This is a genomic window from Streptodolium elevatio, assembly GCF_040649515.1.
Classification (GTDB): Bacteria; Actinomycetota; Actinomycetes; order Streptomycetales; family Streptomycetaceae; genus Yinghuangia; species Yinghuangia elevatio.
The window spans coordinates 1-49,625 of record NZ_JBEZFP010000059.1 but is presented as its reverse complement, the minus strand read 5'-3'; the positions used below and the strand labels follow the sequence as shown (position 1 = coordinate 49,625).

General features: G+C 72.7%; 35 protein-coding genes, 1 pseudogene and 1 riboswitch. Of the genes and pseudogenes, 13 read left to right on the top strand and 23 right to left on the bottom strand.

Going from position 1 to position 49,625, the window contains the following annotated elements; genetic code table 11:
- Positions 1-94 precede the first annotated feature (94 nt).
- Positions 95-415 carry an LPXTG cell wall anchor domain-containing protein gene (locus AB0C36_RS22530; protein ID WP_358356665.1) on the bottom strand — a complete coding sequence of 107 codons (321 nt, stop codon included), beginning with the start codon at positions 413-415 and terminating at the stop codon, positions 95-97.
- A 377-nt stretch (positions 416-792) separates the two neighbouring features.
- On the opposite strand from AB0C36_RS22530, the gene AB0C36_RS22525 reads away from it, so the two are divergent.
- Positions 793-1,239 (top strand): Lrp/AsnC family transcriptional regulator, encoded by a 447-nt coding sequence (locus AB0C36_RS22525; protein ID WP_358356664.1) that lies wholly within the window; start codon positions 793-795, stop codon positions 1,237-1,239.
- Between the two features lie 72 nt (positions 1,240-1,311).
- On the opposite strand, the gene AB0C36_RS22520 is transcribed toward AB0C36_RS22525, so the two are convergent.
- From AB0C36_RS22520 to AB0C36_RS22505, 4 genes are all read right to left on the bottom strand, one after another.
- Positions 1,312-2,301 (bottom strand): malate dehydrogenase, encoded by a 990-nt coding sequence (locus AB0C36_RS22520; protein WP_358356662.1) that lies wholly within the window; start codon positions 2,299-2,301, stop codon positions 1,312-1,314.
- A gap of 178 nt (positions 2,302-2,479) precedes the next feature.
- Entirely contained in the window at positions 2,480-2,944 is a 465-nt protein-coding gene (locus AB0C36_RS22515) for a DUF3017 domain-containing protein (RefSeq protein ID WP_358356660.1), read from the bottom strand.
- 191 nt (positions 2,945-3,135) lie between these two features.
- The gene (locus tag AB0C36_RS22510) at positions 3,136-3,993 is read right to left on the bottom strand and encodes a bifunctional methylenetetrahydrofolate dehydrogenase/methenyltetrahydrofolate cyclohydrolase (RefSeq protein ID WP_358356658.1); all 858 of its coding nucleotides are present in this window, start codon (positions 3,991-3,993) and stop codon (positions 3,136-3,138) included.
- A gap of 56 nt (positions 3,994-4,049) precedes the next feature.
- Positions 4,050-6,194 carry an FUSC family protein gene (locus AB0C36_RS22505; RefSeq protein ID WP_358356657.1) on the bottom strand — a complete coding sequence of 715 codons (2,145 nt, stop codon included), beginning with the start codon at positions 6,192-6,194 and terminating at the stop codon, positions 4,050-4,052.
- Between the two features lie 224 nt (positions 6,195-6,418).
- Between AB0C36_RS22505 and AB0C36_RS22500 the strand changes: the two genes are divergently transcribed.
- Both AB0C36_RS22500 and AB0C36_RS22495 read left to right on the top strand, forming a co-directional pair.
- Positions 6,419-8,191 carry a Cys-Gln thioester bond-forming surface protein gene (locus AB0C36_RS22500; RefSeq protein ID WP_358356656.1) on the top strand — a complete coding sequence of 591 codons (1,773 nt, stop codon included), beginning with the start codon at positions 6,419-6,421 and terminating at the stop codon, positions 8,189-8,191.
- 351 nt (positions 8,192-8,542) lie between these two features.
- Complete coding sequence (locus AB0C36_RS22495) at positions 8,543-9,982, top strand: thioester domain-containing protein (RefSeq protein ID WP_358356655.1); 1,440 nt, start codon at positions 8,543-8,545, stop codon at positions 9,980-9,982.
- Between the two features lie 164 nt (positions 9,983-10,146).
- Here the strand turns inward: AB0C36_RS22495 and purH are convergent, their stop codons facing one another.
- On the bottom strand, positions 10,147-11,715 hold the full coding sequence (gene purH, locus AB0C36_RS22490; protein ID WP_358356653.1) for a bifunctional phosphoribosylaminoimidazolecarboxamide formyltransferase/IMP cyclohydrolase: 1,569 nt from the start codon (positions 11,713-11,715) through the stop codon (positions 10,147-10,149).
- On the bottom strand, positions 11,712-12,356 hold the full coding sequence (gene purN, locus AB0C36_RS22485) for a phosphoribosylglycinamide formyltransferase (RefSeq protein ID WP_358356652.1): 645 nt from the start codon (positions 12,354-12,356) through the stop codon (positions 11,712-11,714). The genes purH and purN overlap by 4 nt, the downstream gene beginning before the upstream one ends.
- Positions 12,357-12,833: 477 nt before the next feature.
- Here purN and AB0C36_RS22480 point away from each other — a divergent pair, with 477 nt between their 5' ends.
- Complete coding sequence (locus AB0C36_RS22480) at positions 12,834-13,577, top strand: hypothetical protein (RefSeq protein ID WP_358356650.1); 744 nt, start codon at positions 12,834-12,836, stop codon at positions 13,575-13,577.
- Positions 13,578-13,750: 173 nt separating this feature from the next.
- Here AB0C36_RS22480 and AB0C36_RS22475 read toward each other — a convergent pair whose 3' ends face one another.
- Both AB0C36_RS22475 and AB0C36_RS22470 read right to left on the bottom strand, forming a co-directional pair.
- A complete protein-coding gene (locus AB0C36_RS22475) occupies positions 13,751-13,936 on the bottom strand; it encodes a hypothetical protein (RefSeq protein WP_358356648.1) in 186 nt (61 codons plus the stop codon).
- Between the two features lie 82 nt (positions 13,937-14,018).
- Positions 14,019-15,461, bottom strand: a complete 1,443-nt coding sequence (locus AB0C36_RS22470) for a cell division protein PerM (RefSeq protein WP_358356647.1) — start codon at positions 15,459-15,461, stop codon at positions 14,019-14,021.
- Positions 15,462-15,728: 267 nt separating this feature from the next.
- Here AB0C36_RS22470 and AB0C36_RS22465 point away from each other — a divergent pair, with 267 nt between their 5' ends.
- Positions 15,729-17,342, top strand: a complete 1,614-nt coding sequence (locus AB0C36_RS22465; protein ID WP_358356645.1) for an RNA polymerase sigma factor — start codon at positions 15,729-15,731, stop codon at positions 17,340-17,342.
- A gap of 57 nt (positions 17,343-17,399) precedes the next feature.
- Here AB0C36_RS22465 and AB0C36_RS22460 read toward each other — a convergent pair.
- The 7 genes and pseudogenes from AB0C36_RS22460 to AB0C36_RS22430 all read right to left on the bottom strand — a co-directional run.
- A pseudogene (locus tag AB0C36_RS22460) lies at positions 17,400-17,636 on the bottom strand (hypothetical protein); the annotation flags it as partial.
- Positions 17,637-17,907: 271 nt separating this feature from the next.
- Positions 17,908-18,792, bottom strand: a complete 885-nt coding sequence (sucD, locus tag AB0C36_RS22455; RefSeq protein ID WP_358356643.1) for a succinate--CoA ligase subunit alpha — start codon at positions 18,790-18,792, stop codon at positions 17,908-17,910.
- Between the two features lie 17 nt (positions 18,793-18,809).
- On the bottom strand, positions 18,810-19,985 hold the full coding sequence (gene sucC, locus AB0C36_RS22450) for an ADP-forming succinate--CoA ligase subunit beta (protein WP_358356642.1): 1,176 nt from the start codon (positions 19,983-19,985) through the stop codon (positions 18,810-18,812).
- Positions 19,986-20,355: 370 nt separating this feature from the next.
- Positions 20,356-21,507, bottom strand: a complete 1,152-nt coding sequence (locus tag AB0C36_RS22445) for a VWA domain-containing protein (protein WP_358356670.1) — start codon at positions 21,505-21,507, stop codon at positions 20,356-20,358.
- Positions 21,508-21,611: 104 nt separating this feature from the next.
- Complete coding sequence (locus tag AB0C36_RS22440) at positions 21,612-24,230, bottom strand: DUF5682 family protein (RefSeq protein WP_358356640.1); 2,619 nt, start codon at positions 24,228-24,230, stop codon at positions 21,612-21,614.
- Positions 24,230-25,381 carry an ATP-binding protein gene (locus tag AB0C36_RS22435; protein WP_435839098.1) on the bottom strand — a complete coding sequence of 384 codons (1,152 nt, stop codon included), beginning with the start codon at positions 25,379-25,381 and terminating at the stop codon, positions 24,230-24,232. The genes AB0C36_RS22440 and AB0C36_RS22435 overlap by 1 nt, the downstream gene beginning before the upstream one ends.
- Positions 25,382-25,688: 307 nt before the next feature.
- Positions 25,689-26,393, bottom strand: coding sequence for a hypothetical protein (locus AB0C36_RS22430; protein WP_358356639.1), 705 nt, complete (start codon positions 26,391-26,393; stop codon positions 25,689-25,691).
- A gap of 198 nt (positions 26,394-26,591) precedes the next feature.
- On the opposite strand from AB0C36_RS22430, the gene AB0C36_RS22425 reads away from it, so the two are divergent.
- On the top strand, positions 26,592-28,790 hold the full coding sequence (locus AB0C36_RS22425) for a sensor histidine kinase (protein ID WP_358356637.1): 2,199 nt from the start codon (positions 26,592-26,594) through the stop codon (positions 28,788-28,790).
- A 132-nt stretch (positions 28,791-28,922) separates the two neighbouring features.
- Positions 28,923-29,606, top strand: a complete 684-nt coding sequence (locus AB0C36_RS22420; RefSeq protein ID WP_358356635.1) for a response regulator — start codon at positions 28,923-28,925, stop codon at positions 29,604-29,606.
- 226 nt (positions 29,607-29,832) lie between these two features.
- Here the strand turns inward: AB0C36_RS22420 and AB0C36_RS22415 are convergent, their stop codons facing one another.
- Together AB0C36_RS22415 and AB0C36_RS22410 are read right to left on the bottom strand one after the other, a co-directional pair.
- Positions 29,833-31,365: a DUF5691 domain-containing protein gene (locus AB0C36_RS22415; RefSeq protein WP_358356634.1), complete on the bottom strand. Its 1,533-nt coding sequence runs from the start codon at positions 31,363-31,365 to the stop codon at positions 29,833-29,835.
- 161 nt (positions 31,366-31,526) lie between these two features.
- Positions 31,527-32,975: an SWIM zinc finger family protein gene (locus tag AB0C36_RS22410; protein WP_358356632.1), complete on the bottom strand. Its 1,449-nt coding sequence runs from the start codon at positions 32,973-32,975 to the stop codon at positions 31,527-31,529.
- Between the two features lie 507 nt (positions 32,976-33,482).
- On the opposite strand from AB0C36_RS22410, the gene AB0C36_RS22405 reads away from it, so the two are divergent.
- Both AB0C36_RS22405 and AB0C36_RS22400 read left to right on the top strand, forming a co-directional pair.
- Positions 33,483-34,466, top strand: a complete 984-nt coding sequence (locus tag AB0C36_RS22405) for an esterase/lipase family protein (RefSeq protein WP_358356630.1) — start codon at positions 33,483-33,485, stop codon at positions 34,464-34,466.
- 234 nt (positions 34,467-34,700) lie between these two features.
- Positions 34,701-36,596, top strand: a complete 1,896-nt coding sequence (locus AB0C36_RS22400) for a M23 family metallopeptidase (protein ID WP_358356628.1) — start codon at positions 34,701-34,703, stop codon at positions 36,594-36,596.
- A 198-nt stretch (positions 36,597-36,794) separates the two neighbouring features.
- On the opposite strand, the gene pcrA is transcribed toward AB0C36_RS22400, so the two are convergent.
- Together pcrA and AB0C36_RS22390 are read right to left on the bottom strand one after the other, a co-directional pair.
- Positions 36,795-39,272, bottom strand: coding sequence for a DNA helicase PcrA (gene pcrA / locus AB0C36_RS22395; RefSeq protein WP_358356626.1), 2,478 nt, complete (start codon positions 39,270-39,272; stop codon positions 36,795-36,797).
- 65 nt (positions 39,273-39,337) lie between these two features.
- Positions 39,338-39,691: a hypothetical protein gene (locus tag AB0C36_RS22390; RefSeq protein ID WP_358356624.1), complete on the bottom strand. Its 354-nt coding sequence runs from the start codon at positions 39,689-39,691 to the stop codon at positions 39,338-39,340.
- Positions 39,692-39,918: 227 nt separating this feature from the next.
- Positions 39,919-40,055, top strand: a riboswitch (cyclic di-AMP (ydaO/yuaA leader).
- A gap of 8 nt (positions 40,056-40,063) precedes the next feature.
- Here AB0C36_RS22390 and AB0C36_RS22385 point away from each other — a divergent pair.
- On the top strand, positions 40,064-41,146 hold the full coding sequence (locus tag AB0C36_RS22385) for a C40 family peptidase (protein WP_358356622.1): 1,083 nt from the start codon (positions 40,064-40,066) through the stop codon (positions 41,144-41,146).
- A 142-nt stretch (positions 41,147-41,288) separates the two neighbouring features.
- Here AB0C36_RS22385 and AB0C36_RS22380 read toward each other — a convergent pair whose 3' ends face one another.
- Positions 41,289-41,918, bottom strand: a complete 630-nt coding sequence (locus tag AB0C36_RS22380) for a LuxR C-terminal-related transcriptional regulator (RefSeq protein WP_358356667.1) — start codon at positions 41,916-41,918, stop codon at positions 41,289-41,291.
- A gap of 140 nt (positions 41,919-42,058) precedes the next feature.
- The gene (locus tag AB0C36_RS22375) at positions 42,059-43,336 is read right to left on the bottom strand and encodes an ATP-binding protein (protein WP_358356620.1); all 1,278 of its coding nucleotides are present in this window, start codon (positions 43,334-43,336) and stop codon (positions 42,059-42,061) included.
- A 210-nt stretch (positions 43,337-43,546) separates the two neighbouring features.
- On the opposite strand from AB0C36_RS22375, the gene AB0C36_RS22370 reads away from it, so the two are divergent.
- Both AB0C36_RS22370 and AB0C36_RS22365 read left to right on the top strand, forming a co-directional pair.
- The gene (locus AB0C36_RS22370) at positions 43,547-44,803 is read left to right on the top strand and encodes a PspC domain-containing protein (RefSeq protein ID WP_358356618.1); all 1,257 of its coding nucleotides are present in this window, start codon (positions 43,547-43,549) and stop codon (positions 44,801-44,803) included.
- Positions 44,790-45,548, top strand: coding sequence for a hypothetical protein (locus tag AB0C36_RS22365; RefSeq protein WP_358356616.1), 759 nt, complete (start codon positions 44,790-44,792; stop codon positions 45,546-45,548). Before AB0C36_RS22370 ends, AB0C36_RS22365 begins: the two co-directional genes overlap by 14 nt.
- A 129-nt stretch (positions 45,549-45,677) precedes the next feature.
- Here AB0C36_RS22365 and AB0C36_RS22360 read toward each other — a convergent pair whose 3' ends face one another.
- Positions 45,678-46,916, bottom strand: coding sequence for a hypothetical protein (locus tag AB0C36_RS22360; RefSeq protein ID WP_358356615.1), 1,239 nt, complete (start codon positions 46,914-46,916; stop codon positions 45,678-45,680).
- A gap of 237 nt (positions 46,917-47,153) precedes the next feature.
- On the opposite strand from AB0C36_RS22360, the gene AB0C36_RS22355 reads away from it, so the two are divergent.
- A partial coding sequence (locus AB0C36_RS22355; RefSeq protein ID WP_358356613.1) for a methylmalonyl-CoA mutase family protein occupies positions 47,154-49,625 on the top strand: 2,472 nt, incomplete at its 3' end.

The following is a 49,625-nucleotide window of genomic DNA, read 5'->3' as shown; positions in this document are numbered from 1 at the left end:
TGTGGGGCCGCCCCAATTCGGGTCGGCCCCACAGCTGTCGGTGGCGGTGCTGCGTCGGGTCGGCGCTGCGTCGTGTCGATGGTGTGCGGTCGGCTCAGCCCTCGGGGGACCTGCGGCGCTTGCCCGCGGTCACGCCGACGGCGATCGCGCCGAGTCCCAGGAAGGTGAGCCCGGTGACCAGCATGGCGATGCCGTCCGTCTCGCCGGTGTCCGGCAGCGAGTTCCCCGAGGCGTCCGACGCCGAAGGTTCCGCCGCGGCGGACGGCGACGCGGCCGACGGATCCGGGGGCGGCGCGACCGGCTGCCCGGCCGGCGCGGCGGACGCCGGCGAGGCGTTCCACGTGGCCACGGCGAAGCCGATTCCGCCCAGAAGGAGACCCACGGCCAGCACGACCGCCACGGGGGTGCGGAGCACGCGCCACGTTCGCGGCGCCGTAGCCCGCGACGTAGGCGGGTTCGTGTTCGAGGGCATGTGCGGGTTCGTGTGCGGGGGCATCAAGAGCTTCCGTCTTCGGCGCCGGGAGCGCCCCCAAGCCGCTCCGGCGCTTCGGCATCGAACGCTCCACGGTAGCTCTGCCTCAGACCAAAAAATGGTACCTATACGATGAATTTCGTCACATGACGGAGCCTCTGGAGCGCATTAGGGCAACCGAGCCCTCCTGAGTCGGCCGTTCGCGTCCTCGACGAGGCGTGCCCGGGGCCGCCGATGCGCCGGAGCCACCGGTCGCACGTGTGGGTGGGAAATGGCCGAAACCACCACCGCCGAAGGGTTCAGCCGCCACCATGGGTCCCGTGCCCCTGGACGCCCTGGACGAGAAGATTGTCGCTCACCTGATCCAAGACGCCCGCGCCAGCTACGCCGAGATCGGCACCGACGTGGGCCTGTCGGCACCTGCCGTGAAGCGGCGCGTGGACCGGCTCCGGGGCAGCGGCGTGATCAAGGGGTTCACCGCACAGGTCGATCCGAGCGCACTGGGCTGGACCACGGAGGCGCTGGTGGAGATCTTCTGCGAACCGCGCACCTCCCCGGCGGCGCTGCTCACCTGCCTGGAGCGCCACCCCGAGGTGGTGCGGGCGGACACCGTGACCGGCAAGCCCGACGCCGTGGTCCGCCTGCTGACCGCGGACGTACGCCACCTCGAAGCGGTCCTGGAGCGCATCCGCCAGGAGCCCGTCGTCATGACGACGCGCAGCACGGTCGTCCTCAACCGCCTCCTAGAGCGCCCCGGGAACGGCTGAGGGGTGCCCGTCCGCCGCGGGTGCGGCGGGCGAACACCCCTCGTACGCCTGTGCGTCGGCGCGCCGGGCGGCTCAGATCAGGCCGAGCTCACGCACCGCGTCGCGCTCCTCGGCGAGCTCGCGCACCGAGGCGTCGATGCGGCCGCGCGAGAACTCGTTGACCGCCAGGCCCTGGACGATCTCCCACTTGCCGTCCTTGCAGGTGACCGGGAAGGAGGAGATGAGGCCGGCGGGCACGTCGTACGAGCCGTCGGAGACGACGCCCATCGAGGTCCAGTCGCCGGCCGCGGTGCCGTTGACCCAGGTGTGCACGTGGTCGATGGCCGCGTTGGCCGCCGACGCCGCCGACGAGGCACCGCGCGCCTCGATGATCGCGGCGCCGCGCTTGGCGACGGTCGGGATGAACGTGTCGGCGAGCCACGCCTCGTCGTTCACCGTCTCCGCGGCGTTCTTGCCGGCGATCTCCGCGTGGAAGATGTCCGGGTACTGCGTCGCGGAGTGGTTGCCCCAGATCGTCAGCTTGGCGATGTCGCCGACCGCGGCACCGGTCTTCTGCGCGAGCTGCGAGATGGCCCGGTTGTGGTCGAGGCGGGTCATCGCGGTGAAGCGCTCGGCCGGTACGTCCGGCGCGTGCTGCTGCGCGATGAGCGCGTTGGTGTTGGCCGGGTTGCCGACCACGAGCACCTTGATGTCGTCCGCGGCACCGGCGTTGATCGCCTCGCCCTGCGGCTTGAAGATGCCGCCGTTGGCGGACAGCAGGTCGCCGCGCTCCATGCCGGCGGTACGCGGACGCGCGCCCACCAGCAGCGCGATGTTGGCGCCCGCGAAGCCGTCGGCCGGGTTGTCGAAGATGTCGATGCCCTTGAGCAGCGGGAACGCGCAGTCGTCCAGCTCCATCGCGGTGCCCTCGGCGGCCTTGACCGCCTGCGGGATCTCCAGGAGACGCAGCTTGACCGGCACATCCGGGCCGAGCAGGTGGCCCGAGGCGATACGGAACAGCAGCGCGTAGCCGATCTGGCCGGCCGCGCCGGTGACGGTGACGTTGACGGGCGTGCGGGTCATCGTTGCGATCTCCTGCTACCTGGCGGGTGAGGGTTCCCGGAACGGGGATATCTCGTGATCGAGATACTTCCGACGGCCACCCTACTCCGCCCGCGATGCCCCGATGGCCGGTCTGGTACGGCATGTGGGAAACACCACCGAAACCGGCCTTCCGCCGCCGCCCCGGGCCGCGCCCGGGTCAGCCGGTACGCCGGGGCACCCACGGCAGGTCGACCAGCGGCGGAGGCACCGAGAGCCCGAGCATCACGACCGCGCCGCCGAGCACCAGCATGACCATGACGTCGGTGAACCGGCTGCGCACCGCCAGGATGCCGACCTCGCGGACGAACAACCGCAGTATCGCAGCCACCGTGAGGGTGCCGCCGACCATCAGCGTCGCGGACCGGAACCCGAACAGCGCGGCGGTCACGAGGGATCCGGCCAGCAGCGCCAGCACCAGGACCGCCGGCCACTCGCGCAGGCCGCCGGGGCCGGTGGGCGTCGAACCGCCTTCGGGGAGGAACGTACCGTCGTCCCGCGAACCGCGGCCGGAGCGCGGGGCGCGGCGTGAACCGCGCGACGCGGCCCGCCCGGGCCCGTTCGGCGCACCGGGCCCACCGCCGTGACCCGGCCCCCGGGATGCGGCCGGTGTGTTCGACGCCATCGCCGTCACCGCACTCGGCCGGGGTGCGCCGGGAACGCCGTCGCGGTGGCGTCCCGACCGCGAGCCGGCTTGTGGGCCATGCCTGTTGCCCTCCTGCTGTCCGAGCGTTCCACTCTAGTGGGATCCCCGTGCGGGCGGTCCAGGGGTCGGCGGCGCTCCGCGGGCGGCGGGCACCGCCCGCGGACGACGGCTCAGCGGCTCGCCAACTGCCGCTCCGCCGCCTCCACGACGTTCGTCAGCAGCATCGCGCGGGTCATCGGGCCGACGCCGCCCGGCATCGGCGCGACCCACGCGGCCTTCTCCAGGACCTCCGGGTGCACGTCGCCGACCAGGCCCTGCTCGGTACGCGTGATGCCGACGTCGAGCACGACCGCGCCGGGCTTGACGATGTCGGCGCTGACCAGCCCCGCGACGCCCGCCGCGGCGACGATGATGTCGGCCTCCAGGGCGTGCCGGGTCAGGTCCTTCGTGCCGGTGTGGCACAGCGTCACGGTGGCGTTCTCGGTGCGGCGGGTCAGCAGCAGCCCGATCGGGCGGCCGACGGTGACACCGCGGCCGATCACGCATACGTCGGCGCCGTTGAGCGGGATGTCGTACCGGTGCAGCAGCTCGACGATGCCGCGCGGCGTGCACGGCAGCGGCGCGTCCTGGCCCAGCACGAGGCGGCCCAGGTTGGTCGGGTGCAGGCCGTCGGCGTCCTTGTCCGGGTCCATCAGCTCCAGGACGCGGTTGGCGTCGAGGCCGCGCGGCAGCGGCAGCTGCACGATGTAGCCGGTGCAGGTCGGGTCCTCGTTGAGCTCGCGGACGACCGCCTCGACCTCCTCCTGCGTCGCGGTGTCGGGCAGCTCGCGCTGGATGCTCGCGATGCCGACCTCGGCGCAGTCGCGGTGCTTGCCGCGCACGTAGGAGTGGCTGCCCGGGTCGTCCCCGACGAGGACGGTGCCGAGGCCGGGGTTGATTCCCTGGGCCTTCAGGGCCTCGACACGGACCGCGAGTTCGGACTTGATGGTGGCGGCGGTCGCCTTGCCGTCGAGCTTCTGCGCCTTCAAGGGGTTCTCCTGATCCACGGGTGCAGGCCGTCTCCCGGGCGGGGAAGGGCCGCGGGTCACCTCGATTGTCCCGTACGCGGCGTGTCCGCCTCACGCACCCTGCGCGGAGGGGCGCCGAGCTGGGCCAGCACCTGCGACGCGACGCCGGAGCCGGGCTCGCGGGCACCGGCGAGGAGGGCGTACGTCAGGCGCTTGAGGTGCTGGCGGAGCACCGGGTGCCCCCACAGTTCGGGCAACTCGGGCGGCACCGGCGCGCGGCGCTGCTCCGCGGCGGAGGCCAGGGCCTCGATGTAGGCGTCCAGCTTCTCCGCGTCCTCGTCGGTGAACGGCGCCTCCGTGGGCTTGCCGTAGACCGCGAAGCCCTCCGGGTCGAGCGCCGCCTTGTAGTCCGCCAGTTGGTCGGCCGCGGGCTTGAGCGGCGCGGCCATCAGGCGGAAGCCGAGGCGCTGCACGATGACGACCGCGGGCCACAGGCGCTCGACGCCGCGGCGGCGTCCGACCAGCTCGCCGAGGGACGACTCGTAGACGGTCCACAGGTCGATCAGCTCGCGGCGCACCGCGGTACGCAGCTTCAGCCACGCCGGCGCGTTCTCCTCCGCCTGCCCCGCGACGACCGCGCGCAGCATCATGCCCTCGGCCCGGATCGCCCGGCCGAGCGCGACGGGCAGGCGCTCGGTGGACGCCCGGCGCCACAGCAGGAAGCTCGCGAAGACGCCGATCCCGAGGCCGATCAGCATGTCCAGCAACCGGGTAGAGGCGAGGTCGCCGACGTGCCGGTCGGGTGATCCGGCCCCGACGAGCAGCAGCGGCACGGGCGTGATGAAGGCGACGCCGGCGACGAGGTTGCGGCGCATGACGGTCTGCGCGGCGCCGTACAGCAGCGCGACCATGACCACGGTCTCCCACGCGCCGGGCGCCAGGTCGTGCAGGAAGACCGTGACGACCGCGACGCCGATGAAGGTGCCGATCGCGCGCTGCAGCGCGCTGCCGAGGTCGAGGACCGCGTTGCCGCCCTGGAGTGCCGCGGCGGCGCCGATGGCGACCCACGAGGGGTGCACGATCGGCAGGATCTCGGCGAGGCCCGTGGCGGCACCGACCGCGAGTCCGGTGCGGACCGCGGCGGGCGGCAGGCGCGACGCGCGGCCGGCGGCGGCCTTGAGGAGTTCGAGAGTCTTGGGACGGTCGCCCTTGAGTGCCTCGCCCTGCGGCATGGCCGGTTCGCCCGCGGCGCGTACGGCGTCCCGCAGCGCGGTGCGCAGCCGCCGCTGGCCGTTGGTCTCGGTGTCCGCGAGCAGGGTCGGCAGGGCGGGGCTGAGCCGGGGGCGGCCGACGGCGTCGGCGAGGCCGCGTACCGCGTCGCCGATCTCGGGCGGCAGCGGTCTGGCGCGTTCCTCGGCGAGGAGTTCGCCCGCGTGGAAGATGTCGTGCGCGCGGCGGACCAGCACCTGGAGCCGCCGGGCCTCGCCGGACAGGCGCGTACGGCGGCCGTCGGCGCGCAGCAGCGTGACCCACGCCTGGTAGACGGCCTGGGACGCCTGGTGGCGCGCGGCGTCCACGCGCGGCCCGCCGATGGCGTCGAGGAATCCGGCGACGGCGGTGAACGCGTCGGCGATTGCCACGTGTTCGGGGTGGGTCGGGCGGACGAGCCGGCCGGACATCGAGATGAGCCAGCCGCCCGCGCAACCGACCAGCAGCAGCGCGACGTTCCGCGGGATATCGGAGGTGCCGCCGGTGGCGAACGTGCCCATCGCGCACACCAGCGTGAACATGTAGCCGCCGGGGCGGCCGACGCGGAGTGCGCCGCACATGAAGGTCGCGGCCGCCGCGACGACGGCGATGACGAGTGCGGTGACCCAGCGGTGCCCGGCGGCTAGGGAGCCGGCCGTGTAGGACGCGGCGAGGCCGAGCCCGACGGCGGCGAGCACGCGGGCGCGGCGGGCGTACGGCTCGCGCGACGCGTAGAGGACGGAGTAGCCGCCGATCGCGGCGGTGGCGCCGTGCGTGACGCCGCCGACCGCGGTGACGAGGGCGAAGGGGAGGCCGACGCCGAGGGCCGCGCGAGCGCCGTTGGCCCAGGCGAAGCGGTCGTCGGTGAGGGTGACGATCGGGCGCAGTGTTCCGGCGGCGCTGTGTCCGAGGTCGGGCGGGTGCTCCTCCGGGAAGAGGGGCAGCGGACCCGGGTCGGCGACCTGCTTGCTCATCCCCTCGAACACTACACAAGTTGATCAAAGCGGACAAAGGCTGGATATTACGATTTCCGGTGATCAACTTCGCGATAGAGAATTTAATACCCGAGACCCGACCGGAGCGAATTGACTAAAGATCCCCGTGGGCCGATTCTTTCCCTCGGCGGCCCAGGGGGGCTACCTGGCGACCGTTCCGGGGGCAATGGGCCGTCTTCTTTTCGCGAGGAGAAGTCTTTCCCATGTTTCGGACACAGCGGGGCATATCCCGCATGGGTTCGGCGTGCGCGGCCACCGGTCTGGCGGCTGTCGCCGTCATCGGCATGTCGCCGGCCGCGTATGCGGACGCCGGCAAACTGCGCTTCAAGGGCCACGTCAAGGACACCGCCGGACGCATCGTCGTCGACCGTCCCGAGCAGTGGTTCGACGAGAGCGCCGGCACCAATTTGAAGGTGCTCGGGAGTGGTGGGCCCGAGGTCACCGTCTACTGCATCGACCTGGACACCGCGGTGAACGGCAGCGCCGACTACCGCGAGGGCACCTGGGCGGAGTCCTGGCTCAAGGACACCGCGAAGATCGCCAAGATCAACTGGGTGCTGAACAACTCGTACCCGAAGGTCACGAGCCTGGCCGAACTGGCCGAGAAGGCCGGTGTGCCGAAGGGCCGCAAGCACGACGGGCTGTCCCCGGCCGAGGCTGTCGCGGCCACCCAGGCGGCGATCTGGTACTACAGCAACGGCGCCAAGTTCGAGCGGGTCAGCGAGTCCGGCTGGGCCGACAAGGACGGCGACAACGAAGACGTCTCGGCCGTCTACAAGTTCCTCACCGGCAGCGCCAACACCGGCCTGGACACCGAGCCTTCCGCGTCGCTGGAGCTCGACCCGACCAAGGTGACCGGCACCGACGGCGACCCCAAGGGCGTCGGCCCGGTCACCGTCCGGACCACGTCCACCGAGCCGGTCGCGGTCGCGCTCGAGGGCACCGTGCCGACCGGCGTCTCACTGGTCGACGGCCAGGGCCAGCCGATCACGACGGCCGCCGACAAGACCGAGCTGTGGGTCAAGGTTCCCAAGAACCAGAACCCGGGCGCGGCGAACATCTCGGCGCAGACCAAGGCGTCGGTGAACGTCGGCCGGGTGTTCATCGCCGAGAGCCGCAAGAAGTCGCAGACGTTCATCACGGCCGGCTCGCAGCCGTTCGACGTCAAGGCGAACGCCAAGGCCGAGTGGAGCCACAAGGCCGTTCCGGCGCCCTCGGTGGCCTTCCGCGAGGAGTGCCAGGAGGGCGGCGTCTCGGTCGAGCTGAAGAACGCGGGCGACGCGCCCGCCGACTTCGTGCTCAACGGCCAGACGATCAAGGTGCCGGCCGACTCGGGCAAGACCGAGCTGGTCAAGGTGGCGGAGGACGCCGACTACAGCATCACGGTGACCGGCCCGGGCAACTTCTCGGAGACCTTCGCCGGCAAGCTGGACTGCGTGCAGCCGCCGGTCGACCCGGAGCCGACGACGACCCCGACGACCGAGCCGCCCACGTCGGAACCGCCGACGTCGCAGCCCCCGACCTCGGAGCCGCCGACTTCCGAGCCGCCCACCTCCGAGCCGCCGACTTCCGAGCCGCCCACCTCGGAGCCGCCTACTTCGGAGCCGCCCACCTCGTCGGCCCCGACCACCAGCAAGCCCGCGACGTCCGCCCCGGCGACGTCCACCAAGCCGGCGACCAGCGGCGCGCCCAGCTCGCCCGCGGCTTCGTCGCCCGCCGCCTCGTCGTCGGCGCCGCCCGCCGCGACGAGCCCGACCGGGGGCGAGCCGCCGCTCATCCCCGAGGTCGAGCCCGGCACCGAGAACCCGCCGCTGACGATCCCGTGGGTGCCGGTCGGTGACGGCCAGGACCTGGCCGAGACCGGCGGCGACGACAACTCCACGACGCTGATCGCCGGTGCCGCAGCCGCGCTGCTGCTGGCCGGCGGCGGTGCGGTGTTCCTCAGCCGCCGCCGCGGAGGACGCCACCAGGCGTGAGCCGACCGCACCCGCGGATAGCCGCGGGCAGCGTCCGGTGACCGTCGCATAGCACCGCAGAAGTACCCAGAAAGGGCCCCGCCTCGCCGGCGGGGCCCTTTTTGTGCGACCGATGCCTCCCGAATTATTGGGATTGACTCCGGAGGGTGCACTTTATTTGTCGACAGCACGACTAATTTCCGGCGTTCTACCCGTTCTCTGGGAAAGGTAAAGCCCTTGGAACAAGCCTGTGACAATTCTCGAACCGCATTGCCGGGCCCCCATAGGCTGCGGACAGTCATTTGGCGGCCCCGTCACCCCGCCTGACACCACGACCTCTCATTCCGAGCCCTACTCGATGGGGAGCAACTTATGTTCCGTACGCATGACCGGAAGATCGTCGGACGCGTGTCCGCGATCGCGGCGGCGTCCGCTTTGGCGCTGGGCGGCACCCTCGCTCTCGCGGGTCCGGCGCACGCGGAAGGTGTCAAGGGCGAGTTCAAGGGCTTCGCCGATGTGACCGGCGACAACAAGGAGGACTCGCTCGGCCTTTTCGTCAAGGGCTACAAGCACGGCGACAAGGTCGTCGCGGGCCTCATGGACCTCAAGCTGGAGACCGGCGAGACGCTCAAGGTCTACTGCGTCGACATCGAAACGGGCACCGAAGGCGGCAACAAGTACGCCGAGGGTGAGTGGGGCACCACCTGGCCGTCGGGTGCCGACGCCGCCGAGCGCCGCGCCAAGATCAAGTGGATCCTGCTCAACTCGTTCCCCACGGTCTCGGTCGACACGCTCAAGACCAAGGTCGGCATCGAGGGCCTGGACGCCCAGGAGGCGGCCGCCGCGACGCAGGCCGCGATCTGGCACTTCAGCGACAAGATCGACCTCAACGACGCCGGCAAGGGCGACGTCACCAAGCTCTACGACCACCTGGTCAAGTCGGCCACCGCGACCGACAACAACGAGCCGAAGATCTCCCTCGAACTGACCCCCGAGGAGCAGAGCGGCAGCCCGGCCGCCACCCCGGGCGTAGGCCCGTTCACCGTCAAGACCAACGCCGAGGGCAAGGTCATCGAGGCCGACCTCAAGGCGGGCGCCCCGGCCGGCACGACGCTGGTCGGCAAGGACGGCAAGGCCGTCACCAAGGTCGGCAACGGCGACGAACTGTACGTCAAGCCCGCCGCGGGCAGCGAGACCGGCGAGGCCACCGTCGAGGTGTCCGGCAAGTCCAAGCTGGACGCCGGCCGCATCTTCAACGGCACCAAGAAGGGCACCTCCCAGGCTTCGCAGAAGCTGATCCTCGCCGAGCACCAGACCGTCACCGCCAAGGCCGACGCGAAGGCCAAGTGGGCGGCCAAGGGCGCGCTCCCGGCGTTCACCGCCAAGCAGATCTGCGCCGAGGGCGGCGTCGAGGTGACCACGAAGAACAACGGCGACATGCCGTTCGAGTTCACCCTCGACAACAAGAAGTCGACCGTGAAGCCCGGTGACACGGCCAAGCAGGTCGTGAAGATCGAGGAAGACCAGGCGTACACGATCAAGATCCTCGGCCCGGACAACAAGACGCTGAAGGAGTTCAGCGGCGTCCTGGACTGCAAGACCGCCTCGACGACCGGTGGCGGCGGCAGCACCCCGACCCCGTCGGCGCCCGCACCCAGCGCCCCGGCGCCGGCCCCCGCGCCGAGTGGTCCCTCGCTCGCCGAGACCGGTGGCAGCGACAGCAGCAGCGGCCTGTACCTGGGCGGCGGCGCCGTGCTGCTGCTCGGCGGCGGCCTGGTGTTCTTCGTGATGCGTCGCCGGGCCGCGCAGTAAGCGGCACGGCGCGGGCCGCGACGGTCGTACGGCCGACCGCGCGCCGCACGTAGCACCACCCGCACGACACAAGGCGAGAAACGGCGAGGGCCCCGGACTTCGAGTCCGGGGCCCTCGTACGTCACCTCCCGCCCGGCATCGCGCAGCCGACGGTGGTCATCGCATCAGTGGAAGAAGTGCCGCGTCCCGGTCGTGTACAGCGTGATGCCGGCCGCCCGCGCCGCCTCCACGACCATCTCGTCGCGCACCGAACCGCCCGGCTGCACCACGGCCTTGACGCCCGCCGCGGTCAGCACCTCGAGACCGTCGGGGAACGGGAAGAACGCGTCGGACGCCGCGACCGAGCCGATCGCCCGCTCCCCCGCCCGCTGCACCGACAGACGCGCCGAGTCGACCCGGTTGACCTGTCCCATGCCGACGCCGACCGTGGCGCCGCCGGACGCCAGCAGGATCGCGTTGGACTTGACCGCGCGCACCGAGCGCCACGCGAAGACCAGGTCGCGCAGGGTCGCCTCGTCGGCGGGCTCGCCGGTCGCGAGGGTCCAGTGCTCGGGGTTGTCGCCGGGCGCCTGGAAGCGGTCGGTGTTCTGGAGCAGCAGACCGCCGTCGATCTGCCGGAACTCGGCCACCGCGGACGGCGGCTCGGGGGCGCGCAGCACCCGGATGTTCTTCTTGCGGGCCAGCGCCTCGACCGCGCCCTCCTCGTAGTCGGGCGCCACGATGACCTCGGTGAAGATCTCCGCGACCTGCTCGGCCATCGCCAGCGACACCGGGCGGTTGACCGCGATGACGCCGCCGTACGCCGAGACCGGGTCGCACTCGTGCGCGAGGCGGTGCGCCTCCGCGACGTCCGCGCCGATCGCGATGCCGCACGGGTTGGCGTGCTTGATGATCGCCACGCACGGCAGGTGGTGGTCGTACGCCGCGCGGCGGGCCGCGTCGGTGTCGACGTAGTTGTTGTACGACATCTCCTTGCCGTGCAACTGCTCCGCTCCCGCGAGCCCGCCCGTGCCGCCGCTGTAGAGCGCCGCGGCCTGGTGCGGGTTCTCGCCGTACCGCAGCACCGCCTGGCGCTCGCGCGTCGAGCCGAGGAACGCCGGGAACTGCTCGTCGTCGGCGGGCGCGTAGGCGTTCGAGAACCACGAGGCGACCGCGACGTCGTAGGCGGCCGTGTGCGCGAACGCCTCGCCGGCCAGGCGCTTGCGCGCGGCCAGGTCGAAGCCGCCGTCGGCGACCGCGGCAAGCACGTCGGCGTACCGGGACGGGCTCGTGACGACCGCCACCGACGGGTGGTTCTTGGCCGCGGCCCGGACCATCGAGGGCCCGCCGATGTCGATCTGCTCGACGCACTCGTCCGGCGTCGCGCCCGAGTCGACGGTCGCCTGGAACGGGTAGAGGTTCACCACGACGAGGTCGAACGGCTTGACGTCGAGGTCCTCCAGCTGCGCCCGGTGCGACTCCAGGCGCAGGTCGGCGAGGATGCCGGCGTGCACGCGCGGGTGCAGCGTCTTGACGCGGCCGTCGAGGCACTCCGGAAAGCCGGTCACTTCCTCGACCTTGGTCACCGGCACCCCGGCGGCGGCGATCTTTCCGGCGGTGGACCCGGTCGAGACGAGTTCGACCCCGGCGGCGTGCAGCCCCTGGGCGAGCTCCTCAAGCCCGGTCTTGTCGTACACGCTGACCAGCGCGCGGCGGATCGGACGCTTGCTCGAGGAGCTCTCGGGGGTGCTCATGATCCGAATCGGACCTTTCTTCCTTCGATGCGGTAGCCCTCGCGGGCGAGGCGGCCCACGATTTCGACGAGCAGGTTGCGCTCGACAGTCTTGATGCGCTCGTGCAGCGCGTCGCCGCCGTCGGCCTCGTCGTCGTCCTCGACCGCGACCACGCCCTGCGCGATGATCGGGCCGGTGTCGACGCCGGAGTCGACGAAGTGGACCGTGCAGCCGGTCACCTTCGCGCCGTATGCGAGCGCGTCGCGCACGCCGTAGGCACCCGGGAACGACGGCAGCAGCGCGGGATGCGTGTTGACCGTGCGGCCCTCGTAGCGGCCCAGGAACGCCGGACCGAGGATCTTCATGAAGCCGGCCGACACCACCAGGTCCGGCCGGTACGCGGCGACCGCCTCGGTCAGCGCCCGGTCCCACGCGGCACGGTCGGCATGGTCGCGGACCTTGACGACGAAGGTGGGCAGGCCGGCCTTCTCGGCGCGTTCGAGGCCCAGGATGCCGCCGCGGTCCGCGCCGACGGCCACGATCTCGGCGCCGTACCCGGGGTCGGCGCTCGCGTCGAGGAGTGCCTGGAGATTGCTGCCCGATCCGGAGACGAGGACGACGAGCCGCGCGGGCCCGGAGGTGCGCGGGGCGTGTACGGCCACTGCGGAGGCTCTTTCCGAACGGAGGGCGCGAGCGGGGGTGTGCGACCGGCGGCGCGGCGGCCTGGCTCCCTCAGGTACACCCCGGACATCCGGATGGGGATATCCGACGGGATATAAGGGGAACACGCGGGCAGCGCCCGATCGTCAGCAACGATAGCGTCAGGTGGTGCGCGGTACCGAACCCGGGGATGGGCGCGGGCCGGGTCATGCGTACGACGTGCCGGGCCGCGCGGGCGACCGCGGGGGGACGCGCGTGTATCGCACCACCGCCCGGACCGCGGAGGGGGCGCACACGTACGATCCCGGGGTAATGGTTCGCATCGGCCGGCTCGCGCAGCCGGGCCCAGGGCACGGAGGTAGGGCACTCTGCTGGACGACGCCGGGCGCGGCACGGTCGCGAGAGCCCGTGGTACGGACGCGCGTGAGGCATTGGGAGCGGGTGCCCCTTGGGGATCCGGCACGACGAGGGCAGGCGGCATGAGTACGGGCAACAGCACCGGCAACGAGACCGACGAGCGCGACCCGTACGCACCGCCGCCCGAGGGGGCCCCCGACCGGCCCCCGGCCGCGCCCTGGAACCTGCCCGGTTCCGGCGGCGACGGGTCCGGCGGTCCCGGTGGCTCGGGCGGATCCGGAGGGTCGGGCGGCTCCGGCGGCGGTCCGTGGGGCAGCCCGCGGCAGGGACGCGACCGGCAGGACCGCGACCGCGAGGACCGCGACGACGAGCGTCCGCCGGCCGACCCGCGCCGGCGCAACGCGCGCATCGCGCTGTGGATCGGCGTGTGGGGGCTGTTCCTCGCCTTCTTCTTCTGGGAGGAGGCCGGCATCGTCATGGGCATCGCGGCGGTCGTGCTCGGCGCCCGCGCCCTGCGCGGCACGTCGGCCCCGCAGGTGGGGCCGCGCATCGAGCAGGGGCCCGGCGGTACCGCCCGTACGCCCGGGCGCGCACGGCGGTTGGTCCGCCCGGCACGGGTCGCCACCACGCCCGGCGCCACCACCCAGGGCACGGTGCCGCGTCCGCCGGGTGCCATGGTCGGCCTCGTCACCGGCGCCCTCGCCGTGGTGTGGGTGCTCGGCGTGTGGAGCTTCCGGTGGTCGCAGCAGGACTACTACGACTGCATGGACGCCGCGCTGACCAAGCAGGCCCAAAAGCAGTGCGAGCGTGAACTGCCGAGCTTCATGCGGAACATGGTCGACAACATCGACAACAACCCGATCTGATCCGAGACCGGGTCGGGCTCCGCCCCCCACCCGCCGCGGCACAGGGCCATCGTCGAGGTCCGCACTACACCGGGTTCCGGGGTGCCCCGGACTCCGGGGGGTGCGGGCCTCGACCGGTTCCGGACCCGGTTTCCGGACCTCGACCGGTTCCACGGCCTTGCGGCGTCGCGGCCCTACCTCTCGAACATCGGCTGCGGCTTGGCGTCGGGGCCCGGCCACAGCGGCGCCTTCGGATCGTCGCCCAGGTGCCGGAGCACCTCCAAGACGCGGTGTTCGCTGCCCGGCGGCATCTGGGCGAGCACGCGCAGGGTCCGGACCAGCTGTGCGGTCGGAGTGCCCGCCGGCCATCGACGGCGCATGCCGTGTTCGGTCTGGTATACCGCGCTCTCCGACGCAGGCCGGGCGTTCGCCGGCACTCGGTGTCGGCGCGAACTCCCGGAGTCAGCGGGAGGATTGCTCCGGTACCGGGACCACGACCGTGGCCAGTTGCGCGGCCGCGCGGACGCGACGCCAACGCCACCAGCCCGCAAGCGCCGCGGTGAGGACGGCGGCGACCGCCACCGCGGCGGTGACGGATCCGGCCGCCGGCCAGATGTGGGGGCCGGTGCGGGTGAGCCGCTGCGCGCCGGCGGCACCGGTGGAGAGCCAGGCTGCCCCCGCGACGAGTACGCCGGTGACCGGCCCGGCCGCGGCCGCGGCGGCGAGCGCGGTCCGCAGCCTGCCCGCCTGTCCGCCGCGCGCGGCGATCAGGCCGGCCGCCACCCCGGCGGCCACCGGCACTGCGAGCGTGCACCACCCGGCGATCGAGGTCGTCCCGGGGAGCGCGCCCAGCAACGGCAGGGCCGGGACCGCACCGAGGTCGACACCTGTGGGCGCGACCGTGGTCCCCACCCCGACCGCGAATCCGGCACCCGAGGCGTACGCGACGGCGCACATGATCGCGTTGGGCATGAGCGCCGCACACAGCAGCGCGAGCGCGACGGTGTCGGGCGCCCCCACCGCGACCCGGTCGACGTACGCACCGACCGCGTGCGCGTGCACGATCAGCGACGCCGAGACGATCACCGCGCCGCCCGCGGCCAGCACGCACGCCGCGGCCGCCCCTGCCCGCAGCGCCACCGCGGCCGGCCCCGCGTACGGCCGTACGCGGTCGCGCAGGTGCGGCGGCATCCGCTCGGACAGGTCGCGGTAGGCACCCGTGCGGAGCGCGCCGTACATGCCGAACACCAGCGCGGCGGCTCCGGCGGCGACAGGGGCGCGCTCGCGCACCGGCTGGATCGCGGGGGTGCCGGCGATGACGGCGATGCCGTACGCGAGCCCGGCGTACACGATCGCGAACGCCGAGAGCGCGAAGGTCACCGCGCGGGCGCCCCCGGTCTGCCCGCTCTCTCCGGCCGCGGCACACCGGCGGCCGGCGCGTACCAGGACGATCACGAGGGGAACGGTGACGCCGAGCGGGACGATGCCGAGGCGTACCGCCGCACCCGGCTGCTCGCCCGCGACGTCGAGCCCGACGCGCTGGGCCGCAAGCCAGACCTGCCCGGCGGTGCGCAGGATGTCGCCCGGGTCGGTGAAGCCGCCGCCGAAGGCGTCGGCCAGCACGGCGAGGAGCACCGGTACGAGGGCGAAGCCGAGGCCCAGGCCGACGGCGACGAACCCGGCGGCAGCCCCGTCGAGTGCGGCGCGCAGGTCGGCGGCGGGGTCGGGAGCGTCGGAGAACTCCTCCTCCTCGACGCCCGCACCGTGGCCGTCGCCGTGGAGGCCGTCTTCGGGACCGTCGTGATCGTCGAGGACTTTGAGGCCTTCGGGACCGTCGAGATCGCCGACGTCGGGGTCGGCCGCTGCGGGGTGGCTCGGCAGCGCGGGTACAGGGGTGTCGCTCACGATCCCTCATGCTGCCAACGCGAAGGCAATCTGCCCGGTATATGGCCTTCGCACCGGCCGTGTCGGCCCGGATCTGTTGGCATTCACACAGATTCGACAGTCACTGATCTGTTTTCACAAGAAATATGGCATTACCAAGCACGCGGTGGGGTATCGGTGCGCCCAGGCGGATGCTCCACCCGTCCCGTCCCGTTCCGCACGGTCCGGCACACGAGCAACCGAACGGCGGTCCCACCTGTCGGAGCGAGTACGGGGAGCACGGCGAGCATGCACGACGACGCGAGCTTCGACGCCTTCTACAACAGGACGGCGGCGGACGTCGCGCGGCACGTCTACCTGCTGACGGCCGGGCCGCACCGCGCCGCGCACGTGACGCACCGGGCGTACGCGCGGGCGTACGCCGAATGGGAGACCGTCTCCGCACTCCCCTCACCCGAGTCGTGGGTGCGCATGCTCGCGTCGGACATGGCGCTCGACCACCTGCACCGCGCGCAACAGCGGATCGGCAGTTGGATACCCCATCCGGACCGGGTCGCCGCCCAGGTAGCAAGGGTGCGGCGGTCACCCGCCCCCGGCGGCGTGGACCAGGCCGACACCGCGGACGAGGCCGAGGCCGCAGCCGAAGACGTGCCCGAAGTCGCGGCAGAGGACGCGCCCGAGAGCAGGGTCAAGGACTCCGCCAAGGACGCCGCCGAGGGTGCGGCCTTGTCCACACCCGCGACCGCACCCGACGCCCCTTCCTCTTCCTCGTCGGATGCCGACGAACCCGGCACGGATGCCGACGCGGGTCCGGATGTGGACGCGGCGGCCCCGGACGTGGATGCCGACGCGGGCCCGGACTCCGGCACGGGCCCGGACTCCGGCACGGGCCCGGACAAGGGCAGCGCCGACCCAGACACGGGCGGCACGGACCCGGGCACGGACCCGGGCGCGGCGGCCGCGGACGCTCTCGGCGGGGCGTCCGAACCGCCGGAGACCGACTCCGCCCCGGGCAGCCCCGTACCCGACCTCACCGGCGACAAGAGCGACGCCGTGGACCGCGCGTGGTCCGCCGACGTCGCGCTGCTGCGCGCGCTGCGGCGGGTGCCCGCGCACCGTCGCCGGGCGGCCGTCCTACGCCACCACCTGGGCATGGAGCCGGAGGAGATCGCGGTCGAGACCGAGGCCACGACCAACTCCACAATCGAGCGCATCAGCCTTGCCAACGAGCAACTGGCGCGCCGCGTCGGCGAGTTGACGGGCCCTGACCCGGACGGCCCGGAGGCGCACGAGCGCCTGAACGCGGTGATGACGGATCTGACGAAGCGGTACCGGCCCAAACTGCACTCGGCCGCGAGGATCCGCGGCAGTGCCCGTACGCGCGCCCTCGTGCTGGTGGCGGCGGTCGTGGCGGCGGTGCTCGGCCTGGGCGGGTACGCCCTCTCCTCCATCGCCGACCCCGGTGGGCTGCCCGACAAGCGCGCGGAGGTCCAGGCTTCCATCGCCGCGCGCGGCGGCCTGGGCGCGCAGGTCGCGGAGCAGGCTCCCAAACAGGAGTTCAGGTTCGGCCGCACCAATGCCAAGGCGGAGCAAGTACCGCAGGGTCAGTACGAGTTCGTCTACATCAAGGGATCGTCCGAGCGCGACGGGGGCACTTTCCTGTCGATCGAGGCGGCGCACGCGGGTGTCGACCCGGAGGCGATCGTGGGCGTACGCGACGTCCCCTTGGCGACCGAGGCGCGCTTCCGCGGCGAGAAGGCGTTCGGGATCACCGAGGAACGCTTCGTGGACCCGCCGCTGTTCCTGTCCCGCCTCGCCGAAGGCCACCTGGCCAGAACGGTCTTCCAGATCCACTACGACGACAACAACCAGGTCGACCGCGTCGTCGAATACATCCGTTAGCGTCGGCCGCCCGGCAGGTTCGCCGTCACCGCCGCGCGGGGCAAACGTCGCTCGTGGTCACCGACAATCGCGACCTCGCCGCTGCCGGGCGGTGAGTTCGTCGACGTACACCGCGCTCCGCCCCTCGGCCCCCGCCGCCGGAGCGAAGGCGACGCCGATCTCCCGGACGTCGTGGAGGTCCGCCACCCCGGACAGGCCCACGGTCAGGCGCGCGCCGTTCGGACCGACGGTGACCGCGCCGCTGTCGTACCAGGCCATTCCGCAGCCTGTCCGCACGTACTCGCGCGACGCATGACGCTGTCCTCTGCCCCGTCCGAAACCCGCCCGGGCCCGTTGCCGTCACGAACTCGCCAAGCCGACACGCGTTTTCACCAACTGCCCGGGAGGCATACGCGCCATGGCGATACGGCATCGCCGGACCGGACCACCGCGGAGCCGAGCCGGGCCCGTCGTGGGGCTGGACCGCCGCAGCCGTCCCGTCGCCGGAAGCGGGAACGGCTGTGGCCCCCACCGCTGGTGGGGGCCACAGCCGTTCGTGCCTTGCGGCCTACGCCGAGGGCGTGGGTCAGCCCTCCATGATGGCGCGCATCAGGCGGGCCGTCTCGGACGGGGTCTTGCCGACCTTGACGCCGACCGCCTCGAGCGCGTCCTTCTTGGCCTGCGCGGTGCCCGCGGAGCCCGAGACGATGGCGCCGGCGTGGCCCATCGTCTTGCCCTCGGGGGCGGTGAAGCCCGCGACGTAGCCGACGACCGGCTTGGTGATGTGCTCGGCGATGTACGCCGCCGCGCGCTCCTCGGCGTCGCCGCCGATCTCACCGATCATGACGATCGCGTCGGTGTCCGGGTCGTCCTGGAACGCCTGGAGGCAGTCGATGTGCGTGGTGCCGATGATCGGGTCGCCGCCGATGCCGACCGCGGTCGAGAAGCCGATGTCGCGCAGCTCGTACATCATCTGGTACGTCAGCGTGCCGGACTTCGACACCAGGCCGATGCGGCCCGGCTTGGTGATGTCGGCCGGGATGATGCCCGCGTTCGACTGGCCGGGGGTGATCAGGCCGGGGCAGTTCGGACCCACGATGCGGGTCTTGCCGCCCTTCTGGCCGGCCAGCGCCCAGAACTGCGCGGTGTCGTGCACCGGCACGCCCTCGGTGATGACGACCGCGAGGCCGATCTCCGCCTCGATGGCCTCGACCACCGCGTCCTTGGTGAACTTCGGCGGTACGAAGATGACCGTGACGTCCGCGCCGGTCGCCTCGATGGCCTCGGCCACCGTGCCGAAGACCGAGATCTCGGTGCCGTCGACGTCGACCTTCTCGCCGGCCTTGCGCGGGTTCACGCCGCCGACGATGTTCGTCCCGGAGGCCAGCATGCGGCGGGTGTGCTTCATACCCTCCGAGCCGGTCATGCCCTGGACGATGACCTTGCTGTCCTTGGTCAGGAAGATAGCCATGGCTGGTTCGTGCTCCCTTACTTCGCAGCCGCGAGCTCGGCGGCACGGTCGGCCGCGCCGTCCATGGTGTCCACCTGCTGGACCAGCGGGTGGTTGGCGTCGGTCAGGATCTGACGACCCAGCTCCGCGTTGTTGCCGTCGAGGCGCACGACGAGCGGCTTGGTGACCGCCTCGCCCTTGCTCGACAGCAGCTCCAGCGCCTGCACGATGCCGTTCGCGACCGCGTCGCACGCGGTGATGCCGCCGAAGACGTTGACGAAGACCGACTTGACGGCCGGGTCGCCGAGGATGATCTCCAGGCCGTTCGCCATGACCTCGGCCGAGGCGCCGCCGCCGATGTCGAGGAAGTTGGCGGGCTTGACGTTCGCGTGCTTCTCACCGGCGTACGCGACGACGTCCAGGGTGCTCATGACGAGACCCGCGCCGTTGCCGATGATGCCGACCTCGCCGTCCAGCTTGACGTAGTTGAGGCCCTTGGCCTTGGCCGCCGCCTCCAACGGGTCGGCCGAGTCCTTGTCCTCCAGCGCCGCGTGGTCCGCGTGCCGGAAGTCGGCGTTCTCGTCCAGCGTCACCTTGCCGTCGAGCGCGATGATCTTGCCCTCGCCGGACTTGATCAGCGGGTTGACCTCGACCAGCGTGGCGTCCTCGGCGACGAAGACGGTCCACAGGCGCTGCAGCACGTCGACCAGCTGGTCGCGCAGCTCGGCCGGGAACTTGGCGGCCTCGACGATCTCGCGGGCCTTGGCCTCGGTCACGCCCTCGATGGCGTCGACCGGGATCTTGGCGAGCGCGTCCGGGTTCTCCTCGGCCACGACCTCGATCTCCACGCCGCCCTCGACGGACGCCATGGCGAGGAAGGTGCGGTTGGTCCGGTCGAGGAGGAAGGAGACGTAGTACTCCTCCGCGATCTCGCCCAGGCCGGCCAGCATGACCTTGTGGACGGTGTGGCCCTTGATGTCCATGCCCAGGATGTCGGTGGCCTTCTCGACCGCCTCGTCCGGGGAGAACGCCAGCTTGACGCCGCCCGCCTTGCCGCGGCCGCCGACCTTGACCTGGGCCTTGACGACAGCCTTGCCGCCCAGGCGCTCCGTGGCGGCCCGGGCCGCCTCCGGGGTGTCGACGACTTCACCGGGAAGAACCGGCACCTCATGCTTGGCGAAGAGGTCCCTCGCCTGGTACTCGAACAGGTCCACGCGCGTCCGTCCTTGTGATCGCGGTTGTTGTCGGAAGACATCGCGCCACGTTCGTCGACCACGAGGGTCCCGCGGAGGCCAGGAAGGCTCGCCCCCAGAACCCTGGTGGACGGCGTCCGTACGCGCAGCTGATCCGCTTGCAGATTAACCGGGACGGCAACCCGGTCAGAACCGGGGGCTTGATCACACCGCTTCATGTGTCGTACCGCCGACACCGACCGACCCCCGTCCAGGCCGGGTACGTCCCGTTTCACCCGATCCATCGTTGCGCACACCGCACGCTCGCGCACGCTCCGGTCCGAAATGCCGCTTCCGGATGTGGTGCAGCCCACGTCGCGCACACCGGCTCACCGGGTCGGTGAGCGCGGATTCACCCCTCCGGGACCGGCAGCGGCGTCCCCCGGACGGCGGCGGCCATCAGCTCCGGGAACAGATCGGGCGTGCAGGCGAAGGCCGGACTGCCCAGCGCGGCCAGCGCCGCGGCGTTCTCGTGGTCGTACGCCGGGGCCCCCTCGTCGGACAGCGCCAGCAGCGTGACGACCTGCACGCCCGCCCGCCGCATGGCCGCGACCCGGCGCAGCATCTCCTGCCGCACACCGCCCTCGAACAGGTCGCTGACCAGCACCACAATCGTGTCGGAGGGCCGGGTGACCAGGCCCTGGCAGTACGCCAGCGCGCGGTTGATGTCCGTACCGCCGCCCAGTTGCGTGCCGAAGAGCACGTCCACCGGGTCGGCGAGCTGGTCGGTCAGGTCCACGACCGCCGTGTCGAAGACGACCAGCGAGGTGCGCAGCGACCGCATCGAGGCGAGGACCGCACCGAAGACCGAGGCGTAGACGACCGAGGCCGCCATCGAGCCGGACTGGTCGACGCACAGCACGACGTCCTTCCGCACACCGTGCCGCTGCCGCCCGTACCCGACCAGGCGCTCGGGCACCACCGTGCGGTGCTCGGCCTGGTAGTGCTTGAGGTTCGCGCGAATCGTGGCGTTCCAGTCGATGTCGGCGTGCCGCGGCCGGTGCACGCGCGTCGAGCGGTCCAGGGCACCCTGCACGAGGCTGCGCGTGCGCTGCGCGATCCGCCGCTCCAGGTCGTCGACGACGCGGCGGACCACGCCCCGCGCGACCTCCTTGGTCTCGTCCGGCATCAGCCGGTTGAGCGAGAGGAGGGTGCCGACCAGGTGCACGTCGGGCTCGACGGCCTCCAGCATCTCCGGTTCGAGCAGGAGCCGGGTCAGGTCCAGGCGCTCGATCGCGTCCTGCTGGAGGATCTGCACGACGCCGGGCGGGAAGTACTCGCGGATGTCGCCGAGCCAGCGGGCGACCGAGGGGGCCGAGGCGCCGAGCCCCGCGGAGCGCGGCCCCGTACCGCCGCCGCCCCGGCTCTGCCCGGGCGCGGGACGGTAGAGCGCGGCCAGTGCCTCGTCCATGCGGCGGTCCTGGCCGGCGAGGCCGCAGCCGGTGCCGTCCGCGTCACCGCCCAGGATCAGCCGCCAGCGCCGCAGGCGCTCGGGGTCCGCGATGCCGGGACCCGTCCCCGGCCCGGGCGCGGCCCCGGACGGTGCGCTGCCGGACGATGTGCCTCCGGACGATTCGCCTCCGGACGCCGCGCTGTCGTAGGACGTCGTCACGAGTCGCCTCCCGAGGGGACGGGGCCGCCGAGCAGGTACGCGACCAACGGCAGTGCGGAGTCCGCCCGATCGCGGTCGAAGGGGAAGTCGCCGTCGCCCGGGCCGCCCGACGCGCCGCGGGCCGGGTTGCGCAGGCGTTCGCCCAGCGTGCGCCGCTCCGGCGCCGCGAAGCCGGAGAAAGTGCGGCGCAGCAGCGGCAGCACGTCGGTGAAGTCCTCCGCGGGGATCCCGGACACCCACGCGTCGACCAGGCCGAGCAGCGCCTCGTCGTGCACCAGCAGCAGGCCGCCGCCGGACAGGAAGCCCTCGATCCACGCGGCGGCGTCGCGGTACGCCGTGCCGCGCGTCAGCGCCCGCGACATCCGCGGCCCGGCGTCGTCCGCGGTCAGCCGCCCCGCGTCCAGCAGCAGGCGGACCGCGCGGCCGGTCAGCAGGCCCGGGAGGCTGTCGCGGTCGGCGAGCCGGCCGAGCGCGGCGTACCAGTACTCGCGCAGGTCTTCGTCGCCCGGCCGCGGCGCGAGAAGTGTCGTGGCGTCGTGCACGTCGTCGAGGTGGCGGCGCATGTCGCGCGCACCGTCGTCGTCCAGGCCCGCGCAGGCCGGGACGAGGCCGACGCAGATGCGCAGCAGCATTCCGTCGACCACCGAGGCCAGCGCGGCCGTGTCGGTGCCGCGCACGTCCCCGTAGCGCAGCGCGCGCACCAGGGCGGGCAGCGCCTCCGCGAGTGCCGCGACGTCGGCGTCCAGCGCGACACGATCCTCCAGCACGCGCATCACGGTCGGCAGCGCGTCCGGCAGGTCGGCCCGGAGGCAGCGCTCGGCGACGGCGGTCACCTCGCCCAACGACGAGGCGTGGACGGCCAGATCGGCCGCCCGCGCGGTCGCCGCCGCCAGGACGGTGGTGCCCCATATCCCCGCCTCCGCGACCCGGATCGCGAGTTCGGGCTGCCACGCGAGTGTCCACTCCTCGCGGAACGTCCCGGTGCCGCGCTGCCCGGCGGCCGGGACGCCCCACGCCACGTCCAGCAGGTCGAGCCTGGTGAGCAGGCGGCTTCGCGCGAGGTCGGTGGGCTTGCGCAGGTCGAGCCGCAATTCACGCACCGCGGCCTCGGGGCCCAGCCGCAACTTCTTCTGCTGCCGGTTGAGGTCGCGTTGCAGCGGTACGGCGGGCACGCTGTCCGGCACGGTCCCGATGCGGTCGCCGACGACGATGTCGTCGTGCACGAGGGCGAGAGGCGCGTCGTCGCCGTCGCACATGACCGCGCGTACCGCCTCCAGGGTTTCGTCGAGCCCGGCGAGCGGGCGGCCGCGCAGCGTCGCCAACGCCTCGGCGTGCCGGACCGCCTCGATGACGTGCGCCGCCGAGACGGGCCGTCCGGCGTCGCGGAACAACCCCGCGATGCGCACGAACCAGTGGGGAAGCATGCGTTCGGGTGCGTGGTCGGCGAACAAGTGGTGGTACCAGCCCGGCGAGGCGACGCCCGCGCCGTAGCCCGAGGCGTGGGCGAGGCGGCGGTATGTCCACGGCACCCACGTGGCCTCGACCTTGACCTTGGGCAGCACGCCGCCGCGCGAGAACGCCGCGAACGGGGCCAGCACCGCACGGTCTTCGGCCGCGGGCCGGGTGGCCGCCAGCGCGGGTACGTGCCACGCCCCGCAGACCACCGCCACTTCGCGGAACCCCTGCTTGTAGGCGGCCGCGACGGCCAGCCGCATGTGTGCTTCGCGCGCCGCCTCCAGGTCGGGGAACGGCGAGGCGGGCGGCGGCGGTTCGGCCGCGGGGGTGCCCGCGGCTGCGCTGTCGGCGCTCTTGCCGTCCGCGTCTGTGCCGTCCTTGCCCGGGCTGCGCTTGCCTGTGCCGTCGTTGCCTGTGTCGCCCGCTGCCGTGCCGACCGCGCGCAAAGCGGCCATCGCCTCGGCGAGGAGCACGAACGGCGCCATCGGGTCGCTGTGGTCGGCCCGGTGCTCGACCGCGTCCTCCCACCAGCGCTCGGGGTCGTCGTGCCCGGCGACCCGGGCGAGCATCGCGATGGGGTCGGTGCGGGTGGCGGCCGGGTCGGTCACCGGGTCCGGTGCGCTGTCGCCTGCACCGCCGGGCCGGGTGTCGGTTCCGGCATCGGTTCGGGCGTCGGCATCGGTGTCGATCTCGGTATCCGTGCCGGGGTCGGTGTCGGTGTCTTCCGCGGTCGGCGGCCCGTGCAGGGACGGGACCGGCAGCGCGTTGCGGGCGCGGTCCAGGGCGAAGGAGCAGCCGGCCGGCAGGTCGATGAACCGGACCGGGATGCCGTTGTCGAGCGCGTGCCGGACGGCGACCCATTCGGGGCTGAACTCGGCGTACGGCCAGAACCCCGCCTGGGCCGGGTCGTCGACCGCGTGCGCGAGCAGCGCGACCGGCGGCTTCATGTCGGAGTCCGCCGCGTACGACAGCAACAGGTCGGCCTCGGGCGGCCCCTCGACCAACACGATGTCCGGGGCGAGGGCTTCGAGGGCGGCGGCCACGGCCCGTGCGGAGCCGGGGCCGTGGTGGCGTACCCCGAGAAGATGCGGAGTCCTCGCCGCCTTCCCGGACTTCGCGGGCGTACCGGACTTCCCCGCCCGCGGGCCGGGGACCGTCATCAAGATGCCCCCGCCTCGCGGGCCGCGCGGTAGAAGTCCTGCCATCCGTCACGCGACCGGACGACCGTCTCCAGGTACTCCTGCCAGACCACGGCGTCCGAGCCCGGGTCCTTGACCACCGCGCCGAGGATGCCCGCCGCGGTGTCCGCCGGACGCAGCACGCCGTCGCCGAAGTGCGCGGCGAGCGCCAGGCCGCCGGTGACCACCGAGATCGCCTCGGCCGTCGACAGGGTCCCGGACGGGGACTTGAGCTTGGTGCGGCCGTCCTCGGTCATGCCGGAGCGCAGCTCGCGGAACACCGTGACGACGCGCCGCAGTTCGGCCTCCGCCGCCTCGATCTTCGGCAACTGGAGCGAGACGCCGAGTTGTTCGACACGGCGGGCGACGATGTCGACCTCGTCGTCCGCACTCGCGGGCAGCGGCAGCACCACCGTGTTGAACCTGCGCCGGAGCGCGCTGGACAGGTCGTTGACGCCGCGGTCGCGGTCGTTGGCGGTGGCGATGAGGTTGAACCCGCGTACCGCCTGCACCTCGTCGTTCAGCTCCGGCACCGGCAGCGTCTTCTCGGACAGGATCGTGATGAGGCTGTCCTGCACGTCTGCGGGGATCCGGGTCAGCTCCTCGACGCGTGCGATGCGGCCCTCGGCCATGGCACGCATGACCGGACCCGCGACCAGTGCGTCCCGGGACGGGCCGTGGGCCAGGAGTTGCGCGTAGTTCCAGCCGTAGCGGATCGCCTCCTCGGGGGTGCCCGCGGTGCCCTGCACCAGCAGCGTCGAGTCGCCGCAGATGGCCGCGGCCAGGTGCTCGGACACCCACGTCTTCGCGGTGCCGGGCACGCCGAGCAGCAGCAGCGCGCGGTCGGTGACGAGAGTGGTGACGGCAACCTCGACTATGCGTCGCGGCCCCACGTACTTGGGGCTGATCACGGTGCCGTCGGGCAGCACACCGCCGAGCAGGTACGTCGACACCGCCCACGGCGACAGCCGCCACCGCGGCGGACGGGGCCGGTCGTCGGCTCCGGCCAGCGCCGTGAGCTCGGCGGCGAAGTCCTGCTCGGCGTGCGGCCGCAGCGCGGTGCCGGTGTCCGCCCGGTCGCCGGCCGGGCCGGCCGCGCCGGTCGCGGGAGTCGTGGGTGCGGAAGAGGTCACGGACAGCCCCCGGAGTCGATGTGTGCGGTCTCTGGATCCGGCCGAGGGCCCCGGCCGCCGTGATCGCGGCTGCCCCGACATGTCCAAGACTGCCCGGCCGGTCTGACACGTTCCGGACCGCCCCCGCCTTCCCGCGGAGCACGCGCGAAAGCGCCCGAGGCGCCCGGCGAACCGGGAACCTCGGGCGCGGTGCGCTGACGGGGCTTCAGCGCGGTCTCGGGCACACCGGGACGCCTGCCGAGACGGCGGCCCCCCGCCACCGTCCCGGCAAAGCGTCCCGGTCACACAGCGTCCCCGCCCGCCGGCGTCAGCGGGTGATGGTGCTCTTGCCGAACGTCAGTCCCACGAACGTGACCACCATCCACAGCGGCATCGTGATCGCGGCAAGCCCCGGCACCGACATCACCACGAAGCCGATGACGGGCAGCGCCACCAGCACGGCACCTACCCACCCGATCCAGCGGTCGACGGTCCGCTCGCGAAGCGCCATCCAGCACACCGCGCCCGCCGCCACCAGGACCCCGAACCACGGGATGTAGGCGCCGAAGTCGTTGAGCATGAAGTAGACGTAGCGCCCCTGCACGTCGAACGCGTCGCTCTCCGGGCCGCCTTCGCCGTAGATGCCCATCGCGCCCTTCCACCCGTAGCCGAGCGTCAGCCCCCCGGCCGCGGACACCAGTGCCAGGCTCACCACACCGGCCGCCGTACTGCCCGGCACGCGCGGCTCTACGCGGCGGCGCCACGCGGCCGCGGTGACGAGCAGCAGCGCCACCGCGGCGAAGCCGCCGAGGAACCCGGCGCGCGACACCATGACCTCGACGTCGTTCACCCGGTCGATCGTCATCGTGTCGGTCGGACCGTCCGGCATGCCCATGCGGACGTCCAGCATCAGCGTCGAGATCCCGCCCAGCGCGCCGGCCGCCGCCCCCACGAGCGGCCAGTAGGTCCGGCGCACCGGGGTCTCCCCCACCCCGGTGCGCCCGTCGACCGGGCCCGGTTCCGTGTACGTCATGTGGATCTTTCTCCCCCCCACACATGTTCGCCGCCTGCTTGACAGCCCCCCGGCGGCACGTACCGGACCCGATGCCCGGCGACATGGTCCACTTTCCGCGCCGCCGCGTCCCGGGCACCAGGGACACCGGCACCCCTCGTCCGGGATATCGGCCGGACCCCGGTGCCGAGTCCACCGGGGCTGAGGCAGCATGACCGCGTGACCACGCATCTGCCCGACGCCGGCGGCCTGGGGGACGCCGACGAGCCGACGACCCCGGGTGGAGCCGGCACGCCCGTGAGCGGAGCCGCCGCCTCCGCGGACGCGCCCGGGTCCGGTGCCGAGTCCGGGTCCGGTGCCGAGTCCGGTGCTGAGTCCGGTGCCGCGCGCCCGTCGCGGCGCGGGCAACTGCGCGCCCTCGCGCTGCGGATCCCCGAGTCGCGCCTGATCGCGCTGGCCACCGCGCTCGCGGTGGTCGCCGTCGTGTCCAGCGTCGCGTACGTACCGCTGTACCACTGGACCGCGGCCCGTGCGGACCTGCGCGCGCTGTCCGCCGGCGACGTGGTGCTCGGCTCGGCGTGGCCGGTGATCGGGGCGTTCGTGGTGCGCGGGCGGCCGCGCAACCCGGTCGGGTGGCTGCTGCTGATCCCGGCCTCGCTGTCGCCGTACCTCAACCTGTCGCTGTACGCCGTCATCTCCGAGGAGATCGCCGACGACCCGCTGCCGTTCGCGGACTTCGCCGCGTGGATCGGGACGTGGGGATTCGCCCAGTACTTCGTGGTCGTGCCGCTGCTGCTCCTGGTCTTCCCGGACGGGCACCTGCCCGGGCGGCGCTGGCGGGTCCCGGCGTACGCGATCGTCGCGGTGGCCACGCTCGCCGCGCTGGCCGCGATGTTCCGCGACGGACCGATCGACGTGACGGACCAGGTCCACAACCCCTATGCGATACCCGGCACCCGGTGGCTGGGCTACGTCACGCTCGCGGGCGCCGGAACGGCGTTGTTCCCGGGGACCGCGCTCGGCGTCGCCGCCCTGGTCGTACGTACCCGGCGCGCGGTCGGCGTGCAGCGCACGCAATTGCAGTGGCTGGTGCTCGGCGGCATGGTCCTGGTCATCACGTGGACGCTGTCGCTCGTCATCGCGGGCCGGCTGACCATCGACGTCCTGTTCGGTCTCGGCCTGCTCGGGCCGCCGGTCGGGATCGCCGTCGCGATGCTGCGGCACCGGATGTTCGACGTGGTCGTGGTCCTCAACCGCACGATCGTGTACGTGGTGCTGACCCTCGTCATGGTCGGCGTGTACGCGGGCCTGGTGGTCGGCGTCGGACGCGCCGCGCCGACCTCGACGCTCGGGTTCGTCGCGGTCGCGGTGATCGCGCTGCTCGCCGCGGTCGGCCGGGGCGCGGTGCAGAAGGCCGTGGACCGCTGGCTGTTCGGGCACCGGCACGACCCGTACGCGGTGGTCGCCCGGGTGGGCCGCCATGTCGCGCCCGCGTCGGAGCCGACCGAGGCGTTGCAGCGGCTGGTCGACGCGCTCCGGCGGGCGCTGCGGCTGCCGTACGTCGCGTTCCAAGGCGACGGCAAGACACCCGTGGTCGCGGTGAGCGGCACTCCGGTGAAGGGCTGGCGGGCGGTGCCCGCGCACGCTCTCGGGCAGCACATGGGCGAGTTGCACGTCGGGATACGCCCCGGCGACGAGCGCTGGACGCCGGAGGAGCAGGCGGCCGTGGAGGAGGTCGCGACGCGCGCGGCGACACTCGCCTACGCGGCGGGGCTGGTCGCCGACGTCGCGCGCAGCCGTGCCCGGATCGTCGTCGCGCGCGAGGAGGAGCGGCGGCGCCTGCGCGCCGACCTGCACGACGGCGTCGGCCCCGCGCTGGCGGGCACCGCGCACCAGCTCGACGCGCTGGCCCGCCGCATCGAGTCCTCCGACCGGCCCGAACTCGCGGACCGGGCCCGGTCGATCCGCGACCGGCTGCGCCAGACCGTGACCGACCTGCGGTCCGTGGTGCACGGGCTGCGCCCGCCGATACTCGACCAACTTGGCCTCACCGGCGCGCTGCGCGACCTGGTGGCGGGCTACGAGACGCCGCACTGCTCGGTGGAGCTGAGGCCGGGCCTGGACACGATGCCCGCGGCGGTCGAGGTTGCCGCGTACGCGATCGCCGCCGAGGCGATCACCAACGCCGTGCGGCACAGCGGCGCCGGCGAGTTGTGGCTCGACGCGGCCGTGCGCGCCGGAACACTCGTCATCGAAGTCAGCGACAACGGCTGCGGAATGCCGGTGTACCCGCACGCGGGGGTGGGCCTGCGCAGCATGGGGGAACGCGCGGGCGAGGTCGGCGGACGCGTGGACATCCTGCCGCGCGCGGGCGGCGGCACGATCGTGCGGGCCACGCTGCCAGGCGGCCCCCAGTGACCCGCGGCGCCGCGTATGAGGCGCGTGCGCACCTTCCGCGTTCGACGACATCGACGTCGTCCTGCGCAGCCGACCCGGCGCCGCCCTCGGCGCCATACGAATCCAACCCGACACCAAAGAACAGGCAGGGAATTGAGCGAGGACACGACGCCGGTACGGGTCTTGGTGGTGGACGACCACCCGGTCTTCCGGGCGGGCATGGTGGCAGTACTGGAAGACCTCGACGACCTCGACGTGGTCGGTCAGGCCGGGGACGGAGCGGCGGCCCTCGACGAAGTGGCTCGCCTGGCACCGGACGTCGTACTGATGGACCTGCGCATGCCCGGCATGGGCGGTCTGGAGGCGACGGCGCGCATCGGCACCACGCATCCGGCAACCGCCGTCATCGTGCTGACGATGGACGAGGACGACGACTCGGTGTTCGCGGCACTGCGCGCGGGCGCACGCGGCTACCTGCTGAAGGAGTCGGACGGAGACGACATCCGCCGGGCGATCCTCGGGGTCGCCCGGGGCGAGGCCGTCTTCGGACCGCGCATCGCCCAGCGCGTCCTGGCGTTCTTCTCCGCCTCGCCCGCGCACACCCGCGGCGCGGTGCCCTTCCCGCAGCTCACCGACCGGGAGCGGGAGATCCTCGACCTGCTCGCGCACGGCCTCGACAACGGCGCCATCGCGCGCAGGCTGGTGTTGTCGGAGAAGACCGTCCGCAACCGGGTGAGCGACGTCCTCGCCAAACTCCGCGCCCGCAGTCGCGCGGAAGCGGTGGCCATCGCCCGCGACGCCGGCCTGGGCCCGACGCCGCCCGCCAACCAGACCTGAAGTACGTCGGGGAGCGACGGCCCGGACTATGTCTTCAAGTCGCATCGGGCCCACAGGACAGCGAGGACACCCACCAACCACCGCGCCTTCCGCCGACCCGATCGCCGTGTCAGTCGTGCCAGTCGTGCCAGTCGTGCCAAGAAGAATCGTCGAGCTACCAGGCGAAGCACTCGTCGGCCGAGTCGTCAGAGCACTCGTCGACGCACTCGTCGACCCACCCACCGGACTACTCGTCGAACTCCATTCGCATCACGGCGCGTTCGCGCAGCGTCGCGGCCAGATCGGCGAAGGCCCGCCCCCAATAGCCGTCTTCACCCGCGGCACCCGCCAGTCCCTCGATCTCGGTGGCGAGTGCGGGGTCCAGCGATCGCGCGGCGAGCCCGGTGACGCCGCTGAAGCTCCACGGGTACGCCGACTCTCGGGCCGCCCGCGCCAGCGCCTCCACCACGGCCCGTCCGAGCACCTTCGGCCACACCGCCGGGCAGCCCGCCAGGAGTTGGAACGCCTCCGAAAGGCCGTGCTCCGCGACGTGCTCCGCGACATGCCCGGCGCGTTCGTCCGCAGGCAGTACGGAGAGCAGGCGCGTCGGCGCGCCGCGGCCCACCTGGGCGCGCGCCCAGTCGGCGTCTCCCTGGGCGACCGCCGCCCGCGCCCAGCCGTCGCGGATGTCCTCCGCCCAGCGGCGCGGCAACCGCCGCCGCAGGATCCGGTCCGGAGCCTCCCCGAAGACGTCGGCCCAGACCGACAGCGGGGTGGCGGCGACGATCTCGCCGAGCCACCAAGCCCGTTCCTCCCGTCCGGTGGGCGACGTACCGGCTATCCCGTCGCGGCGCATCGCCTCGTCGCAGACCTCCGGCGGCAGGACGACCACCGCGGCGGCGCCGTCCCTGCGCACGCAGGCCCGGGCGCGCTCGGCCATGCGCCGGGCCAGCGCCGATTCGGGCAGCGTGCTCAGCAGCGCGGCCGCCCCGGCACGTACGGCCTTGCCCCGGTCGTCGAGCGCGGCTTCGAGAAAGGGCTCGTCGTCGGGCGAGAGCCCGGTACGCAGGACCGCGAGGAACTGGGCGCGGTCCTCCGCGGGTTCCTCGCGCCAGGTCCGCCCCAACAGGTCGCGGGCAGCGGCCGGGTCGCGCTGCCGCAATGCGGTCAGGTGAGCCAGGCGTTCGCCGAACAGGCCGTGCTGCCAAATCCCTTCGTCCGCGGCTGACGACGACGCCGGGTCCTCCGCGAGGTCGGCGGCGGCGACGCGGGCGGCCCAGGCCCAGTCCGGGTTGAGGCGAGCGAGCCAGCGTCCGCGTGCACCTGCCAACGCGGCGACGTCCGTCCGGAGTTCGCTGTGCGAGCGGGCGGTGTCGAGGAGTTCTGGCAGCTCCGACTCGGGCGCCCGGAAGCCGCGCGCCCGCGCCTCGGCGAGCCATTCCGGCAGGAGTTCGGCGATCGCGGTGCGTCGGTCGCCGGTGCTGCTGCCGAGCAGGAGGCGCAGCCGTCCGCGCGCCCGCTCGGGTACGGCGGGACGCGGGTCCGGAGCGCAGGCCGGCAGCGGTGTTGCTCCCGTCCCCGGACGCCGTCCGGACCGCCGGTGGACGAGCGCCAACGCGGCGAGGTCCAGGAGGCGTTCGGCCGAGTCCTCGCGTCCGATGCCGTCCACCGCCGCGCCCAGCGCGCTGCCCGGGTCGACACCGGGGACCGGCCGCTTGCCCGTGCCCACAAGAGCGGTCGAGACCAGGTCCTCCCACAGCGTCTCGGTGCCTGCCGTCATCACGATCCCCTGTTCTCGCGCACCGAAGTCCATGCGCGCTCAGCCGAGTTCGCGCACCGCCGCGGTCGTCGCCGCCCACACTCGGCGCCGGTCACACCCTCGTCGTCCATCGCCCATGTCCACGTTCGCCCTCGTGCCCCGCCGGCCGGCCTGCCGACTGCTCAGAGCGGCACGGCCCGGCCTTCGTGCCAGCCGGTCACCGGGGCGAATCCGCGTGCGCCGTACTCTCCGAAGACCGTCATACCGGCCCCGCCCGACATCGCCGCGAGCCGCCACAAGGACTCCTCGCGTGCCCGGGAGCGGTCGACCGGGAGCCAGAATCCGTCGCCGCCCGCGATGCGCCAGCCGAGCGAGTCCGGGACCGCCGCCACATCCGCCAGGACGACGGGCCAGGTCTCCAGCCACGGTTCGCTGTGCAGCGCCTCGGCGTACGCCAATGCCGCCGTCTCCGCATCGCAACCCGCCGGCTCGCCGGCCGGCTCGGGCGGCCCGTGCCGCTCCGCGACATGCGCGCGCAGCGGCGCGGCGGCGTCGTGGAACACGAGATCGGCCTCGAAGCGTTCGCCCACCGGCAGCGCGAGTGCGGGGGCCTGGCCGCCCGCGCCGTAGGCGAGGACCAGGGCGGTGCGCCCCGACTGCTCGCCCCGCAGCCAGATCTGGCGGACGGTCAGCTTCTCCTCGTCGTTGTCGCGGCTGCCGAGGACCGTCCAGTGGTCGCGGACCGACGTACCCTGCTCGGCCGAGCGGCGCACCAACTCCTGGGCGTCGACCTGCCATCCGATGAGCGACTTGAGCGAAGCCGCCAACGGCGGCTCCAACGTGTCCAGCCGGTCGTGGGCCCGCAGCACGAGCCACATCACCGCGTAGTCCTCCAGCAGACGGCCCGGCCAGCCCTCGCCGGAGCCGGGTCTTGTGCCGGCCCGGCGCAACCTCCCGGCGAGGCCCTGCGCCTGGGCGTCGACCATCGACGCGGCCATGGCCTCCCAGGGGGCGTAGCCGGCCCGGTCGGCACCGGCCAGCCCCTGACGCACCTGGTCGGAGAGCCACTGGCCCAACTTGTCGACGCCGCCCGCGACCCGGGCGGCGCGCTCTTCGGCACGCCGCCGTACGGCCTCGGGGTCGATCGGACCCGCGGCCTGTCGCTCGACACGCTGCTTCTCCCGGCCCTGGCGGTTTGTCAGCCAGCTCTCGACCCAGTCGGGCGCCGCTGCGGCATCCTCCGCGATGCCGCCGGCGGACCACAGCAACAACAGCCCGAGTGCGTGCTTGCACGGCAGTTTGCGGCTCGGGCACGTGCACGACCACGCCGGACCGTCGAGGTCCACCGCCGTGCGGTACGCCGTCGCGCCGCTGCCCTTGCACAGTCCCCACACACCGCGCTTCGCGGTCACCTCGCCTGTCGCCCCCCGGCCATCCTCCCGGCCCTCTTCTCGGTCGTCTTCTCGGTTCTCGCGCTGATCGTCGTGCCCTTGGCCCGGCTCCGGTACGGGTATCTCCCCCGCCCCCAGTCCCGACCACGGCCCCGGGGCCGCCAGCTTCGATCCGGCCTTCTGCGACGCGGCGTCGGGTGCCAGTGCCAACACCCGGTCCGCGGTCCAGCGTTCCAGCATGACGGTCACGGTACGGCGTCGGGCCGACACCCGCACGGCCGGATCCGGAATCCCCCGCCGAACACGCGGGCGGCGCAGGTTCGACGCACCGTCAGGCCGCGGGCCACGCCGGCGCGACGGCGAGAACGGCTCCGGGACAGCTCCGGGACACCTCCGGGACATCGGCGCGACGCCGTTGTCACCGGGGCGAAATACCCTGAGAAAAACGGATGTTCGTCAGGTCCGTCATGTTAACGGGGTGTTTCGTGGCAAGTCGGTCCGGGCATACCGGTCAGTAGGAACCCGCGCAGTGACCGGTCTGCGGCGTCGCCACCACAGGGTCTCCCTACTTGTCGTTCGCGATCCGCCGTCCCTTCCTTTCGAACCCACCCGCATCGACTCGTCCGCGACTTGTTCTTCCGGCTGAACCCCTGGCCGGCCGGCCGCGTACATGTCCCCGACGACGCCTTGGGTTCGCCGTACGCCTCACCCCACGCCCCACGCCTGAATCCCGCACGGAGGTGGGTCATGGCCGCGTTCCCGGAAACGGGACACGACGAAGCACCGCACAGCGGGTCCGCCGAGCCCGGCAGCCCGGCGGACCCGGTACGCAGGACCGCCCTTCCGCCGGTCGGCCTGCTGCGCGGCACGGTGCGCGAACTCGCCTGGATCGCCGGGCATCTCGCGCTCTACCCCACGGGCCTGGTCTCGCTGGGCGTCGCGGCCGTACTCGCCCCTCCCGACGGCCGGGACTCCGGTCCGCCCCCGGCGGTGCTCCCGTCTCCCCGCGACGAGCAGGCCGGTCCGCTTCCGGTCGTCCTCGTGCACGGGCTCGCCGACAACCGCTCGATCTTCGCGGTCCTGCGCCGCGCGCTCCGCCGCGAGGGGATTTCCCGCCTCGACCCGTTCGACCACAACCCGCTCGGCGGGGACATACGCACGAAGGCCGAGCTTCTGGACCGGCACATCGCACGGGTCGTCGCCCGTACCGGCGCGCCCGGAGTGCACGTGGTCGGCCACAGCCTGGGCGGACTGATCGCCCGCTACCACGCGCAGTTCCTCGACAAAGGCGTGCGCGTGCGTACGGTCGTCACGCTCGGCACCCCGCACGAAGGCACAGCCGCCGCCCAACTGCTGCGCGCGCACTCGCTCGTCCGCGAGATGTGCCCGGACAGCCCCGTCGTCGCGGAACTCGCCGGACCCGCGCCCGGCTGCACGACGCGCTTCGTCGCCTACTGGGGTGACCTCGACCCCTTTGTCGTGCCGTGTGTCTCGGGGGCGCTGCGGCATCCCGACCTCGACGCGACCAGCGTGCGGGTCGGCGGCGCCGGTCACCTGACACTCCCGGCGTGCCGCCCCGTGGTGTCCCAGGTCTGCGCCCTGCTGACGGCGCCGCTCACGGCGCCAGTCGCAGCGCCGCTCGGCATGCCGGCCGCCGCGCGGAGCGCCGTTCCGTCGGCTACCGCCCCGCCCGCCGCCGACGCGGCCCCGGGCACTCCGCTCGCCGCGTAACCCGCCGCTCGGTAGGCGATAGAGACGTTGCCGGGCCCGATTTGGTTGCCCTGCTTGCCCGCCTTCATCCATACGAGTGAGCCGCGAATCGCCGCACAGGTGAGCCGCGGTGGATTGTCCCGGTCGCATTCGGAAGGCTAGAGTCCCCCCTTAATCGTTGTGGAAGGACCTGTCGAGCTTGCCCCCGCACGCTTGCGGAGGGCCGTATCTGCCCCCGAGACGAAGGCGAATCAGGTGACGGACGGCCATTATCCGGACGGCGACCCCTACGGTCGGGGCGTCGCGGACGAGGGCTACGGCACCGGCGCAAACGCTGCCTACCCCGCCTACGACTCGTACGACACGGGTGCGAACTCCGCCTACGGAGCCACCGCGTACGACTCGGGCGCGTGGCAGACGGGCGGCTACGACACGTCGGCGTACACACAATCGGCTTATCCGGCCGCGCAGACGGGCTACGACAGTGGGGCGTACGAGGCGGCGCCCGCGTCCCCCTACGTGGCCGACACCCCTTCTTATGGCACCACCGCCTACGACAGTTCGACTTACGGAACCCCCGCGTACGGCACCCCCGCCTACGACGGCTCCGGTTCCGGCTCGTACGAAGCCGTGGCGTCCTACGACACGTCCGGCTCGTACGCCGCGGTCGACAACAGCGGCGGCTACCCCGTCTACGACAGCGGCGCCTACCCGGCCGCGTCGTCCTACGAGACGGCCTACGACACGTCGTACGGCCAGACGGCGGTCATCCCGCAGCAGGCGGGCTACGACTCCGGGACGGCCTGGTCGGGCGACACCGGCGCGGCGTGGTCCTCGGCCCCCGCCGCCGACATGTGGGCGGGTGACAACCGTCTAGGCGCCGACGCCTTCACCGACCCGCAGCGCAACGACGGCGGCGCGAGCGGCTGGTACGACGCGTCGACGCAGGTCCAGGAGCCCGCCCCGGCGTACGACGGCTATGCCGCCGCCTGGGACGACGCCGAGCCGTGGCACAACGGCAACGCCTCGGGCGCACCCACCCAGGCGTTCTCCGGCGGATTCGACACGGCCGACGGATTCGACACGGCCGACGCGTACGACTCCACGCAGGAGTTCGCCACCGTCATCGTGGACCCGGACGCCGACGGCTTCGCCGCCGAGACCTACAGCACCGGCGGATTCACCGCCGCCGCACGCCCCGCCGACGCACGCCCCGCGGACGAGTACAGCGCGGACGAGTACGCAGACGCGGGCGAATACGCGACGGACGAATACCGCGACGAGCCCACCGACGACTACGACGGCGACTACGACGGCGCGTACACGGACGACGAAGACCAAGGGGAAGGCGAGCCCGACCCCCACGTCGCCGCCGTGGCCGCCGTCGCGGGTCTCTCCGCCACCGCCGCGGGCAGCCGTGCCGCCCGCCGCAAGACCACCCGGCGCACCCGCCCGATGGCCCGGGTCGCGGGCGCGTCGCTGGGCGTGCTCGGCGCGACCGCCATGGCGGTCGCCGCCGCCGGCGGCATCCAGGCCGCGGACAAGCAGGGCACCGTCGCCGACGACACCGTCGCCGCGGGCCCCGACGTCCCGCTCGCCTCGCCGCTCGACCAGCAGTTCACCGATCTGCGGGACAGCGCCGCGGACTTCGCCGACCGGGCGAGCCGCGCGCAGGCCCGGGTCGCGCTCCAGGAGCGCCAGGAGGAGATCGCCCGGCAGCAGGAGGAGGAGCGCAAGAAGCGCGAGCAGCTGCGCCCCAAGTACGTCCTCCCCGTCGCCCCCGGCCTGTCCGCCTACTTCGGCCAGGCGGGCGGCCGCTGGTCGAACCTGCACACCGGCATCGACTTCCCGGTGGACCGCGGTACGCCGGTCCGCGCGGTCACCGACGGCGTCGTGCGCACCGAGTGGAACCGCTCGTACGGGAACATGGTCATCCTGACCGCCGCCGACGGCACCGAGACGTGGTACTGCCACCTCACGCGCGCGAAGGTCAACTCCGGTCCGGTCAAGGCCGGTGACGTGATCGCGTACTCGGGCAACAGCGGCAACAGCACCGGCCCGCACCTCCACTTGGAGGTGCGCCCGAACGGCGGCGCCCCGATAAACCCCATACCGTGGCTGCGCGCCAAGGGCCTCGACCCCACGGGCTGACCCCGGGGGACGTCGGGGTCAGCCGCACGGCACCGCCCCGATCGGCACCGCCGTCGGCACCTCTCCTCGCCATGCAATGCCGACGCGATCACTCGTCGCGGCAAGGGAGCAAGGGGTTCGGCCGACACAACGGACAACGTAGCGGGGCCCGGTGACATCGCCACCGGGCCCCGTTTCGCGTGTGCGGGTCGCGTACCCCTACAGCTTCTCCACCGGGGCGTAGCGCAGCAGGAGTTGCTTGGTGCCGGTGGCGCCGAAGTCGATGGTGGCCTGCGCCTTGTCGCCCTCGCCCTGCGTCGCGACGACGGTGCCGAGGCCGAACTTGTCGTGCGTGACGCGGTCGCCCGGCTTGAGCGCGACGACCTCGCGGTCGGTGATGCGGCTCGGCCCGCTGAGACGCCCCAAGGGCGCCGAACGGGTGGTCCGGGTGGCGGACAGCGCCTGGGCCGCCGACGGCGCGCTGTTGCGCCACTCGACCAGCTTCTCGGGCAGCTCCTGAAGGAACCGGGAGGGCGGGTTGTACGCGGGCGCCCCCCACGCGCTGCGGATCTTCGCCAGCGTCACGTACAGCCGTTCGCGGGCCCGGGTGATCCCGACGTACGCGAGCCGCCGCTCCTCCTCCAGCTCCTTGGTGTTGCCGAGCGCCCGCATGTGCGGGAACACGCCGTCCTCCAGGCCGGTCAGAAACACGACCGGGAACTCCAGGCCCTTCGCGGTGTGCAGCGTCATCAGCGTGACCACGCCGCCATCGTCGTCCGGGATCTGGTCGGAGTCGGCCACCAGGGCCACCTGCTCCAGGAAGTCCGCGAGCGTGCCCTCGGGCTGCGCCTGCTCGAACTCCAGGGCGACCGCCGCGAGTTCCTGGAGGTTCTCGATGCGCGTCTCGTCCTGCGGGTCCGTGGACGCCTGCAACTCGGCCAGGTAGCCGGTCTGTTCGAGTACCGCCTCCAGGACCGTGGCGGGGCCGGCGCCGCCGTCCACGACCGTGCGGAGCTGGTCGATCAGCGCCACGAAGCCCGCGACGGCCTTCGCCGAGCGGGTCGCCATGCCCGGCGCCTCGTGGGCCCGGCGCAGCGCGTCCGCGAACGGCACGCGGTCGCGCGCGGCCAGCACCTCGACGCACGCCTCGGCGCGGTCGCCGATGCCGCGCTTGGGCACGTTGAGGATGCGGCGCAGCGAGACGACGTCGTCGGGGTTGGCGAGTATCCGCAGGTACGCGAGCGCGTCGCGGACCTCCTTGCGCTCGTAGAAGCGCACGCCGCCGACGACCTTGTACGGCAGTCCGACGCGGATGAAGACCTCTTCGAACACGCGCGACTGCGCGTTGGTGCGGTAGAAGACCGCGACCTGGCTGGGGGTGATCTTGCCGGTGTCGGTCAGCCGGTCGATCTCGTCGGCGATGAACTGCGCCTCGGCGTGCTCGTCGTCGGCCGTGTAGCCGGTGATCGTCGAGCCCTGCCCCGAGTCGGTCCACAGGTTCTTCGCGCGCCGGTTGCTGTTGCGCTCGATGACCGCGTTGGCGGCGGTCAGGATCGTCTGGGTGGAGCGGTAGTTCTGCTCCAGCATGATCGTCGTGGCGTTCGGGTAGTCCGACTCGAAGTCGAGGATGTTGCGGATGGTGGCACCGCGAAACGCGTAGATGGACTGGTCGGCGTCGCCCACGACGCACAGTTCGGCGGGCGGGACCTCGGCCAGGCCCTCCTCGGCGGGGTTGACCAGGTCGCCGTCGACGGTGCGCTTGGGACCGTGCCCGGCGGCGCCGCCGACGAGCTCGCGGACCAGCACGTACTGCGCGTGGTTGGTGTCCTGGTACTCGTCGACGAGGACGTGCCGGAAGCGGCGGCGGTAGTGCTCGGCGACGTCCGGGAACGCCTGCAGCAGGTTGACCGTGGTCATGATGAGGTCGTCGAAGTCGAGGGCGTTGGCCTGCCGCAGGCGCGCCTGATAGAGCGTGTACGCCTCGGCGAGCTTGCGCTCGGCGTCGTTCTGCGTCCCGGACGCGTAGGTCTCCGGGTCGATGAGCTCGTTCTTGAGGTTCGACACCTGCGCGTTGAACTTGCGCGGGGGGTGCTGCTTGGGGTCGAGGTCCAGGTCGCGGCACACCATCGCCATGAGGCGCTGCGAGTCGGCGGCGTCGTAGATGGAGAAGGTCGAGCTGAGGCCGAGCTTCTTGTACTGCTGCCGCAGGATGCGCACGCACGAGGAGTGGAACGTGGAGACCCACATGGCCTTGGCGCGCGGGCCGACCAGTGCCTCGACGCGCTCCTTCATCTCGCCCGCGGCCTTGTTGGTGAAGGTGATCGCGAGGATCTCGCCGGGGTGCACGCCGCGCGCGCCCAGGAGGTACGCGATGCGGTGGGTCAGCACGCGGGTCTTGCCGGAGCCGGCGCCCGCGACGATGAGCAGCGGGGAGCCCTCGTGGACGACCGCGGCGCGCTGCTGCGGGTTCATGCCGTCGAGCAGGCGCGCGGGATCGATCACCGGCTTGCGGGCGCCGTTGCGGTAGTGGCCCTCGTACGGCTCGGTCGGCGGGGCGTAGTCGCCGTCGAACAGGTCGTCGGGAGCCGGGTCGTACTCGGGCGGCGGCGGGGCGTCGTCCGGCAGCGGCTCGGCGGCGGGCGGCGGGATCTCGGCGTCGAACCCCGGCAGCGGCATGTCGTCGAAGAGTTTGCTCATCGTCTGCCGAGTCTACGAGCCGCGGGCGGTGTTCCGGTGCCCGCCCGCCTCGGCCCGGGGCGAACTCAGGTCCACATGACGGCGATGACGATGTTCGCGACGGTGAGCAGGCCGACGGCGCCGAAGATCTGCACGTCGACGCGCTCCTTCGCGCGGTTCGTCCACACCATGAGCAGGATCCCGATGAGGATGGCGAGCTTGACGCTGATCTTGGTGTTGTCGACGTCGAGGTCGTCGGCCTGCCGGACGCCGACCAGCGCGATGCCGGTGACGAGCATCGTGAGGGCGCCGTGCGTCATGGCGGGGTTGATGCGGACGTCTCCGGTCTTCATCCCCTTCATCTGGGTGAGGAAGCCGCCGAGCAGGGACCCGATCCCGATGATGTGCAGGACGAGCAGAAGTTGTCGGACGACGTCCACGAAACGCTCCTCACGGTGGGGATGGCGCTCCGAGACTACAAAAATCACAAAGCGGACAATGAAACGGCCCTCAAGGTAAAGACTTGGCAATGCGGCCCGGAAAGCTGGGGGTCGTGACACTCCTGTGACTAATGTTCTCGGCCAGGCGGCCGTACCCCCGTGCTCCACCAGGAGTGCACGGCCGCCACCGCCGAGTCCGGCGACGTACCGAGGCCGCCCCCACGGCCGAGGAGCACGAGCCGGAGCCGGGGACCCAGGTTCCCATCGAGGCGAATCGGGTCCGGGCCCGCCAGTCCGGAGTCGTAGGGCGTCTTCTTCCGCCCGAGCCTGTCAGCTAACCCGGTAGGCGGCCGAGGAAGGAGTGACGCTTTCGTGGCGTCTCATCGCCGTCCCGCGCAGCACCGCCGGATAAAGCCGCGCAGCGCCCCGAGGGGTGCCGCCACGCTCGCCACCGCCGCCGTGACCATGACCGGTGTAGTGGCGTTCGCCGGCACCTCGAGCGCCGACCCGGCGCCCACCTCCGCGCAGGTGCAGGAGCAGGTCAACCAGCTGCACCGCGAGGTCGCCAAGGCGACGGACGTCTTCAACGGCGTCCAGGAGCAGGTCGAGGTGCTGCAGAAGGAGTCCAACGCGACGCAGACCCGCGTCGCCGAGGAGCAGGCCGCGATGAACCAGCTGCGCGAGCAGATCGGTGTCATAGCCGCCGAGGAGTACCGCAACGGGGGCATGCCGCCCGAGCTCCAGCTCGCGCTGAGCGGCGACCCCGCGATGTACCTCCAAAAGGCCCAGATGCTGGACCAGATCGACAGCCAGCAGGCCACCCGCCTCGAACAGATCGCCGCGCAGGCGCGCATGCTCCAGCAGGACCGCGCCGAGGCCTCCCAGCAGCTCGCCGACCTCGACGCGCTGCGCAAGGACCTCAACGGCAAGAAGAACGAGATCCAGGAGAAGCTCAACAAGGCCCAGGCGCTGCTCAACACCCTCACCGAGGCCGAGCGCCAGGCCGTCCTGGAGTCCAACGACCACGCCGACGAAGAGCGCACCGACGACCGCGCCGGGCGCGACAAGCCCGAGGCCGAAGAGCCGCTGCCGAACGTCCCGGCCTCCGGGCGCGCCGCGGTCGCCGTCGACTTCGCGATGGACCAGCGCGGCAAGCCGTACGGCTGGGGCAAGGCGGGGCCGAGCTCGTTCGACTGCTCCGGCCTCATGCAGGCCGCGTGGGCGAAGGCGAACGTCAAGCTGCCGCGTACCACCTGGGACCAGGTCAAGGTCGGCAGCCCGGTGTCCAAGTCCCAGCTCCAGCCGGGCGACCTGATCTTCTTCTACTCCGACATCAGCCACGTCGGGATGTACATCGGCGACGGCAAGATGGTGCACGCCCCTCGCCCGGGATCCGTCATCAAGGTGGCCCCGATCACCGAGATGCCGTTCCACTCCGCGCGCCGCGTGGGCTGACCCGCCGCACCACGTACCGCAGGCCCTGATTCCGGTGCTCCGGAATCGGGGGCCTGCGTCGTTTCGGGTCCTGCCGCCCACTCCTGCGCCCAGTCCTGCGCCCGGCCCTGCCGTCGGGCCCTGCCGTCGGGCAGCCGCGCGGTCAGACCAGGCGGCGGTCGGTCGCCCAGCGGGTCAGCTCGTGCCGGTTGGACAGCTGCAACTTCCGCAGCACCGCCGACACATGCGTCTCGACCGTCTTGACCGAGATCACCAGCCGCCGCGCGATCTCCTTGTACGCGTAGCCGCGCGCGATCAGCCGCAGCACCTCGCGCTCGCGCTGCGTCAGCCGGTCCAGGTCCTCGTCGATCGGCGGTACGTCGGTCGCCGAGAACGCGTCCAGCACGAAGCCGGCCAGGCGCGGCGAGAACACCGCGTCGCCCTCGGCCACCCGGCCCACGGCGCGTACGAGTTCGTCGCCGGTGATGGATTTCGTGACATAGCCGCGGGCGCCGCCCCGGATGACCCCGATGACGTCCTCGGCCGCGTCCGACACCGACAGCGCCAGGAACCGCACCCTGCCTTGCAGGCCGGCGCACTGCTTCAGCACCTCGACGCCTCCCCCGCCGGGCAGGTGCACGTCGAGCAGCACGACCTCGGGCATCGTCGCGTGGACGACCGAGACCGCCGACGCGACGTCCTCGGCCTCGCCGACGACCTCGACGGCCTCGCCGATCTCGGCGCGCACGCCGGTGCGGAACATGCGGTGGTCGTCGACCAGCACGACGCGCACGCGCGGTTCCGGCGCGTCCGCCGCCGCGCCCTCGGCGTCCTCCCGGGGATCCTGCGGCGTGTCGTGCGGCGCGTTCTGCGGCAGGTTCTGCGGCGTGCTTCGCCGGGGGGTGTGCGGGGTGTCCTGCGGGCCCTGGGTGCTCACTTGGTGCTCCTGTTCCTCGACGCCGCCTCGCCGCGCGCCATCTCGAGCTCGACCTCGGTGCCTTCGCCGGGCTCGCTGCGGATCACCGCGGTACCGCCGTTGCGGCGCATGCGCCCGAGGATCGACTCTCGCACACCGAGCCGGTCCTCGGGCAGCGCACCGGGGTCGAAGCCGGGCCCGCTGTCGCGTACGAAGACCGTCACCATCGTGTCCTCGACCTCCGCGAACACCTGGACCGGCGCGCCCGAGGCGTACTTGGCGGCGTTCACCATCGCCTCGCGCGCGGCGGCCAGTTGCGCGGCGAGGCGCTCGTCCACCGGGCAGTCGCCGACCGACACGATCTCGATGGTGGCTCCGTGCATGTCCTCGACCTCGGCGGCCTCCTGGCGCAGCGCGGCGGCGAACGTACGGTCGGGCTCCTCGCCCTCCGGCCGGTACAGCCACGCGCGCAGTTCGCGCTCCTGCGCGCGGGCGAGCTTGGCGACCTCGCGCGGGTCGTCGACGTGCCGCTGGATCAGCGTCAGCGTGTGCAGCACGGAGTCGTGCACATGGGCCGCCACCTCGGCCCGCTCCTGCGCGCGGATGCGTGCCCTGCGCTCCGCCCCCAGGTCGCGCGTCTGGCGGAGCAGGAACGGCCCGAAGATCACCAGCAGCCCGAACAGCAGCAGCGCCGCGCCCCGCAGCGCCGCGAACGCGTCGCCCAGGCCGCCGCGGTAGGCGACGAAGAAGCCGATGCCGATCGCGAAGACCACGAGCCCGATGGCCGTACGCACGATCCCGGCGGTGCGGCTGCGCCCGTCGAGCGACAGCCAGCGGGTGCGCTGCGCGTCGTCGGCCTGCCGCCACACCAGGGCCACGCCGGCCGACGCGACCAGCAGCGGCCACACCCACGCGCCCCGGTAACCGGCGTCCCCGGCGACGGCCATGACGAGGGCGAAGGCCAGCAGCGCCGTGACGATGGCGAGGGCGGCGTGGCGCGACTTGCGCTCGCGGGCGTCGGCCGGTTCCTGGCGTACCTCCGCGCCGCCCTCGGGCACGTTGAGCCACAGCAGGCCGTACAGCACCATGCCGAGACCGCCGCCGAGGGTCAGCACCACGAACCCGACGCGGATCCACACCACGTCCACCGCGAGGTGCCGGGACAGTCCGCGCGCCACGCCCGCGACGATGCGTCGCGAGGAGTCGCGGTACAGCGTGGGGGCCGACCGGCCGACCGTGGGCTCGAAACCCAGGTAGGTCTGCGCGTGGGAGGCGGGAGGAGGTGCTGAGGTCACACGACCGATCGTCACACGCACGGGCTCGGCGACGCATCAGGGTGCGACCCTGATTCGCCCTCAGGGTCGCCTCGGGGTACGACCCGGGCCCCTCCTGATAGGCGCGCACGCGCAAGGCCAGCACGATGGAGGCATGAGCGAGCGGGACGACCGAATCAACAGGGGAATGCGTTCCGCGAATGCGGACGCCGAGCCAAGCGAGGTGCCGGCATGAGCGGGACGAGCCCCCACCCGACCGGGACCACGCCGCGGGCCGAAACGGGCGACGGCGGGAATCCGCCGCTGCACCGCCCGCCGCACGACCGCGTGGTCTCGGGTGTGTGCGGCGGTCTCGGCCGGCACTTCGGCGTCGACCCGGTGATCTTCCGGGTGGTGTTCGTGGTGCTCGCCCTGTTCGGCGGCCTCGGTGTGCTGCTGTACGGCCTGGGCTGGCTGCTGATGCCGGCCGACGGCCAAACGGCGCCCCTGGCACGCGAGGTGCTCAACGGCCGCGGCATCGGTGCCGCGATCCCGGCGATCGCGCTCACCGGCATCGGCGTCGGCGTCTTCTTCAGCTACATCGACAACGGCTTCGACGGGGCGGTGCCGCTGCTGATCGTGGCCGCGATCATCCTGTACGTCGCCCAGCAGAGCACCCGGCGCAACCTGAAGGCCGCGGGTGTCGAGACCGTGGCCACCGCGCCGCCGGCGGGCGTACCGCCGGCGGCGCCTCCCGTCGCCGACGCGCCGCAGGCCCCCGGGCCGCCGCTGGCGCCCGGGCCCGCCAAGTGGTGGCGGGCGCCGACCGGCAAGTCCCCGGACAGACCGGCGCCTTCGCAGGAGCCGAAGCCGCGCAGGCCGCGCTCGTACATCGCGGTGGCGACGGTGTCGCTCGCCGCGGTCGCGGGCGGGGTCATGTGGTGGCTGGACACCGGGACGTCGGCCGACATCTCGGTGCAGGCGGCCCTGGCGGTGGTCCTCGCGATCCTCGCGGGCGGCATGCTGGTCGGCACCTTCTTCGGCGGCGGCCGGTGGCTGATCCTGCCGTCCTTCGCGGTCGCGGTGCTGCTGAGCGCGGTCGCGGCGGTCACGGTGCCGTTCGTCGGGCCCAGCGGGGAACGGACCATCACCCCGGCGACGGCGGAGACGGTCTCGGCGAGTTCGCCGTACCGCATGAAGTTCGGCGAGATGCGGCTCGACCTCACCGAGCTCGACCTGACCGGGCGCGACCCGGCCGAACCGGTCCGCGTGGTGGCGACCGTGGGCGCCGGGAACATGCAGATCTACCTGCCCGACGACGTGCGCGTGATCATCGAGGCGGACGTCGACCTCGGCAACATCGACCTTCCGAACGGCAGCAGCAGCGGCTACCGGCCGGACCGCGACGCGGTCCTCCCGCCCGAGAACGGCGGCCCGCCGCGCGGCACGATCGCGCTCGACCTGGGAGTCGGCGTCGGAAACGTGGAGGTGTTCTATGGAGCCCCGTGAGCCGGAACCGCGCGGGCCGGAACCGCGTGAGCCGGAGCCCCGCGAGGCGGCGCTCGGCGAACCGAGCACAGGCGCCACCCCGGCAGACACGCACGAGGGCACGGGCGCGGACACCAGCGAGGGCACGTACGAGAGCGCAGACGACAGCAGGCACGAGACCACGTACGAGAGCACGCCCGAGAACGCCGACGGCGACCCGCCGGTGGACTCGCCCGACGACACACCGGAACGCGACTCGGAGGAGACCAAGGTGCTCGGCATCGAGCAGTCCGCAGCGACCGAACCTCCCGCCACCTCGCACGTACCCGTGGAAGACCCCGACTGGCGGCCGGGACTGCTGCCGCGCGACCCCGGCGTGAGCGGCACGAGGGGCACGAGCGGCCTGAGCGGGAGCACCGCACCCTTCTTCGCCGCGTCCGAGTCCGCGTCCGAGTCCGCGTCCGCGCCGAAGTCCTTTGGCGCTTCCGCCCGTTCCCCTCGGGGCGACATCGCCCGCCGGCACGGATTCGACCCGATGGCCATGGTCGCCGGCGCCATCTTCATGGCCATCGCCGTGATGTACATGCTGGACGCGGGCGACGCGGTGGACGCCCGGCCCGGCCTGATGCTCGCTCTCGCGGTGATCGGGGTCGGCGCGTCCGGCTTCGTCGGCGCGGTCTGGGCGATGCTCACCGGACGCCGCAGGCGACGGGCCGTGACCGCGGACGCCGAGGCGTCCGCGGTGGACCTCACCAAAGCGGGCTGATCAGGCCCCGAGAACGCGGTCGGGATCCGCGGTTCGGCCTCTCGCCGGGGCCGGCCCGCGGATCTCGGCGTTGCCGGGTGTTCCAGCGCGGCCCAGGGCGTTCCAGCGTGTTCCTGGGTGTTCCTCGGGTCAGTCCGCGATTTCGATCTCGTACGGGTTCGACTCGACGCCCGACGCCGTCACGACGCACAGTTCGACCCGCCCGGGGTCGACGTCCACCGGGATCGGCACGACGAGCACCGCGTCGCACGGGTTGGCGAACCCCGTCTCCGTCGGCACGAGCGGCGCGTACACGTGCACCGCGCCGAATCGTACGACCACGCGGGCGAGTTGGTCGGGCTCCTGGGCGCCGGCGCCGACCAGGTTGGCGCCCCGGATCTCGATGTCGTCGCCCTGCCGCACCGCCGTGTCCAGGTTCCCCGGCACGTGCACGCGCACGACCGAGAGAATCACCGGGCGGTTGTTCTCGACCAGCTTGGCGACGACGTAGACCGCGACCGAGACCATCGCGAGGGCGACGAGCGTCGCCGGGATGTCGGGCAGGGCGCCCGGGTCGCGGGCCAGGCCGACCACGACGAAGCCGACGGCGACGAGGTTGACCAGCACGTACTGCGCGTCGGTGAGCGAGCTGCGGCCCGCGTCGTCGGTCGCCAGGTCCCGCAGGCGTCCGCGGTCGGAGTGCGGCTTCTGCAGGACGCGGCGGTTGACCTTGTCGCCGACGACGCGGCGTACCAGGACCGCGGCGAACAGCGGCGCCGCGAACAGCGCGATCTGGTCGGCGGACACCGAGCCGAGGCTGTCCAGCAGGTCGGAGCGGTCGTCGCTGTCGGAGGCCGCGGCCAGGCGTACCGCGAAGAAGGCGAACGTGTAGGCGAGGGCTACGGCCCACAGCCCGGCGACGGCCTTTGACGTCGACAGGCGGCCGTCGACTCCCCGCACCGGCGCGTAGAGGCCGGCCCCCGTACGGGCCCAGTACGCGACGCCGGTCAGGACCGCGGTCGACACCACGGCCGCGGCCAGGGCGGCGGTACGCGTGACCGTCCACCCGGTGCCGATCGCGGTGAGCGCCTCGACGACCAGGAGCACCACCACGGCGCCCCACAGGAACGCGATCGTGCGAGTGCCAAGCAACCGCAGCGCGGCGCGGCCGTGTGCCCGCCGCTTCACCGCCAACTCCTGCGAGCGCGAGCGGAGTTCGTCGTCTATCCACTGCCGGGTGGCGGGATCGGAGGGCGCCACGACGGACGGCACCCCCTCGCGGCGGGCGAGCGCGCGCCGTGCCTCGGCGAAGCCCTCGTGGGCCCGCCGGTACTCCTCGCGGACCACGCAATGGCAGTCCGGCCCGTGCACGCTGACGCCGTGCGCCATCGAGAAACCCTCCCCTGGGAGCGGCGGCGCGCCGAGTCCGGTGATCGCACCTGCCAGCGGCATTCTGCCGCATGCGGGAGGTGCCGATGGTGCCGGTGGGGTACGGGATTTCCCCGGCGGCCACCCCGCGGTTCACCCGGACCCCACTGTGCTTAACCTGGGCAATAGTAGGACTTCCTAGTATCTTGGGGGCCAGGCATCTGTCCGTGCGTCGCCCATGCGTTGTCGGAGGCTTCCGTGGCCCTGTACGTCCCGACCCGTCCCGTGCGGTTCGTGACCGCGTCCGCCCTGTTCGACGGGCACGACGCGGCCATCAACATCATGCGGCGGATCCTCCAGTCGCAGGGCGCCGAGGTGGTGCACCTCGGCCACAACAGGTCGGTGAGCGAGGTCGTCGACGCGGCCCTGGAGGAGGACGCCCAGGGTGTCGCGGTCAGCTCGTACCAGGGCGGCCACGTCGAGTACTTCGAGTACCTGGTCGAGTCCCTGCGCGAACGCGGCGCCGACCACGTGCGGGTGTTCGGCGGCGGTGGCGGCGTCATCATCCCCGAGGAGATCTCCCGCCTGGCCCGGTCGGGCGTCACGGTCTTCTCCCCCGAGGACGGCCAGCGCCTGGGCCTCGCCGGGATGATCAACACGCTGATCGAGGCCTGCGACGTCGACCTCGCAGAGCGGCCCGCCGCCCTCGACGCACTCCTCGCCGGCGACCGGGGCGCGCTGGCCCGCACGCTGACGGTCGTGGAGAACCGCGGGCTGGCCGACGCGGACCTCGCGGCGGTGCGCGCGGCGGCCGCCGACCGGCGCGTACCGGTCCTCGGCATCACCGGCACCGGCGGATCGGGCAAGTCGTCGCTCACCGACGAACTCGTCCGGCGCCTGCGCACCGACCAGCAGGACAAGCTGCGCGTCGCGGTGCTCGCGGTGGACCCGACCCGGCGGCGCGGCGGCGGCGCACTGCTCGGCGACCGCATCCGGATGAACGCGCTCGACGGCGAGCGGGTGTTCTTCCGGTCCGTCGCGACGCGCGCCGCGGGCCGTGAACTCCCCGAGCGCATCGAGCAGTTCCTCGACGTGTGCAAGGCGGCCGGCTACGACCTGGTGATCCTGGAGACGCCGGGCATCGGGCAGGGCGACGCGGCGGTCACGCAGTACGCCGACACCTCGCTCTACGTCATGACCCCGGAGTTCGGCGCCGCCTCCCAGCTCGAGAAGATCGACATGCTGGACTTCGCCGACGTCGTCGCGATCAACAAGTTCGAGCGCCGCGGCGCGGAGGACGCGCTGCGCGACGTGTCGCGGCAACTCGTGCGCAACCGCGAGGCGTTCGGCTCCCGACCCGAGGACATGCCGGTGTTCGGCACCAGCGCCGCGACGTTCAACGACGACGGCGTGACGGCGCTGTACCAGCACGTCGCGGAACGCCTCGCCGAACAGGGTCTGCCGCTGGAACCGGGCGCGCTGACGCCGGTTTCGGTGCGTACCTCCACCGGTGCGGCGCACATCGTCCCGGCCTCGCGCACCCGCTACCTGGCCGAGGTCGCCGAGACGGTACGCGGCTACCACGCGGAGACGCGTACCCAGTCGGCGGCCGCGGCCCGCCTCCAGCGCGTCGCCCTGGTCCGCGACGAACTCCCGGACCCCGTCGACTCGGTGGACGCGCTGCACGCCGACGCGGAGGCGGCCGTGACGGCGGACTCCCGGGAGCGGCTGGCGGCCTGGCCGGCGACGGTCGAGGCGTACTCGGGCGACGAACAGGTGGTGCGGGTCCGGGACCGCGAGATCCATACCGCCCTGACCCGCGAGTCGTTGTCCGGCAACCGCATCCGGCGCGTCGCGCTGCCGCGCGTCACCGACCACGGCGAACTGCTCCGCTTCCTGCGCGAGGAGAACCTGCCGGGCCACTTCCCGTTCACCGCGGGGGTGTTCCCCTTCAAGCGGGACGGCGAGGACCCGGCGCGGATGTTCGCGGGCGAGGGCGACCCGTTCCGCACCAACCGCCGCTTCAAGCTGCTGTCCCACGACGGCGAGGCCACGCGGCTGTCCACGGCCTTCGACTCGGTCACCCTGTACGGCCGCGACCCCGACGAACGCCCGGACATCTACGGCAAGGTCGGCACCTCGGGCGTCTCCGTCGCGACGCTCGACGACATGAAGGCGCTGTACGACGGCTTCGACCTCACCGCGCCCTCCACGTCCGTCTCGATGACCATCAACGGACCGGCGCCGACGATCCTGGCGTTCTTCCTCAACACCGTCGTCGACGCCGAACTCGCCAAGTTCCGGGACGCCGAGGGCCGCGAGCCGTCCGAGGCCGAGGCGGCCGACATCCGGGCGAAGGCGCTGGCAACCGTACGCGGCACCGTGCAGGCCGACATCCTCAAGGAGGACCAGGGCCAGAACACCTGCCTGTTCTCCACGGAGTTCAGCCTGCGCATGATGGCGGACATCCAGGAGTGGTTCATCCGCAACCGCGTCCGCAACTTCTACTCGGTGTCCATCTCCGGCTACCACATCGCCGAAGCCGGTGCGAACCCCATCAGCCAGCTCGCGTTCACCCTCGCGAACGGCTTCACGTACGTCGAGTCGTACCTCGCCCGCGGCATGGACGTCGACGACTTCGCGCCGAACCTCTCCTTCTTCTTCAGCAACGTACCCCGACCGGCGGAAACTGGCCGCGGCCGCCCAGGGCATGGTGGCGCAGGCCGGGCG

Bases quoted from the DNA above. Each gene is read 5' to 3' on its own strand.
- AB0C36_RS22520 (WP_358356662.1), bottom strand. From the start codon at position 2,301: ATGACCCGCACGCCCGTCAACGTCACCGTCACCGGCGCGGCCGGCCAG.
- AB0C36_RS22365 (WP_358356616.1), top strand. From the start codon at position 44,790: ATGGAGCCCCGTGAGCCGGAACCGCGCGGGCCGGAACCGCGTGAGCCG.
- AB0C36_RS22475 (WP_358356648.1), bottom strand. From the start codon at position 13,936: ATGCGCCGTCGATGGCCGGCGGGCACTCCGACCGCACAGCTGGTCCGG.
- AB0C36_RS22505 (WP_358356657.1), bottom strand. From the start codon at position 6,194: ATGAGCAAGCAGGTCGCCGACCCGGGTCCGCTGCCCCTCTTCCCGGAG.
- pcrA (WP_358356626.1), bottom strand. From the start codon at position 39,272: ATGAGCAAACTCTTCGACGACATGCCGCTGCCGGGGTTCGACGCCGAG.
- AB0C36_RS22415 (WP_358356634.1), bottom strand. From the start codon at position 31,365: ATGACGGCAGGCACCGAGACGCTGTGGGAGGACCTGGTCTCGACCGCT.
- sucD (WP_358356643.1), bottom strand. From the start codon at position 18,792: ATGGCTATCTTCCTGACCAAGGACAGCAAGGTCATCGTCCAGGGCATG.
- AB0C36_RS22360 (WP_358356615.1), bottom strand. From the start codon at position 46,916: ATGGCGCACGGCGTCAGCGTGCACGGGCCGGACTGCCATTGCGTGGTC.
- AB0C36_RS22430 (WP_358356639.1), bottom strand. From the start codon at position 26,393: ATGACGTACACGGAACCGGGCCCGGTCGACGGGCGCACCGGGGTGGGG.
- AB0C36_RS22405 (WP_358356630.1), top strand. From the start codon at position 33,483: ATGGCCGCGTTCCCGGAAACGGGACACGACGAAGCACCGCACAGCGGG.
- AB0C36_RS22440 (WP_358356640.1), bottom strand. From the start codon at position 24,230: ATGACGGTCCCCGGCCCGCGGGCGGGGAAGTCCGGTACGCCCGCGAAG.
- AB0C36_RS22480 (WP_358356650.1), top strand. From the start codon at position 12,834: ATGAGTACGGGCAACAGCACCGGCAACGAGACCGACGAGCGCGACCCG.
- AB0C36_RS22370 (WP_358356618.1), top strand. From the start codon at position 43,547: ATGAGCGGGACGAGCCCCCACCCGACCGGGACCACGCCGCGGGCCGAA.
- AB0C36_RS22465 (WP_358356645.1), top strand. From the start codon at position 15,729: ATGCACGACGACGCGAGCTTCGACGCCTTCTACAACAGGACGGCGGCG.
- AB0C36_RS22410 (WP_358356632.1), bottom strand. From the start codon at position 32,975: ATGCTGGAACGCTGGACCGCGGACCGGGTGTTGGCACTGGCACCCGAC.
- AB0C36_RS22515 (WP_358356660.1), bottom strand. From the start codon at position 2,944: ATGGCGTCGAACACACCGGCCGCATCCCGGGGGCCGGGTCACGGCGGT.
- AB0C36_RS22500 (WP_358356656.1), top strand. From the start codon at position 6,419: ATGTTTCGGACACAGCGGGGCATATCCCGCATGGGTTCGGCGTGCGCG.
- AB0C36_RS22495 (WP_358356655.1), top strand. From the start codon at position 8,543: ATGTTCCGTACGCATGACCGGAAGATCGTCGGACGCGTGTCCGCGATC.
- purH (WP_358356653.1), bottom strand. From the start codon at position 11,715: ATGAGCACCCCCGAGAGCTCCTCGAGCAAGCGTCCGATCCGCCGCGCG.